Source organism: Pelomonas sp. V22, assembly GCF_030014915.1.
Classification (GTDB): domain Bacteria; phylum Pseudomonadota; class Gammaproteobacteria; order Burkholderiales; family Burkholderiaceae_C; genus JAUASW01.
This window is the reverse complement of sequence record NZ_JAGIXS010000002.1, coordinates 382,948-438,501: the sequence shown is the minus strand read 5'-3', so window position 1 is coordinate 438,501 and position 55,554 is coordinate 382,948. Positions and strand designations below refer to the sequence as shown.

The following is a 55,554-nucleotide window of genomic DNA, read 5'->3' as shown; positions in this document are numbered from 1 at the left end:
CCCATCGCCTGCCAGCGGTCCCAGTACTGGCCTTCAGCGTACTCACCGGGGCGGGCGGCAAAGCGCCAGATCGCGCCGGCCAGCGGCCGCTTGGCGATCACGCCGAGGCCGAGGCGCTCGGCTTCGGGCAGACGCACCGGCAGGTTGGCCTGGTCGCAAATGCTGATCGAGGTCTGCAGCGCATCGAAGGCACCACTGGCGATGGCGAAATCCAACTCGGCGTTGTCGCCCGAGTAGGCCGCCACACGCAGCTTGCCGGCGGCCTTGCAGTCCTGCAGCGCGCGCACCACCTCGCCCTGCTCAAGCGTTTGCAGCGGGCAGGAGTGCAGGTGGACGATGTCCAGCACTTCGGTGCGCATCAGCCGCAGCGCGCGCTCCACGCCTTGGACGATGCAGTCGTAGGTCCAGTCGGGCACGCCTTCAACGCCGTAGCCCACCTTGGTCGAGAGCACGAAGTCCTGCCGGCGGTGGGCAATGTGGCAACCAATGCGCTCCTCCGAGAGGCCGTAGCCGCGCGCGGTGTCGATCAGGTTGACGCCCAGGTCCAGCACCTCGTTGAGCAGGCGGCCTGCGTCTTCCTCGCTGGTGCGCTCGTCATTGATGTGCATCGCGCCAAAGCCGAGCCGGCTGACGCAGAGGCCCGTGCGGCCAAAGTCTTGGAGAGTCATGAAAGGGAAGGCGAGGGGATTCAGTTCACCCGCTTGTAGCGGTTGTAGCCGCCCATGGGCTGCGGCTTGGGCTGCAGGACCAGCACGCTGCGGGCCGGCAGCTCGACGGTGATGAAGCCCGGGCCCATGCTGATGGCCGGCGCCGGCTGCACCTGGCCGAGCAGGTCAACGAGCGGTGTGCCGTCCATCAAATGGGCGTTGGCAATCAGCAGGCGCTCGCGCACCGGCTTGTCGGCGGGGTTGGCGATGACGATGCGGGTGTCCAGTACCTTGTCGGTGTGGCGCTCGAAGGCAAACAGCTGCTGCGATTCGATCAGGCGGAAGTCGCCGATGCGCAGCGCGCGATGCTCCTTGTGCAGCTTGATCAGCCGGCGCGTCCAGGCGAGTTCGGGGTTGTCTGAACGCGCCAGCTCCCACTGCATGGGGCCGCGGTTCTCGGGGTCGGCCCCGCCCAGCATGCCGAGCTCGGCGCCGTAGTAGAGGTTGGGCGCGCCGGGCAGCGTGAACTGCAGGGCCTGGGCCAGGCGGCGCTGGTTCGTATCGGGCAACTGGGTGGCGATGCGCGGCAGGTCGTGGTTGTCCAGCAACATCCAGGACTTCAGCATCGGCTCGATGCCGGCGTTCTTCACCAGGCGCTCGGTCATGCCGGCAGCGGCTGTCGGCGTGATGTCTCCCTTGGTCAGGCCGAGGACGATGTCGCGCAGGGTGAAGTTCATCACCGCGTCCATGGACTTCAGCCACTGGTCCGGGTAGTTGACGATCTCGCCTACGACGAGGGAACCGGGCTTTTCCTGGTGGGCCGCGTCCGTCAGCTCGCGCAGATAGGTCTGGCCCAGTTCGAAGGCGGTATCGAGCCGCCAGCCGTCCGCGCCATCACGCAGGTAGGAGCGGACGACCGAGCGCTTGTCCAGCCACAGGTGGCGGCGCACGGCGGGGTTCTCGAGGTTCAGTTCGGGCAGGTTCTGGAAGCCGGTCCAGACCCGCGCGCCGCCTTCGTACTGCGGGCCGATGGCAAACCAGTCGCGCCACTTGCTCTTGGGGTCGGCGAAGGCCTGCTGGAAGATGGGCGCATTGCGGCCCATGTGGTTGAACACGCCGTCCAGCACCACCTTCATGCCGCGCTTGTGGGCATCGGCGGCCAGGCGCTTGAAGTCCTCGCGATTGCCGTATTCCGGGCTGATGGCTTGGTAGTCGAAGGCGTCGTACTTGTGGTTGGTGTAGGCCAGGTGAATGGGGTTCAGGTAGAGCACTTCCGTGCCCAGCTGCTGGATGTGGTCCAGCCGTGTGGTGGCGCTGGCGAGGTCGCCGCCCCAGAAATCGAGCTCGGCCGAGTTGAGCTTCTGGTCCGCCAGGTAGACACCCGGCTTGGCGGGCTCGCTCCAGGGCCTCAGGACCTTGGGCGCCGGGTAGAGCACGCGCTTGGCCTCCAGATTGGCGCTCGGCACGAAGCGGTCCACGATGATCTGGTAGACGATGGCGCCGTTGCGCCAGTCGCGCTCGCGCTCCTCGTAGGGGCCGGCTTGCAACGTGCCAGCCGCAGTGAGCAGCGCCAGGCTTGCGAGAACGGTCTTCATCCCTTGACCCCTCCGGCCGTCAGGCCCGACACGATCCAACGCTGGGCCAGCAGGAAAACAAGGGTGATCGGCAGGCCCGACAGCACGGCCGCTGCCGCGAAGTCGCCCCACAGGAAACGCTGGTCATGCAGGAAGTACTTGCTGCCCACGGCCAGCGTGAGATTGCCTTCTTCGCGCAAGAGCACCGAGGCCACCGGGTACTCGATGATGGTGCCGATGAAGGCCAGCACGAAGACCACCATCAGGATGGGCACGGCCATCGGCAAGAGCACCATGCGGAAGGCCTGCCAGTGCGTGGCGCCGTCGACCTTGGCGTTCTCCTCGATCTCGACCGGGATGGTTTCGAAGTAGCCCTTGATGGTCCACACATGGGTGGCCACGCCGCCGAGGTAGGCGAGCACGAGGCCGGCATGCGTTTCGAGGCCGATGGCTGGCACGTAGGTGCCGATGGTCTCGAAGATGGCGTAGATCGCCACCAGGGCCAGCACGGCCGGGAACATCTGCAAGAGCAGCATCGAGTTGAGGATGGGCGTCTTGAAGCGGAACTTCAGGCGCGCGAAACCATAGGCGGCCGTGGTGGAGATGCCCACGATCAAGAGCGCGGCGATGGTGGCCACCTTGACCGAGTTCCAGAGCCAGGTCAGCACCGGGAAGGGCGGCTGCACCAGGCTGCCGTCGGCCGCCTGGTAGGGGATGCCCAGCGCCAGCTTCCAGTGCTCCAGGCTGATCTCGGTGGGGATCAGGCTGCCGGTGGCGAAGTTGCCGGGCCGCAGCGAGATCGACACCACGGCCAAGAGCGGGAACAGCGTCAGCGCCAGGAAGACCCAGAGCAGTGCATGGGCGCCGAACACGCGCCAGCGGGCTTGCTTGCCTCGAACGATTGCCATTGCTTGTGCTCCTTACTGCTGTGCTTTTTTCATCAGCCGCAGGTTGATCAGCGACATGGCTGCGACCAGGATGAAGATCAGCGTCGAGATCGCCGCCGCGAGTCCGAAGTCCGTGCCCGAATCGCGGAAAGCGATGCGGTAGGTGTAGGACACCAGGATGTCGGTCTGGCCGGCCGGGATCTTGCTGCTGAGGTAGTCGGGCCGGCCGTCGGTGAGCAGGGCGATCAGCACGAAGTTGTTGAAGTTGAACGCGAAGGCGCTCACCAGCAGCGGCGCGAGCGGCTTGATGATCAGCGGCGCCGTGATCTTGAAGAAGTTGGTCAGCGGGCCGGCGCCGGCCAGGGCCGAGGCCTCGTACAGATCGGCCGGGATCGCCTTCAGGAGGCCCGAGCACAGGATCATGATGTACGGGTACCCGAGCCACACGTTGACGATCACCAGCATGATCTTGGCCAGCAGGGGGTCGGCGAACCAGGCCGGTTTCACGCCGACCAGCGCATCGAGGATGGCATTGATCTCGCCAAAGTTCTGGTTGAACAGGCCCTTGAACACGAGGATGGAGATGAAGCCCGGCACCGCGTACGGCAGGAACAGCAGCGTGCGGTAGGTGCCGCGGAAGCGCAGGTCCTCCCAGTTCAGCATCACGGCGAGCAGCATGCCGATCACGGTGGCCAGCAACACGGTGGACAGCGAGAAGATCACCGTCCAGCTGAAGATGGAGAGGAAGGGGCCGCGGAAGTCCTCGTTCAGCAGCATGCGGGCGTAGTTCTGTGCGCCCACCAGCACCTTGAAGCCGGGCTGCAACTGCTCGCCCGTCGTGCTCTCGAAGAAGCCGGTGTCGCGGTTGGGCTGGTAGACCTGGCCGTCGGCCACGCGCCTGAGACTGCCGTCGGCCTGCGTCTCCCAGTGGCGGCGGATGGGCCCGAACTCGCGCAGGCCCAGGTAGTGCAGGGCCTCGGCCTGGCCGGGCAGTTGCAGCAGCAGGTGCGACAGGGCCTCGCGGTGCGCGATCAGGTCGCGCAGCGGCAGGGCGGCCTGCAGCGGGGCGTTCAAGGGCAGGGGCTCGGCGGCCACGTCCAGCATCTGCACCTTCAGCTCGCCCCTGGCCTGACGCAGCGCCAGCGGTGAGGACACGAAACGCGGCTTGCCGCTCGCGGCGTCGCGCAGCACCAGGCGGAACTCGGCGCCATCGGCATGCAGGCTGTAGGGCTGCACCTGCTCTTCGACGGCATCGTGCTGCTCCAGCAGGTACTCGCGCACCCGCTCCTCGCTCAGCAAATGGGCCGACGAGTAGTTGGTGAAGCCGATCACCGCCGTGTACACGAGCGGGAATGCGATGAAGACCAGCATGCCGGCGATGCCGGGGAACAGGTAGCGCGCGGCGAACGCCGCCTGGCTCACGTAGACGTAGAAGCCGGCCGCGAACAGCGCCAGCAGGCCGAGGGCCCAGAAGGTCTGGCCCGAGGCGTAGACCATGAAGACCAGGTACAGCGAGGCCAGCATCGCGGCGCCGGTGAGTGGCCAGCGCAGCAGGCGGGCGGCCTTCTCCAGCGGCCCAGGGGGCAGCTGGCTGTAGGCGAGGCGGTGGGAGGAAGCGGTGGCGGAGGATGAGACGGGGGATGAGGCGTTCATGATGGTCTCGCTCCTCACTTCGCCTGCTTCAGGAGCATGCGGCCGGCGGCGCCGTCCAGCGCGTCCTTGGGCGTCTGCAAGCCGTTGGTGATGGCTTCCAGCGCCGCGTCCATCGCGGTCCAGAAGCGGCCCACCTCGGGCACATTGGGAATCGGTTCACCAGCACGGGCGTTGTCCATGCTGGCCTTGATCAAGGGGTTCACGGCCAGCTCGGCATAGAAGGCCTTGTTGGCCGGGACGCCGATGGGCACGTCGGCATCGAGGATCTTCAGGGCCTCGGGTCGCATCAAATGGTTCTCGATGAACTCGATGGCGATGTCCTTGTGCTTGCTCGGCGCCGCGACCATGCAGCCCAGCACGCCGACGAAGGGCTTGGAGGGCTTGCCCGGCACGGCGGCCGGGATGGGCGCCACGCCGAAATCGATCTTGGCGCGCCGCGCGTTGTCCCAGGCCCAGGGGCCTGAGATCATCATGGCCACATGGCCACGGGCAAAGCCGGTCTCCATCTCGGAGTAGCGCGCGCCCTTGGGCATGTGGCCCTCTTTCACGAGGCGCTCCAGCATCCGCGCGCCGGCCAGGGCGCCTTCGTTGTTGACGCCGACCTGGGTCGCGTCGTACTCGCCCGCGGCATCACGGCCGAAGATGCGGCCGCCCGCACCGGCCAGCAGCGGCCAGGAGAAGAAGCTCTTGTTGTAGTCCCACAGGATGGCGTGCTTCCCCTGCGACTGCAGTTGCTTGTCCAGTGCGATCAGTTCGTCGAACGTGGCCGGCGGCTTCTGCACCAGGGCCTTGTTGTAGATCAGGCCGGTGGTCTCGATGGCGATGGGGTAGGACCACAGCTTGCCGCGGTAGGCCATGGCCTTCCAGGCGGCCTCTTCGTTTTCCTCGCGCAGCTTCTTGCCGGGGCGGATGGCGGTCAAGAGGCCAGCCTTGGCCCATTCGCCGATGCGGTCGTGCGGCCAGCAGAAGATGTCCGGGCCCTTGCCGGCGCCGGCGGCCTGGGTGAACTTCTCGGGTGCGTCGACCGGGTGCTCGACGACGACCTTGACGCCCGAAGCCTTCTCGAAGGCATTGCCGACCTTCTGCAGGCCGCTGTAGGCCTTGTCGCCATTGATCCAGACCAGCAGCTTGGGGCTCGACTCTGCGCGAGCGGAAGGAGCCAGCAACAGCGCCAGACTGACTGCAAGCGCGGCCCTCATGCCGCCAGCTCCGGCGCAGCGAGGCGGCGGAAGGCCTGGCCTTGCTCGTCGAAGAGGTAGAGCGCCTCGGCCGGGAACTGCAGGGCGAGCGCAGAGCCGCTGCGCAGCCGGTCTGCGCCGTTGCGGCCTTCGAACTGGCAGGTCAGCGGTTCCTCGAGGCCGGGGTAGGGGCAGTAAGCGAACGTGGTGCCGCCCAGTGACTCGACGAAAGCCACCGTGCTCTGCAGCACATTGCCTTCGCCACCGACGCGGATGTGTTCGGGCCGCACGCCGAGCGTGACCTTGTCGCCGACTTCCGCGCGGCTGGCGTCGACCCGGGCACGCATGCTCAGGCCGCCGGCCAGCTTCACCTCGGCATGGTCCGCAGCGATGGCCGTCAGCTCGCCGGCCAGGAAGTTCATCTTGGGGCTGCCGATGAAGCCCGCCACGAAGAGATTGCAGGGATGCTCGTACAGCTCCAGCGGCGAGCCGACCTGCTCGATCTTGCCGGCCGAGAGCACGACGATGCGGTCCGCCAGCGTCATGGCCTCGACCTGGTCGTGGGTGACGTAGACCATCGTCGTCTTCAGGTCCTCGTGCAGCTTGGCGAATTCGTAGCGCATGCGCACGCGCAGCGCCGCGTCGAGGTTGGACAGCGGCTCGTCGAACAAGAAGACCTCGGGCTTGCGCACGATGGCGCGGCCGATGGCCACGCGCTGGCGCTGACCGCCCGACAGGTCCTTGGGTTTGCGGTCCAGCAGGTGTTCGATGTGCAGGATCCTGGCGGCGTTGCGGACGGCACCGTCGATCTCGTTCTTGGGGACCTTGGCCAGCTTGAGCCCGAACGCCATGTTGTCGTACAGGTTCATGTGCGGGTAGAGCGCATAGGACTGGAACACCATGGCGATGCCGCGCTCGGCGGGCGGCACGTCGTTCACCAGCCGTCCGCCGATGCGCAGCTCACCGCCCGTGATCTCTTCCAGGCCGGCGATGGTGCGCAGCAGCGTGGACTTGCCGCAACCTGAAGGGCCGACGAAGACCATGAACTCGCCATCGCGAATCTCGAGGTCGATCCCATGCAGGATCTTCACGTCGCCATAGGCCTTGGCCACACCGGAAAGCTGGACGTCCGCCACTGTTGTCTCCATGCCGGCGACAAAGGCGCGGCTTGTTGGTCTGTTGCCGCTGGCTGAAGGAATGAACAAAGCCAGCGGGCTGGAAGCTGGGTCTGAATATACCGTCGAAAATGTAGTGTTACAACATGGCGTCAACCCGAGCTCCCTGCACCTATCCACTAGAATTCATCCAATCAGGCCGGATTCCGGGAATTCCATATGTAGTGAAACTACACAAAATCCGGCCACTGCGCGATACTGCGCGCAATCGCCGGCCCAAGGGCTGGTCCTGCGCTGGAGCCGAACTTCCTGACGGCCGGCGCGCCTGATGGAACACCCATGAAAGCAAGCACGCTGTTCGCGACCCTCAAGACCGCCGCCATGACCGCTGCCAAAAGCCCCAACCCCACGCCCGTTCAGGCCGCCTTCAAGACCGCCCTGCAGCGTGAGCTGCGCGGCGCGCAAGATGCCGGCAGCCGCGAGGCCCTGATGCGGGCCGCAGCCGCCGCCTGCCGCGAGCAGCTTGCCGAGCGCTGGGCTGCCACGCAGACCGCTGACGCCAAGCGTGGTGTGGACGCCCCGGTGCGCCGGGTGCACTACCTCTCGATGGAATTCCTGATGGGCCGCGCCCTGGGCAACGCCATCGCCGCGCTCGGCCTCGACGAGACCTTGCGCGAAGCCTTTGCCGAGCAGGGTCAGGCCTTGCCCGACGTGCTGGAGCGCGAGAACGATGCGGCGCTGGGCAATGGCGGCCTCGGTCGCCTGGCCGCCTGCTTCCTCGACTCGTTTGCCGAGCTGGGCCTGCCGTCCTTCGGCTATGGCCTGCGCTATGAGTACGGCATGTTTGCCCAGGGCATCCAGGACGGCCGCCAGGTCGAGCGCCCGGACGACTGGCTGCGCCTCGGCAATGCCTGGGAAGTGCCGCGCGCCGACGTGCGCTACCCGGTGGGTTTTGGCGGCCGGGTCGAGGTCGATGCCGACGGCAGCCGCCGCTGGGTGCCGGCCGAGGCGCTGGTGGCCCAGGCCTACGATTTCATCGTGCCGGCGCACCACAGCGAGCGTGTCTCCACGCTGCGCCAGTGGCATGCCAGCAGCGCCGCGCCCATCGACTTCAAGGCCTTCTGCCGCGGCGCCTACCAGCAGGCTGCCAAGCACCGCGTGCAGGCCGATGCGATCAACTGGGTGCTTTACCCGGACGACTCCACCGACCCCGGCCGCGAACTGCGCCTGAAGCAGGAGGCCTTCCTGGTCAGCGCCTCGCTGCAGGACTTGATCTCGCGCCATCTGCGTGAGTTCGGCTCATTGCACAACCTCGGCAAGACCAACGCCATCCACCTGAACGACACGCACCCAGCCTTGGCCCCGGCCGAGCTGATGCGCCTCTTGCTGGACGAGCACGGCATGGCCTGGGACGAGGCCTGGGCGATCACGCGCCAAGCCGTCTCTTATACCAACCACACGCTGATGCCTGAGGCGCTGGAGAAGTGGCCGCTCTACCTGTTCGAGGCCCTGCTGCCGCGCCACCTGGAAATCATCTACGAGATCAACCACCGCTTCATGGAAGAGCTGAAGGCTCGCTTCCCGGGCGACGAGGGCCTGATGAGCCGTGTCTCGCTGATCGAGGAGGACGGTGGCTTCGGCAGTGGCGGTGAGCGCCGCGTGCGCATGGCCCACCTCGCCATCGTGGCCTCGCACCGCGTCAATGGCGTGGCGGCCCTGCACAGCGAACTGATGGTGCAGACCATCTTTGCCGACTACGCCCGCATCTGGCCCGAGCGCTTCCACAACGTCACCAATGGCGTGACGCCGCGCCGCTGGCTGCAGCAGGCCAATCCTGAGCTCTCTGGCTTGATCGACAGCCGCATCGGCACGGGCTGGCGCAAGGACCTGGCCGAGCTCGCCCAGCTGAAGCCTCTCGCCGACGACGCCGAGTTGGGTCGCCAGTTCCGCTCGGTCAAGCGTGCCAACAAGGAGCGCCTGGCGGCGCTGATCCGCCGCGAGCTGGGCATTGCCGTCAATCCGGACAGCCTCTTCGATGTGCAGATCAAGCGCATCCACGAGTACAAGCGCCAGTTGCTCAACATCCTGCATGTGGTGGCGCGCTACCAAGCCATCGTGGCCAATCCCGGCGCGAACTGGACGCCGCGCACCGTGGTGATCGCCGGCAAGGCGGCCTCGGCCTACCAGATGGCCAAGAGCATCATCCAGCTGGCGCACGACGTGGGCCGCGTGGTCAACAGCGACCCGCGCGTGGGCGACAAGCTGAAGCTCGTCTTCCTGCCGAACTACAGCGTCTCGCTGGCCGAGACCATCCTGCCGGCGGCCGAACTCTCGGAGCAGATCTCCACGGCCGGCACCGAGGCCTCAGGCACCGGCAACATGAAGTTCGCCCTGAATGGCGCGCTGACCATCGGCACCTGGGACGGTGCCAACATCGAGATGGCCGAAGCCATGGGGACGGAGAACATGTTCGTCTTCGGTCTGCGCACCGAGCAGGTCGCCAAGATCAAGTCGCTGGGTTACGACCCGCGCCTCTACGTGGAAGAGAACCGCCAGCTTAAGGCCGTGATCGACGCCATCGCCTCGGGCGAGTTCAGCGGTGGCGACACACACCGCTACAAGGCCCTCGTGGACAAGCTGCTGGGCCACGACAGCTACCTCTTGATGGCAGACTTCGCAGACTATGTCGCGACGCAGCTGCAGGTCGACGCGCTGTACCAGGATCCTGTCGCCTGGAACCGCCGCGCCATCCTCAACGTGGCCGGCATGGGCTGGTTCTCGTCGGACCGCACGATCGCCGACTATGTGGAGCGTGTCTGGTCCGTCAAATCCCTGAACTGAGCTGAGCGGGAGAAGCGACTGAATGCTGGCTGAATCGGAACTGCAGGCGCTGCTCGCGGCGCGTCACCCGGACCCGTTCTCGGTACTGGGCCTGCATGCCGATGCCGACGGCAAGCTCTGGCTGCGGGCGCTGCTGCCCTACGCGGCCGGGGTGATGGTGCTGGAGGCCGGCAGCCGCAAGGTGGTGTGCAGCCTGCCGCACCGGGCCGGCGGCTTCTTCGAGGCGCCACTCGCCCGGCGCCGCAAGCGCTTCGACTACCGCCTGCAGGTGCGCTGGGACGATGGCCTGGAAGGCTGCTATGCCGACGCCTATGCCTTCGGCCCGCAACTGGATGAGCAAGACCTGACCCTGCTGGCGCGCGGCGAGCATCCCCGGCCCTACACCCAGCTTGGTGCTCACCCGATGACGCAGGGCGGCGAGCATCCTGTCGAAGGCGTGCGCTTCGCCGTCTGGGCGCCGAATGCGCGGCGGGTCAGCGTGGTGGGCAGCTTCAACAACTGGGATGGCCGTCGCCATGTGATGCGACTGCGCCATGAGGCCGGCATCTGGGAGCTGTTCATTCCCCATCTGCAGCCGGGTGATCTCTACAAGTTCGAGATCGTCGGGCCCGATGGCAGCCTGCTGCCGCCCAAGGCCGACCCGTTCGCCCGTGCCGCCCAGCTGCGGCCCGAGACGGCCAGCATCGTGGCCGCGCCGCTGCGCGAGCCGCAGCGGCTGCCGGCCGAGCGAGCTGCCGCCAACCGACGCGATGCGCCGATCAGCATCTACGAGGTGCATGCGGCTTCCTGGCGCAAGCCCGATGGACGTTTCCCGACCTGGGACGAGCTGGCCGCCGAATTGCCGGCCTATGCGGCGGACCTCGGCTTCACCCACCTGGAGTTGATGCCGATCAGCGAGCACCCCTTCGACGGCTCCTGGGGCTACCAGACGCTGGGCCTGTTTGCCCCGAGCGCGCGCTTTGGCCCGCCCGAGGGCTTTGCCCGCTTCGTCGCGGCCTGCCATGAGCGCAGCCTTGGCCTGCTGCTCGATTGGGTGCCGGCGCATTTCCCGGCCGATGCCTTCGGCATCAACCAGTTCGACGGCACGCATCTCTACGACTACGCCGACCCGCGCGAGGGCTTCCATCGCGACTGGAACACCCTGATCTACAACTTCGGCCGCAACGAGGTGCGCCAGTTCCTGATCGGCAACGCGCTGTACTGGACCGAGCGCTGGGGTGTTGACGGCCTGCGGGTCGATGCCGTGGCCTCCATGCTGTACCGAGACTACTCGCGGCCCGCCGGCGAGTGGATTCCCAATGTGAACGGCGGCCGCGAGAACCTTGAGGCCATCTCGCTGATGCAGCGCATGAACGAGCGCCTGGGGCTCGATGCACCCGGTGCGATCACGCTGGCGGAAGAGTCGACCAGCTTCCCCGGCGTGTCGCGCCCCACCTCGGCCGGCGGCCTCGGGTTCCACTACAAATGGAACATGGGCTGGATGAATGACACCTTGCGCTACATGCACGAGGAGCCCATCCATCGCCAGTGGCACCACGACAAGATGACGTTCGCCCTCGTGTACGCCTTCAGCGAGAACTTCGTGCTGCCGATCTCGCATGACGAGGTGGTGCATGGCAAGGGCTCGATGCTCGGCAAGATGCCCGGGGACCAAGATCCCAATGAATGGCAGAAGTTCGCCAACCTGCGTGCCTACTACGGCTTCATGTGGGGCCACCCGGGCAAGAAGCTGCTCTTCATGGGCCAGGAGTTCGCGCAACCCACCGAGTGGAATCATGAGCGCAGCCTGCCTTGGGAGTTGCTGGCCGACGAGCGCCATGCCGGCGTGCAGCGCCTGATCCGTGACCTGAACCACCTCTACCGCGAACTGCCGGCCCTGCACCGGCTCGACTGCGAGCAGGGCGGTTTCGAGTGGCTGCAACAGGAAGACCGCCAGCAGTCGGTGTTCGCCTGGCTGCGCCGGGACGACGCTGGCGGCGAGGCCATCGTCATCTGCAATTTCACGCCGGTGCCACGGCCAGACTATCGGCTCGGCGTGCCGGCGGGGGCCAAGGCCTGGCGCGAGCGCTTGAACACCGACTCCAGCCATTACGGCGGCAGCAATGTGGGCAATCTGCAGGGCCTGCTCAAGGTCGAGAAGAAGCCGGCGCTGGGCCGCGCGCAGTCGATCAGCGTCAGCCTGCCGCCGCTGGCCACGCTGGTCCTGGTGCCGGCGGACCGCTAGGAGATGCCGATGACCCGCCGTCGCGATGTGCTGCTCGCCCTGGCTGCTGCGCCCGCTGCCGCCCTGGGCCATGCTGCAGGTGCCACGGGCCTGCCGGAGGCACCGGGGGCCAGCGCCCAGCGTGTGCAGTTCGGTCGCCTGGAGCGCTGGGCGCCATTCCCGTCGCGGGCCGTGCCGCCGCGGCCTGTGGAGGTCTGGCTGCCGCCCAGCTATGACGGTCGCCGGCCGCATGCCGTCATCTACATGCACGATGGCCAGATGCTGTTCGATCCCAGCACCACCTGGAACAAGCAGGCCTGGGCCGTTGATCGCGTCGCCGCGCCACTGCTGGCTGGCGGCCTGCTGCGCGACTTCATCGTCGTCGGCATCTGGAACCGCCCCGAGCAGAGGCATTCGGAGTACTTCCCGCAGGCCCTGGTGTCAATGCTGCAGGACTCGCCGGTGGCGGCCCGCTACCTGCAGGGCCAGGTCAAGTTCAGTCCGAGCTCGGATGCCTACCTGCGCTTCATCGTCGAGGAGCTGAAGCCGGCCATCGATGCGCGCTATGCCACGATCACGGCGCGCGAGTCGACGTTCCTGATGGGGGCCAGCATGGGCGGCCTGATCAGCATCTATGGCCATTGCGAATACCCGCAGGTGTTTGGTGGCGCAGCGGCGCTCAGCACGCACTGGATCGGCGTCCACGAGCGCAACAACGACATTCCCGGCGCCGCGCTGGCCTATCTGAAGGCCAAGCTGCCGCCGGCCGGCATGCTCCGGCTCTACATGGACCGGGGCACGACCGACCTCGATGCGCTCTACGACCAGGCGCAGCAGCGTGTCGACGCCCTGATGGCCTCGCTCGGACATGGGGCACCGCAACTGGTGTCGCGCGTGTTCGAAGGTCAGGGGCACAACGAACGCGCCTGGTCGAGCCGCCTGGACGAGCCGCTGCGCTTTCTGCTGGGGAAAGGCGCATGAGCCTGCTGCCTCAACAGATCGAGCCCGGCCGGCATGAGCCCTTCGGCGCGCAGGCGCGCGATGGCGGCGTCAATTTCGCCGTGGCCTCTGAACATGCCTGGCGCATCGAGCTCTGCCTGTTCGACACCGACGGCCAGCGCGAGCTCCGCCGCTACGAGCTTGTCGGCCCGCATGACGGTGTGTTCCACGGCTTCCTCCCGGGCGTGGGGCCGGGGCTGGTGTACGGCCTGCGGGCCTATGGCCCCTACGAGCCTGAGCACGGCCACCGCTTCAATCCGCACAAGCTGCTGCTCGACCCGTATGCACGCGAGATCGTCGGGCATTTCCGCTGGATGGCCGAGCACCACGGCTATGAGCTGGGTCATCCCGATGGCCCGCGCTCCTTCGACACGCGAGACAACGCCTTGTTGGCTCTCAAGGGCAGGGTGGCGGCGCCGCTCGCCGGGCCTTCGACGCGCGCCAGCGCGCCGCGCCATGCGGCCAGCGAGCTGCTGCTGTATGAGGTGCACGTCAAAGGTTTTTCGCGCTTGCATCCAGAGATTCCGCCCGAGCTGCAGGGCAGCTATGCAGGCCTCGCGCATCCGGCCTCCATCGCTCACTTCAAGCGCCTCGGTGTGACCACGCTGTCGCTGCTGCCGGTGCAGTACTGCGTGGACGAGCCGCACCTGCATGGCAAGGGCCTGGTGAACTACTGGGGCTACAACACGCTCGGTTTCTTCGCGCCCGATCCGCGCCTCGCGATGGCAGCTCACCGCGACGACCCGACCGCTGTCGTGGCCGAGTTCCGTGCCATGGTCGAGGCCCTGCACCGCGAAGGCCTGGAGGTGGTGCTGGACGTGGTCTACAACCACACGCCGGAGGGCAATGAGTTCGGGCCCTCCTTGAGCTTCCGTGGGCTCGACAACCGGCTCTGGTACCGCCTCGTGGCGGACGACAAGAGCCGCAATGAAAACCTCACCGGCTGCGGCAACACGCTGAATGCCCAGCATCCGCGCGTGGCGCAGTTCGTGCTCGATTCGCTGCGCTACTGGGTGAGCGAGATGGGCGTGGACGGCTTCCGCTTCGACCTGGCGCCGGTGCTCGGACGCACGCAGCAAGGCTATGACCCGCAGGCCGCCTTCTTCGCCGCGCTCCGGCAGGACCCGGTGCTGGCAGGCGTGCACCTGATCGCCGAGCCCTGGGACGCGGCCTACGACGGCTACCAACTCGGCCGCTTCCCCGGTCGTTTCCTCGAATGGAACGACAAGTTCCGTGATGCCGTGCGCGGCTACTGGTTGCAGAGCGGCAAGGTGGGCCGTGGCGAGTTCGCGCGACGCTTCACCGCGTCCAGCGATGTGTTCCATCATGGCCAGCGCCAGCCGGTGGCCTCGGTGAATTTCATCGCGGTGCACGATGGCTTCATGCTGAACGACGTGGTCAGCTACAGCCACAAGCACAACCTGCCGAACGGCGAGGACAACCGCGATGGCCGCGATGGCGAGCTCTGCGCCAGCTTCGGTGTCGAGGGGGCTACCCAGGATGTGGCAATCAACCAGGTCCGCGAGCGCGTGCGCCGCGCCATGCTGGCGACCTTGATGCTGGCCCAGGGCACGCCGATGCTCAATGCCGGCGACGAGATCGCCAACAGCCAGCAGGGCAACAACAATGCCTACTGCCAGGACAACGAGATCGGCTGGCTGAACTGGGATCGGGCCGACACCGGGCTTGCGGCCTACGTCGCCGAGCTCGCGCGGCTGCGCCGCAGCGAGCCGCTGTTGCGGCACGGCCGCTGGTTCGTGGGCACGGGGCATGAACGCAGTGGCGATGCCTGCATCGCCTGGTTCAGCCCCTCGGGCCATGAGATGCAGGTGCACGACTGGCACCAGGCCGACCAGCAGGCCTTTGCCTGCCTGCTGCGCGGCGCGGGCGATGTGGCGGCGCGGTTGGCCCTCGTGTTCAACCCCGACGCGGTGCCTCGGGTGTTCCACCTAAGTTCACAACAGTTCACGGTGTTGCTCGACAGCAGCGGCGAGATCGAGAGTGGCCGACGCATTGCCGCCGGCCAAGGGTTCCAGGCGCCGGCGCGCAGCCTTTTGCTGCTGCGCGCCGGCTGACATCAAGAGAGAAGCAACAAGTCATCATGGATCTGAATCAACGCACGGCCGGCGTGCTGGCCCACATCACCTCCTTGCCCGGCCCCTATGGCATGGGCGACTTCGGCCCGGCGGCCTACCAGTTCGTCGACTGGCTGGCCTCGGCCGGCCAGGGCCTCTGGCAACTGCTGCCCACCACGCCGATCGGCCCGGGCGACTCGCCGTACCAGGGAGTGTCGGCCTTCGCCGGCAGCCAGTGGATGGTGGCTTTCGAGCCGCTGGTGGCCAAGGGCTGGCTCGCTGCGCCCCAACTGCCCGAGGGTGGCTTCGATGCGCTGAAGGTGGACTACGGCCGCGTCCTGCCCTGGCGCGAGCGGCAGCTGCGCGCGGCGGCGGCCGGTTTCTTCGCCAAGGCTTCGGCAGCCGACAAGCAGGCCTTTGCCGACTGGTGCCAGAGCCAGAGCGATTGGCTGGACGACTACGCGCTCTTCATGGCGATTCGCTCGCCCTTGAACGGCCAGCCCTGGTGGGAATGGGCGGCGCCGCTGGCCCGCCGCGAGCCGGCAGCCCTGGCGGCGGCGCGCCAGAGCCATGCCGATGAAGTGAGCTTCTGGCAGTTCGTGCAATGGTGCTTCGACGTGCAGAGCGCCGCGCTCAAGCAGTACGCCAACAGCAAGGGCGTGCACCTGATGGGCGACCTGCCGATCTTCGTGGCGCATGACAGCGCCGATTGCTGGTCGCGCCCCGACCTCTATCACCTGGACGAGAACTTCCAGACCACGGTGGTGGCCGGCGTGCCGCCGGATGCGATGTCCACGGCCGGCCAGCGCTGGGGCAACCCGCTCTACCGCTGGGATCAGATGGCGGCCGAGAACTACGCTTGGTGGACGGCCCGCGTGAAGCGCGCGCTGAGCCAGGCCGATGTGTTCCGCATCGACCATTTCCGAGGCTTTGCGGGCTATTACGAGATCCCGGCTTCCAGCCCCGATGCAAAGCAAGGCCAATGGCTCACCGGCCCGGGCCAGGCGCTCTTCGATGCCATCGAGGCCAGCCTTGGCAAGCTGCCCATCGTGGCCGAGGACCTGGGTTTCATCACAGACGACGTGCACGCGCTGCGCGACGGCTGCGGCTTCCCCGGCATGAAGATCCTGCAGTTCGCCTTCGGAGCCGAGGCCGATCACGAGTTCCTGCCGCACATGTGGCCCAAGGCGAGCGTGGCCTACACCGGCACGCACGACAACGACACGGTGCGCGGCTGGTGGAACAGTGCCTCGCCGCGCGAGCGCGCCTTCGCCGGCTCTTACCTGGCCTGCGGCGAGCACGATGTGCACTGGGCCATGATCCGCGCCTGCTGCAACTCGGTGGCCAACATCGCCGTGTTCCCGCTGCAGGACGTGCTGGGCCTCGGTGGCGAGCACCGCATGAATGTGCCTGGCGTTCTGGGCGGCAACTGGGCCTGGCGCTTCGGCTGGGACATGCTGGGTGCTGAGCCCGCCCGCGTCCTCGGCCTGATCAGCGCCGCCAGCGGCCGTGCGCCGTTCGCGCTCTTGCGCCTGCCCTGAGTCGTCACGCCTTGCTGCCAGAATGGCTGCCTTCCATTCCCTGAAGGCAGCTCTTCCATGGCATTTCCTCACCAGGCCCGCATCGACTGGGCCGAGTTCGAACAAGCGGCGCCCGGCGTCGTGCAGGCCATGCGCGCGCTCACCCAGGCCGTGGACGGTTCGGGGCTGGACAAGCAGCTCACCGAGCTGCTGAAGATCCGTGCTTCGCAGCTCAATGGCTGCGCCTTCTGCCTGCAGTTCCACCTGAACCTGGCGCGCAAACTGCAGGTCGTGCCGGCCAAGATCGACCTGGTGGCCACTTGGGCCGAGGTGCCCGGGCTCTTCACCGAGCGCGAATGCGCGGCCCTGGCCTGGACCGAGGCCCTGACCCTGATGGGCGAGCACCTGTCCACCGGCGCGGCCTATGCCGAGCTGCAGCTCCAATTCACGCCGGCCGAGATCGCCAACCTCACGGCGGCCATAGCGGCCATCAACGCCTGGAATCGCATGGCCGGCGGCTTGTCGTTCACGCCGCCGGTGCCGGCCTCGCAGCTCAGCGCCTGAGTTCGAGGATCAGCGGTGAGCGCGCCGGCACGGTGATCGTGTCGCCCAGGGTGACCGGCTGGCCGCTCATCACGTCCAGGGCCGACTTCGTGCCCGGCAGCATCTCGGCAAAGCGACGCAGGTCCAGCTTGGTGTCCTTGCTGCCCTTGTTCAAGAGCAGCATCACCCGCGGCGCGCCGGGCTCGCTCTTCAGGTAGCGGAAGAGGGCGTAGACGCCACCCTCCGGCGCGTAGTGCATCAGGGCGCCCTCGTGGACCACGCGACTTGTCTTGCGCCAGTTGAAAAGCCGGCGCACATAGTCCTGCGCCTCGCGTTGCTGGGGCTTCAGGCCTGCACCGGTGAAGCCGTTCACCGCGTCGCCGGCCCAGCCGCCGGGGAAGTCGGAGCGCACGATGCCGTCGTCGCGTTCCCTCGGGCTTTGCATCAGGAGCTCGGTGCCGTAGAAGACCTGCGGGATGCGCCGCGTGGTGGCCAGGTAGGCCAGGGCCATCTTCCAGCTGGCGAAGTCTTCCTTCAGGAGCGAGTAGAGGCGCGGCGTGTCGTGGTTGCCTTCGAACAGCACGAGCTGCTCGGGTGCCGGATAGACGAAGTCGTGGGCCAAGGCTTCGTAGAGCTTGGTCAGGCCGCTGTCATGACCATCGGCCTCGCTGAGGGCAGCCAGCAGGGCGCCGTGCAGCGGGAAGTCCATCATGCTCGGTGTGCTGGACACATAGCCGTCGTGGTTCAGCTTGCCGCGCTGCCAGTACGAGACCACGGCCGGATGCGGGCTCCATTCCTCGCCGACGATGTTGAGCTTGGGGTACTCCTGCATCACGCGTGCCGACCAGCGCGAGAGGAAGTCGCGGTCGGAGTAGGAATAGGTGTCGGTGCGTATGCCCGAGAGGCCGGCGTACTCGATCCACCAGATCGTCATCTGCGTGAGGTAGGTGGCCAGCTGCGGATTGCGCTGGTTGAGGTCGGGCATGTTGCGGGTGAACCAGCCGTCGGTGAAGCGCTTGCGATCGCTGTCCGAGGCATAGCGGTCCTGCAGCGTCATGCGGGCATGCTGGGTCTCGGTGTATTGGCCCCATTGGTTGAGCCAATCGGGCGCCGGCATATCGCGCATCCACCAGTGGCTGCCACCGATGTGGTTGAGCACGATGTCCTGGATCATGCCGATGCCGCGGGCCTTGGCGGCGCGGCTCAGCTCGCGGAATTCCTCGTTCGTGCCGAAGCGGGCATCGACCTTGTAGAAGTCGCTGGCGGCATAGCCGTGGTAGCTGTACTTCTCGGCGTTGTTCTCGGAGAGCGGCGTGGGCCAGAGCTGAGTGAAGCCGAGGCCGGCGATGTAGTCCAGGTGCTGGCGCAGGCCGGCGATGTCGCCGCCATGGCGGCCGCCGGGATTGCGCCGGTCATTGCCCTCGGCGAGGCCGGCGGGCTTTGCGCGGTCGGGCTGTCCCTGGGCGAAGCGGTCAGGCACGACGAGGTAGATCGCGTCCTTGGGGCCGAAGCCCTGGCGCTCGGCCGAACCGCTCTCGCGCTGCAGCAGCTGGTAGCGCTGCTTGAGCGTCGTCTTGCCGTTGCTGAAAGCGATCTCGAACTCGCCGGGCTTGGCCTCGGGCGTGATCTCCAGATCCAGGAACAGGTAGTTCGGGTTGGGTGCACGGGTCTGTCTTTTCAGCGTGACGCCGGGTGCCTGGAGCTGCGCCTGCAGTTCGCCGATGCGCTCGCCGTGCACCATCAGCTGCAGCTCGGGGCTCTTCATGCCGACCCACCAGAAGGCCGGTTCGATGCGGGAGAGGGTCTGGGCTTGGCTCATCAGGCAGGTGCTCAGGGCGAGGGCGCCGCCGAGTTTGCGTATCAGGTTCATCGTGGCTGTCCCCATCGGCGTCACGGCGTGGTCCGGCTCGCCTTGTTGTAGCTAAATTACTGCTCAATCTGTCGTTGGCGGTGGCAAGCATAGCGGCTCATTGTCTGACAGGCAAAGTAGATCGTGTTTTGTGAATGTAGTTTTGCTACTATCTTTCAAAACAAGCATGGAGACAGCAAGCATGAAGTGGCAATCGCCGACCGGCAAGGTCTGGCTGTTGGGCCTGGCCCTGCTGACGGTGGGGGTGCAGGCACAGGCCGGCGCCTGTGACGACCAGGGCTTCCAGGCGCTGGTGCAGCCGGCTGCGATGACCGCAGCTGCCGAAGGTCCGGCACAGGCCTATTGGCTGGACCGGCAGTTGCTGCAATGGCCTGGGCAGGTGGTCACTGCCGGCCAGCGCTGGCGCCTGCATGTCTCGGCGGCCGGTGCGCTGGTGGCGCAGATCGGTCAAACGGTGCAAGGCGCGGACGCCAGCCATCTCTTGCAGGTCGACGAGCAAGCGCTGGCGCACGACTTGGCCGAGCGCTTCAAGTTCGTGGCCGCCGGGCCGCGCCTGCGCCTGCGGGTCGAAGACACGGCCCGCCTGCATCAGGCCCAGTTGCTGCTGACCCTCGAGGACGCGGCGGGCCGTGTGCTCGCGTTCACGCGCATTCAAAGCCCCGGCGCCTTGGACGATCTCTACGCATCAGCAGGCGCCATGGCCGACCTGGGTGTCAGCGTGAACCGGTCGGCCAGGACGACTGCTTTCAAGCTCTGGGCGCCCACGGCACGGGCAGTCAGCGTCTGCCTCTACGACAGCGACGCCAGCAAGACCGGCAGCGAGCAGGCCCTGCAGTTCGATGCAGCCACGGGCGCCTGGTCAGGCCGCTTGATGAAGGACCTGTCGGGTCGCTACTACCACTACCTGGTCGAGGTCTTCGTGCCGGGCCAGGGCTGGGTGCGCAACCGTGTCAGCGATCCGTACTCGATCAGCCACGGCGTGGACTCCCGCCGCAGCTACATCGCCGATCTTTCGGCGCCAAACCTGCAGCCGCGCGGCTGGGCGCAGCACCGTCGCCCAGCGCCCTTGAAGGCCGCCACCGACATGGCGATCTACGAACTCCATGTGCGCGACTTCTCCATCGGCGACGCCACCGTGCCGGCCGCCAAGCGTGGCCGCTACCAGGCCTTCACCGAGACGCGCTCGGCCGGCATGCGTCACCTGCGCGCGCTGGCCGAGGCCGGCATGACGGACGTGCACCTGCTGCCGGTGTTCGACATCGCCAGCATTCCCGAAGCTGGCTGCGTCACGCCAAGGGTTCCGCAGGCCGCCGCCGACAGCCCGGCCCAGCAAGCCGCCGTGATGGCCGTGGCCGCCAAGGATTGCTACAACTGGGGCTATGACCCGCTGCACTACGGCTCGCCCGAAGGCAGCTATGCCAGCAGCGCGGCCAATGGCGCGCGCCGCATCCTCGAATTCCGCCAGATGGTGCAGGCCCTGCATGAGGCCGGGCTGCGTGTGGGCATGGACGTGGTCTACAACCACACGCCGGCCTCCGGCCAGTCGGAGAAATCGGTGCTGGACCGCATCGTGCCTGGCTACTACCAGCGGCTCGATGCGCAAGGCCGGGTGGAGCGCTCGACCTGCTGCGACAACACGGCCACCGAGCACCGCATGATGGCCAAGCTGATGGTGGACACGGCCGTGCGCTGGGCCCGCGACTACCGCATCGATTCCTTCCGCTTCGATCTGATGGCGCACCAGCCGCGCGCGGCGATGGAGGCCTTGCAGGCGGCCGTCGACCAGGCGGCTGGTCGCCACATCGAGCTGATAGGCGAGGGCTGGAACTTCGGGGAGATCGCCAACGGCGCGCGCTTCGTTCAGGCCTCACAGCTCGCCTTGAATGGCAGCGGCATCGCCACCTTCAGCGACCGGGGTCGCGATGCAGCGCGCGGTGGCAGCGCTGGTGACAGCGGCGAAGCCTTGCGGCGCCACCAGGGCTGGCTGAACGGCCTGGGCTATGCACCCAATGACGCAGCACGGCCGCGTGACCCGGCCGAGCTGCTGCGCGCTGCCGACATGATCCGCGTGGGCCTTGCAGGCTCCTTGCGCGACTACAAACTCGAGACCTTCGACGGCCAGCACCGCAAGCTTGCCGAGATCCGCTATGGCGACCAGCCGGCCGGCTATGTCTCGCAGCCGGGCGAGGTGGTGAATTACGTGGAGAACCACGACAACCAGACCCTGTTCGACATCAATGTGATGCGCCTGCCGCGAGGCACCTCGCGCGAGGACCGCGTGCGGGTGCAGATGCTGGGCGCGGCGCTGACCGCGTTCAGCCAGGGCATCGCCTACTTTCACGCCGGCCAGGAGCTGCTGCGCAGCAAGTCCTTGGACCGCAACAGCTACGACTCGGGCGACTGGTTCAACCGCCTGGACTGGCGCCTCGCCGACAACGGCTTCGCCGCCGGCCTGCCACCGCAGGGCGACAACGGCCGCGACTGGCCGCTCTTGCAGCCGCTGCTGGCCGATGCCGGGATCAAGCCGCTGCCGGCCGAGATTGCCCAGGCCCGCGCGATGTTCCTCGACCTTTTGAAGATCCGGGCCAGCAGTCGCTTGTTCCGGCTGGACAGCGCGGCCGAGATCCAGTCGCGGCTGCGCATGCTCAACACCGGGCCGCTACAGAACCCGTTGGTGATGGCTGCCGTGCTGGACGGCCAGGGCCTTGCAGGCGCCGGCTTCCAGCGCCTGCTCTACCTGATCAATGTTTCGCCGGAACCGCAGTCGCTTCAGTTCGAGACTGAGCAGGGGCGGGCCTACCGCCTGCACCCGGTGCAGGCCAGTGCAGCGGCGGCCGACCCGCGGCCGCGCCGCCAGGCGGGCTATGAGGCCAAGAGCGGCCGCTTCCTGGTGCCCCCGCGGACGGCCGTCGTCTGGATCCAGAACTAGCGCAAACGAGGGGGCATTGACCTTTGGCACGGGTCTGAAAGCGCACTAGCATCTGAACAGGCAGGCGCAGCACGGGCCCCGGATGGCAGCTTGGCATCGCTTGCCGCGACGACCGTGAGGTGTGCCATGCGAAACCTGTTGTTCAAGGCCGGCCTGTTGGCCACTGCGCTCTTGGTGGCCGGATGCGCCAGCCCGCCCCCCCGCCTCGCACCGAGTGAAATCCCGGCGCTGTTCAAGGACGCCGCCTTCAAGCCGCTGGCGCAAGCCCATGACGACGAGGCCATCTTTGCCCTGAGCCCCGAGATGCGCCAGTTCATGAAGAAGGAAGTGGCGGAGCAGGTGCGGCACAAGGGTGCGCGCTGGGGCCTGGTCGATGCGCTGTACCACAAGCGCAAGCTGCTGCTGGACTACGACGCGGCCATCACGCGCAATGCCTCTGAGGCCTTCGAAGCGCGCGCGGGCAACTGCCTGTCGCTGGTCATCATGACGGCGGCCTTTGCCAAGGAGATGGGCCTGGGCATCACCTACCAGCAGGTCACGACCGAGTCCAACTGGAGCCGCATGGGCAGCACCCTGTTCCTGGCCGGCCATGTGAACGTGACCCTGGGGCGCCGCTGGCAGGAAACCGCCGCCTTCTCGCTCGATGCCGACTCGGATCGCGGCATGGACTCGATGACCATCGACTTCGTGCCGCCCGAGCTGGGCCGCGCAGAGCGTATACGCAAGCTCGACGAGCGCACGCTGGTGGCCATGTTCTACAACAACCGTGCGGCTGAAGCCATGGTGGCCAACGAGCTGGACCAGGCCTACTGGCTGGCCCGCGCAGCGATTGACCGCGACCCTAACTACGTCAATGCCTACAACACCCTGGGCGTGATCTACCGCCGCCATGGCGACCTGCTGGCGTCTGAGCGGGTGCTGCGTCGGGTCTATGAGCTGGAACCCAACAATCCGCAGGTGATTGGCAATCTGGTGGTTGCCTTGCGCGACATGGGCCAGCATGCGGAGGCCGATCAGTTGCAGCGGCGGCTCGATCAGTTGCAGCCCGACCCGCCCTATGCCTTCTTCGACCGTGGCGTGGCAGCGATGAACGCGGGCAACTTTGTGCAGGCCCGGGACCTGTTCCGCAAGGAAATTTCCCGTGCCGCCTATGTGCCGGAGTTCCATTTCTGGATGGCCCTGGCTGACCTGCGCCTCGGTGACCTGGCCAGTGCCAGCAAGCACATGGAGTCCGCCAAGGACTACAGCACGACGATCAAGGACCGCGACATCTACGCCACCAAGCTCGACAAGATCAAGGGCTACCGGGCGACCGGCTACAAGCCCTAGCGGCGCAAGGCCTCAGAGCGGCGGCAGGCCGTGCCGCGCACGGGCGCGGTTGCAGGCCTCGTCGCCGATCCCGAGCGGCGCGCGCAGCCCGAATTCGCGGCAGGGCGAAGGGCGCCATTCGTAGATGCCGCAGCTGGCCTTGACGCCCACCGTGCCGACGAGCGCAGCGCAGCGCGGGCTGGCGTGGTCGGTGCCGCGCATGCGGGCCAGGCTGTGGTTCAGTTCGCCGCACAGGCCATCGGGCACGCTGCCGCCTTCGCTCATCATCTCCTCGCGGGCGAAATCGACCCGGAAGCTGGCGCAACAGGCGCCGCAGCGGATGCAGGGGTTGTCGGCAGGGGAACTCATGGCGTCAGTGTAGGTCTGGCTATCATGCGAGCCATGCAAAAGCTCCGCCTTCCCCTCCTTGCCTTGCTGGCCGGTCTGGCCAGTTTCTCTGCCCATGCCCAGCTGCAAGTGAGCGGCGCCTGGGCGCGCGCCACGGTCGCACAGCAAAAGGCCAGTGGCGCCTTCTTCCAGCTGAAGGCCGACGCCGATCTCCGCCTGGTCGAGGCCCGTTCGCCGGTGGCCATGATGGTGGAGATCCACGAGATGGCGATGGAGGGCTCGGTAATGCGCATGCGCGCCATCGAAGGCCTGGACCTGAAGGCCGGCAAGACCGTGGAATTCAAGCCCGGCGGCCTGCATGTGATGCTGATGGGCCTGAGCAAGCCCTTGAATGCCGGCGACAAGCTGCCCATCACCCTCGTCTACGAGGACAAGGCCAAGCAACGCCGCGAGGTGCAGGTGCAAGCCGAGGTTCGGAGCCATCCCAAGGCGCAATGAGCGCGGCGGCTAGCGCTCCCTGACCACGGTCACCGTGCAGTCCGATTCCGCCAGTACCTGGGACGACACGCTGCCCAGGTAGCGCCGCAGCGCCGAGGTGCCGCGCGCACCCATCACGATGTGATCGATGCCGTTGCGGCTGGCGAATTCGATGATGGCGCTGGCAGCGTCGGGGGCCTCCAGCACGTGGAAGGTCAGGCGACCGTCCTCCAGGTTGAGAGCGCGGCTGATCGGGCGGGCCCATGATTTCAGCGCGATCAGCTGCTTCACATGCAGGCTCTGGCCGCTGGCGTCGGTCAGCTCGTCCATGCCGAGGCGCGCCGTCTTCATCACGCTGACGCAGGCCAGGCGCGCGCCGCTCTCGGCCTGCACCACGCGGCGCACGTGCTCGCAAAGCTGTTCCAGCAGGGCCGGCGTGGCGCTTTCGGTGTCGATGGCCGCCATGATGATGGGGCTGCGGTCCAGCTGCTCGCTGGCGCGGGCCGGTGGCGCCGGTTCGGCGCCGAGTGCGAAGAACCAGCGCTTCAGGGTCGTCAGGCTGCTGCTGCCCTGGGTCTTCTCGGCGCGCCGGGTCAGCGCCACGCTTGCGGGGCTTTGCAGGTCCAGCATCAGCTGGGCCGCGCTCTGGTAGCGGCGCTCGGGCTTGACCTCCAGGCAGTGCAGCACGATCTCCTGGAACCAGGGCGGCAGCTTCGGGTCGATGGCGCGCAGCGGCACGGGCTCTACGTAGAGGCGGCGGCGCAGGCCGCGCACCGAGCTGGGCTGGCCAAAGGGCCGCTCGCCGGTGGCCAGGTGGTAGAGCATCACGCCCAGTGCGAACAGGTCGCTGCGCGGATCGTTGCGGATGAACTGCACCTGCTCGGGCGACATATAGGGCCCGGTGCCCATGGGCAGCGAGAACTCTTCTTCGAGCAGGTCGGGCAGGTGGTCGTGGCGCGAGAGACCGAAGTCCACCAGCACGGCCCGGCCGTCCGGCCGGAACATGATGTTGCTGGGCTTGATGTCCAGGTGCACCACATGCTGGCGGTGCAGGTCCTGCAGGGCCAGGGCCACGCGGATGCCGATGTCGACCACCTCTTCGAGCGGCAGCGGCGCATCGTCCAGCCTCGGCCGCAGCGAGACGCCCTCGATGCGCTCCATCACGATGTAGGCCTGGCGCGTCCAGTCGCCCCGGGCGACGAAGCGCGGCACATGCGGGCCCTTGAGTGCCGGCATCAGCATCTGCTCGACCTCGAAACCGACGATGGTGGCCGGGTCTTCGCCGCCCTTGATGCGCGGCACCTTCATCATCAGCCGGAAGTCCTCGCCCGCTACGGGCGAGACGCGCGAAACGCTCCAGAGGTTGGCCATGCCGCCCTGGTGCAGGCGGGCCTCCAGCCGGAAGCCGTCGATGATCTGGCCGGCCTGCAGCGGGGCGGAGGAGGGCGGGCTGAGGATGGAGTCGGGAGCGGCGGGTGCTGGCAAGACCTGGCCCTTTCTGGCTTCGGCGGCGGCTGTGCAGCCTGGCTTGGCTACTCGCCGAGCACCAAACGCTCGGCCAGCCTGGCGGGCAGGCCGGCCGCACGCACGCTGGCGGCTGCGGCATCTGCGTCATAGGGTACGCGCTGAAAGCTCAGCAGACCTTGATCGGTGTCGAAGATCGCGTAGCAGGCGGCCGGGTTGCCATCACGGGGCTGGCCGCAGGAGCCGGGGATGCTCAGCCACTGGCGGTTGGGCAGCAGCGGAATTTCCACGCCTGCCTGGGGCGTGAACTCGCCGGCCTTGCCGGTGCCACTCAGGTGGAACAGCATGGGCTCGTGCATGTGGCCGCAGAAGCTGTAGCGCGCCTTGGTGGCATGCATGCTGCGCACCGCCTCGAGCCGGCCCTGGATGTACTCGAAGCCGGCCGGGTCGTAGGCATTGGCGTGCACGAACAGCAGCTCGCCGCGCTCGGCCATCATCGGCAACTGGCTCAGGAACTCGAGCTGCTCGGGGCGCAGCTGGCTGCGTGTCCATTCGATCACTTCGCGCGCCTCATCGCGCATGCCGGGCAGCGGGCCGCGCACCACGGCGCTGTCGTGGTTGCCCATCACCGCGACGGCGCCGTCCTTGACCAGTCGCATGACCTGGTCCAGCACCCAGGCCGGGTCGCCGCCATAGCCGACGAAATCGCCCAGCAGGGCATGGCTGTCCACGCCCCGGCTTTCTGCGTGCGCGAGCACCGCACTGAGAGCCTGGCGGTTGGCGTGGAGATCGGAAATCAGGGCGAGCTTCATGAGGCCAGCATGTTGCCATGCCGGTCTGACGCCGCACTGAACAAAGCATTCGGGATGGTGCCCAGGCGATGCCCGGTCAGTTCGATCACAATGAGCTAAGCCCTGTATGGAGTCTGGATGAGCCGAGCTTGCCGGCGGTTGTTGAGTTGCCTGCTGCTCCTGCCGATGTTGGCCTGGGGGCAGTGTTCGCGCGTGCTCAAGGTGCCGGTGGCGCCCATAGGCCTCAGCGTGACTGTGGAGGGCGATGTCGTCGGAGGCGTCTATCCGGATCTGTTGCGTGGCCTGGGCGAAGGTTGTCGTTTCGAGTTTTCCACGGTACCGCGTGCGCGACTCGAGCTGATGTTCGAAAGCGGTCAGGCCGACCTGCTGGTGCCCGCCAGCCGCACGGCGCGGCGCGACGAGCTGGGTCTGTTCGTACCCCTGGTGCGCAGCCGGCCGGCGCTGGTTTCGTTCAGCGAAGCCAAGGACAGGCCACCTGTGCGCTCACTGGATGAGCTCTTGCGCCGGCGTGAGCTGCGTGTGGTGCTGGTGCGAGGCTTTGACTATGGCGAGGCGTACCAAGTCATGCAGCGGGAGCTGGGCGCTCAAGGGCGGCTGATGCTGGCGGTCGACGCCCTGGAGGCGGCGCGCATGCTGAACCTGGGCATGGGCGATCTGACCGTGATGGCGCCCAGCATCGTGGCCGGTGCGATGCACAACGATGCCCGCTACAAGCCGCTGCTGGCCAAGCTGCGGGTCGAGCCCATGAATGAACTGCCCTGGGGCGATGCTGGCGTCTACCTCTCCAAGAGCCTTCCGGCACCGGATCGGCAGTTGCTGCGCGAGTTGCTGGAACGCAGCGTGCGCAGCGGCGACGTCTGGAAGACCTTTCAGCGCTACTACCCGGCCAACATCCTGGCGGATGGCCTGAAGCAGCGCTGAGGGGTATCAGCCGATCCGCCCGAGCAGAAGGTACTCCATGAGTGCCTTTTGCAAATGCATCCTGTTTTGGTGCGCACCCGCCACTGACGCGGCTTCACTTTGCTGACACAAAGTGAGTGCGCCCCGAATCGCATGCCAGCCCTCTCGGGCTGCCGTCCCGGCTTTCAGCCGATACGGCCGAGCAAAAGGTACTCCATGAGTGCCTTTTGCACGTGCATGCGATTCTCTGCCTCATCCCACACGACGGACTGCGGCCCGTCGATCACCTCGGCCGAGACCTCTTCGCCGCGGTGGGCTGGCAGGCAGTGCATGAACAAGGCGTCCGGCTTGGCGACCGACATCATTTCCGCGTCCACACACCAGTCGGCAAACGCAGCGCGGCGTGCCTCGTTCTCGGCCTCATAGCCCATGCTGGTCCAGACATCGGTCGTGACCAGGTCGGCGCCACGGCAGGCGTCCATCGGGTCCTTGAAGACCTTGTAGCAGGACGAGTCCTTGATGCCGGCCACGGCCGGGTCGATCTCGTAGCCGCTGGGCGTGCTGACGTGGACCGTGAAGCCGAGGATCTCGGCCGCCTGCAGCCAGGTGTTGGCCATGTTGTTGCCGTCGCCCACCCAGGCCACGACGCGGCCCTTCAGGCAATCGGCATCAACGATGCCTCGCCGGTTCATGCCGCGGGCTTCGATGAAGGTGAACAGGTCGGCGAGGATCTGGCAGGGGTGGTACTCGTTGGTCAGGCCATTGATGACCGGCACGCGCGAGTGAGCGGCAAAGCGCTCGATCTTGGTCTGCTCGAAGGTGCGGATCATCACGATGTCGACCATGCGGCTGATCACGCGTGCGCTGTCCTCGACCGGCTCGGCGCGACCGAGCTGGCTGTCGCCGGTGGTCAGGTGCACCACCGAACCTCCCATCTGGTACATGCCGGCCTCGAAGCTCACGCGCGTTCGCGTGCTGGCCTTCTCGAAGATCATGGCCAGCGTGCGGTCTTGCAGCGGCTGGTACTTCTCGTAGTTCTTGAAGCGCCGCTTGATGGTGGCGGCGCGCTCGAACAAGTGGGCGTACTCCTCGGCGCGCAGGTCCTTGAACTGCAGGTAGTGGCGCATCAGGCTGGAACCGGGCTTCATGACTTGGGTGCGGCCACGAAGGCCTTGATCAAGGGCACGAGGATGGCGGCAATCTGCGCAGCCTCTTCGCTCGAAAGAATCAGCGCCGGCACCAGGCGCACCACCTTGTCGGCGGTCACGCTGATCATCAGACCGGCTTCGGCCGCCTGAAGCAAGAGCGGGCCGGCCGAGCGGTCGAGTTCGATGCCCAGCATCAGACCCTGGCCGCGCACCTCGACCACGCCGGGCACACCGGCCAGTTGCTCGGTCAGCGCGGCCTTCAGCTCGCCGCCGACCTTGGCGGCATTGGCGAGCAGGCCTTCTTCCACCATGATCTTGAGCGTCTCGACGCCGGCCCGCATGGCCAGCGGGTTGCCGCCGAAGGTCGTGCCGTGATTGCCGGGTTGCATCACCTTGGCGGCGCGCGGGCCGCAAACGACAGCGCCCACCGGCACGCCCGAACCCAGGCCCTTGGCCAGCGGCATCACGTCGGGCACGATGCCCGCCCATTGGTGGGCGAACCATTTGCCGGTGCGGCCGATGCCGCATTGCACTTCATCCAGCATCAAGAGGATGTCGTGCTCGTCGCAGACGCGACGCAGGCCTTGCAGGAATTCGATGCGCGCCGGGTTCACGCCACCTTCGCCCTGGATGGTCTCCAGGAAGATGCCGGTGATGTTGGGATGGGCCTTCAGCGCCGCCTCGACGGCCGCGATGTCATTCAGCGGCACGCGCACGAAGCCGCCGACCAGCGGGCCGAAGCCCGCATGGATCTTGGGGTTGGCCGTGGCCGACAGCGTGGCGATCGAGCGGCCATGGAAGGCGCCGTCGAACACGATCAGCTCGGGGTTGGTGTTGCCCCGGTCATGGCCATACTTGCGCGCGATCTTCAGTGCGGCCTCGTTGGCTTCAAGGCCCGAGTTGCAGAAGAAGGCGTTGGTCATGCCGGAGATCTCGACCAGCTTGGCGGCGAGTTGCTCCTGCAGCGGCACGTGGTAATAGTTGCTGGTGTGGATCAGCTTGGCGATCTGTTCCTGCAGGGCTGGCACCAGCTTGGGATGGGCGTGCCCCAGCGTGTTGACTGCTATGCCGCCCAGGCCGTCCAGGTATCGTCGCCCGGCCGTGTCCCAGACCCAGCAGCCTTGACCATGCGACAAGGCGATGGGCAGGCGGCCGTAGGTCTGCATCACATGCGGCTCGGTGGGCGCGACGGGCGGGACGGGGGCGTTCATCAACTCTCCAGTGCAATAGGGGAAGGGGGAGGGACTGACCCGCAAGGCAGGCCGGCCGATGATTCTACGGGTCGACCCCAGGTCGGGCCGTTCGGCGTGCGCTCTGTCAATCGGGCGGTGCGACTTTGTTGCACGCTTGCTGCGCCGCAACAAGGCACAATAGTGGCCGTTGTCTCGAGGGCCTGCCGCCCCGAGTTGTCTGCCCCGCTTAGCGAGCCCATGAGTCTGCCGCCCAAACCGCGCGAAGTGTTCATCCAGGGACTGACCCTGGAAGGGCGCACCTTCCGTCCCAGCGACTGGGCCGAGCGTTTGGCGGGCGCCATGTCCTGCTTCCGCCCTGGTGGCAACACCGGCCGCATCGGCGACCACATCGGCTACTCGCCCTACTGCGTGCCTCGCGTGATCAACGGTATCAAGTGCGTGATCGTGAACGAGGAACTGAAGGCCATCGAACCGATGGCCTGGGACTTCGTCATGAATTTCGCGCGCGACAACCAGTTGCAGGTCGCAGAGGCCTGTCTGCTGCCCGAAGCGCCGCCCAGGAAAAGCTGAAGGGCGTCACCGAACCCGGCTTCAGGGCTTGTCTCGTGGCGCCTACGGGGCGCATTTCGGGGGTGTGGCACGCAGCTCGCTTGAGATAACCTTGCGCCAATGTTGTCTTCAGCCGCCATTCCCGACCTCACCAGTGCTTCGTCTGAGCCCGTGACTTGGGTATTGCTGCGGGGTCTCAGCCGAGCGGGCACGAACTGGGGCGAGTTTCCAAGGGTCTTCGTCAACCAACTGGCCAAGCTGCAGCCCGATGTGCGGGTACTGCTGCTGGACCTGCCGGGGCATGGCGAATTGCGTGATCAATCCAGCCCCAGTTCGATTGCAGCCTTGGTTGAAGCCTGCCGGGCCGACCTGCAGCGGCGAGGTGTGGGCGCGCCTGTCCATCTGCTCGCCATGTCGCTCGGTGCCCTGATTGCCAGCGAGTGGGCGGCGCGGTATCCGCAAGAGGTGCGCGGCGCCGTGTTGATCAACACCAGCCTGCGGCCTTTCAGTCCCGTGCTCCGGCGGCTGCGGCCCCTGGCGCCGCTGCAGTTTCTGGGATTCGTTCGTTCTGCATCGGCGGGCGACGGCGTGTCCTCCAGGGTGCGATTGAGCAACGCGTGGCGTCAGTTGCTTGCTGCCTTGCGTTTTCGTGCCAGTCGTGCGCGACCTGAACCGCCCATGCTGCTGCTGTGCAGCCTTGGTGATGGCCTGGTGGACTGGCGTTGTTCGCAGACGCTGAGCCGCGCCTGGGGGGTGCCGCTGCGCATGCACACGGCAGCCGGCCATGATCTGCCGCAGGATGATCCACCGTGGGTGGCCGCAGCGGTGTCGGAATGGGTGGCGCTTCGCAGTCAAAACGAAACGTCAGCGCCACGCTGAATGAAGCTGCTGCTGCGGCGGCGATGGAGAGCACAAACAAAAAGCCCGCCGAAGCGGGCTTTGAGCTTTGCACCAGAGCTGGCTATTAGGCGGCCAGCGCCTTGATCTTGGCGGACAGGCGGCTCTTGTGGCGAGCGGCCTTGTTCTTGTGGAAGATGCCCTTGTCGGCAACCGAGTCGATCACGGCCTGAGCGGCCTTGAACAGTTCGGCGGCCTTTGGCTTGTCGCCAGCGACAACGGCCTTTTGCACGTTCTTGATGACCGTGCGGAATTTGGAGCGCAGAGCCGTGTTGGCTGCGTTGAGCTTGACGTCCTGGCGAGCGCGCTTGCGGCCCGATGCCAAACGGACGGTCTTCTTCTTGGCTTTGGAAGAGGTTGCCATGCTGTGAATCTACCCAGTTGGTGCAAAGACCGCGAGTATAGCAGTTTTGCAGAGCTGGAGAAGGGTTTACCGCCATGCGCGGTTCAGATGGCGCTTTCGCACGGAGATAATGCGGCGCTCCGACCGACATCCTGCCGATGAATCTGCTGCGCGCCGCTTCCTTTGTTTCCGTCCTGACCCTGGTGTCGCGCATCACCGGTTTGCTGCGGGAAAGCCTGGTGGCGGCGCTGTTCGGGGCCTCGGCGCTGACGGACGCCTTCCAGGTCGCCTTTCGGATTCCGAACCTGCTGCGCCGACTGTTTGCCGAGGGCGCATTTTCCCAGGCCTTCGTGCCGGTGCTGGCCGCCACGCGGGCCAAGGACGGTGACGAGCCGACGCGCGAGTTGATCAATGCCGTTGCCACCGTGCTGACCTGGGCCCTGGTGCTGACCTGCGTGCTCGGGGTGATCGGCGCGCCGCTGCTGGTCTGGATGCTGGGGGCGGGCCTGAAGGAGGGTGGCCGGGAAGCCGCGGTTGTGATGACGCGCTGGATGTTCCCCTACATCGGCTGCATGTCCCTGGTGGCCTTGTCGGCTGGCATTCTCAATACCTGGAAGAAGTTCATGGTGCCTGCTGCCACGCCGGTGCTGCTCAATCTTTCGGTGATCGCCTCGGCTTGGCTGCTGGTGCCGCGCCTGCAGGCCTGGGGCTGGCAGCCCATCTATTCGCTGGCCATCGGCGTGATGCTGGGCGGGCTGCTGCAACTGGCGGTTCAGGTGCCAGCGCTCAAGCGCCTGGGTCTGTTGCCACGCATCGGTCTGTCGCCGGCGGCGCTGCGTCGCTCCTGGCAGCAAGCCGGCGTGCAGCGGGTGCTGACGCAGATGGCGCCGGCGATCTTTGGCGTGGCGGTGGCGCAGATCTCGCTGATGATCAACACGCAGATCTCGACCTTCATCGGCGAGGGCGTGGCCACCTGGGTCAGCCTCGCGGACCGGCTGATGGAGTTCCCGATCGCCCTGCTGGGCGTGGCCCTCGGCGTAGTGCTGACGCCCCAGCTCTCGGCTGCCCAGGCCAAGGGGGAGGGCAAGGGCTATTCCGACCTGCTGGACTGGGGTCTGCGCTTGGTGGTGCTGTTCGGCCTGCCTTGCGCGGTGGCGCTGCTGGTCTTCCCCGAGCCCATGGTGGCCGTGCTCTACCACTACAAGAAGTTCCAGGCCCTGGATGTGGCCAACACCAGCCGGGCCGTGATGGGCTATGGCGCCGGCCTGTTGGGCCTGGTGGCGATCAAGGTGCTGGCACCTGGCTATTACGCCAAGCAGGACACGCGCACGCCGGTGCGCATCGCCATTGGCGTGCTGGTGCTGACGCAGCTGCTCAATGCGCTGTTCGTGCCTTTCCTTGGTGCCGCCGGCCTGACGCTGTCGATAGGCCTGGGTGCATTGCTGAATGCCGGCCTGCTGCTCTGGGGGCTGCGCCGCCGGGGCAGCTACCAGCCGCTGCCGGGCTGGGCCTTGTTCGCCCTGCGAGTGCTGGTGGCCAGCGCCGCCATGGGTGGATTGCAATACCTGCTGGCCACTCGGATCGACTGGATCGCCCTCGGCCAGCATGGCGTGATGCGTGCCTTTGCCATGGCGGGTTGCCTGGCAGGCTCGGCCCTGCTGTACTTTGCGGTGCTGCTGCTGAGCGGCCTCAAGCTGCGGCAGTTTGTCCGGCGCGGCTGAGATCCATAAACTCGGGCCATGAGTTCCTCGCTGCGTCTGCATGCCCCTTCGGCGCTGGAGTATTTCGCCAGCCTGGTGGCCGAGGATGCCAGCATCAACCTGCTGGAGGCGGCCATCGCCATCGGCCAGGATGAATTCCCGCAGCTCGATGTGCAGGCCGTCCAGGCCGAGGTCGACACGCTGGCTCGGCGCCTCTTGCAGCGTTTGCCGGCCGATGCCCCGAGTGCGCACCGCCTGCGCGCGCTGAACCGCTACTTCCATACCGAGCTTGGCTTCGCCGGCAACGTCAACAACTACTACGAGGCCGGCAACAGCTATGTGCACCATGTGCTGGCTACGCGGCGTGGCATCCCGATCACGCTGGCCGTGATCTACCTGGAGCTGGCCAGCCAGATCGGCCTGCAGGCGCGCGGCGTGGCCTTTCCGGGGCATTTCCTGATCAAGCTGCACCTGTCCCAGGGCGAGGTGATGCTGGATCCGTTCAGCGGCCGCTCGCTCTCGCGCAGCGAGCTGGACGAAGCCTTGCAGCCCTACCGGCAGAGCGCCGGCCTGGCCGGCGACGTGGACCTGCCGCTGGAGCTTTTTCTACAAGCCGCCTCGCCCCGCCAGGTACTGGCCCGCATGCTGCGCAATCTGAAAGAGATCCACCGCGCCCAATCCGACTGGGAACGCCTGTTGCCGGTGCAGCAGCGCCTGGTGCTGCTGCTGCCTGATGAGCTGGCCGAGCGCCGCGACCGCAGCCTGGTACTGGAGGCCCTGGGCCACTGGAGTGCTGCGGCGGCCGACCTGGAGTTCTACCTGGACCATGCCGAGCAGGCGCCCGACCGGGCCGAGCAGCGCCAGCGGCTCGATGAACTGCGCCGCCGCGACGGCCCGGCGCTGCACTGAAATCTGCCACATAGAATCGGCGCGCCCCGTGCAGCGCCCACCCTTCCATCGCCCCTCCAAGCCGCCATGAAGCTCAGTCAACGTCAACGCCTGACCCTGGCCTGGATCGCCCTGGCCTTTGCAGCGTTCGCGCTGATCTGGTTGCTCAAGCCGGTGCTGGCGCCCTTCATTGCGGCCGGCGTGCTGGCCTATGCCCTGCATCCGCTGGTGAGCCAGCTGACCCGCCGCCGCGTGCCGCGCCTGCTGGCCGTGGTGCTGGTGGAGCTGATGGCGGTCCTCGTCCTGCTGGCCCTGGTGCTTTTGATCGTGCCCATCCTCAGCAAGGAGTTGCCGCTGCTGCGCGAGCAAATCCCCATCCTCGCCAGCAAGGCCAATGTCTACCTCGCGCCGCTGCTCAAGCAGGTCGGCATCGACGTGTCGCTCGACATCGTCAGCATCAAGGCCTTCGTGCTGAAGTACCTGGATGCCAACCTGGAAGACTGGCTGGCCACGGCGCTCAGCTCGGCCCGCATCGGCGGCAGCTTGCTGCTGACGCTGGTGGGCAACCTGGTGCTGTTGCCGGTCGTGCTGTTCTATCTGCTGCATGACTGGCCGGTGCTGCTGGAGCGCGGCTGGAACCTGGTGCCGCCGCGGCTGCGCGAGCCCGTGGGCGGCTTCCTGTCTGAATGTGATGCCATGCTGGGCCAATACCTGCGCGGCCAGTTGCTGGTGATGGGCGCCCTGGCCATCTTCTACAGCACGGGCCTGGCCCTGGCCGGCTTCGACCTGGCCCTGCCCATCGGCGTGTTCACCGGCATGGCGGTCTTCATTCCCTACCTGGGCTTCGGCCTCGGCCTGCTGCTGGCCCTGCTGGCCGGCCTGCTGCAGTTTGCCAATCTGTACGGCCTGCTGGCCGTGGTGGTGGTGTTCGGCCTCGGCCAGTTGATCGAAGGCTTCTTCCTGACGCCCCGCCTGGTGGGCGAGCGCATCGGGCTGTCGCCGCTGATGGTGATCTTCGCGCTGCTGGCCTTTGGCCATTTGTTTGGTTTTGTGGGCGTGCTGATCGCGCTGCCGCTGAGCGCGCTGGGCGTGGTGGCGCTGCGCCATGCCCGCCGTGCCTACCTGGACAGCCCGCTGTACCAGGGCTGACGAGTGAGTTGTTCTTGTTGAAGCAGATACCGCTGGCCATCGGCCCAGACCCCGAATACACGTTCGAGAACTTCGTGCCCGGCGCGAACGCCGGCCTGTTGGCCCAGCTGCGCCAGCTCGGCGCGGGCGGGCCGCCCGTGTTCATTTGGGGCCCGCCCGGCAGCGGCAAGACGCATTGCCTGCGGGCGCTGGCCCAGGCCTGGCAGGCCAATGGCGCCCAGGTCGGCTGGTATGACGCCGATACCGCCTTGCCCTGGGAGCTGCCGGTTGAGCCCTCGCTGCTGCTGCTGGACGATTGCCAGCGTTTCGATGCCGGCCAGCAGCACGCGGCTTTCACGCTTTTTGTCGAAGCGGCCACCCATGGTCTCGCCGTGGTGGCCAGTGGCACGGCGCCGCCGGTGGACCTGGAGCTTCGGGAAGACCTGCGCACCCGTCTCGGCTGGGGCCCCACCTTCGCGCTGCAGCCGCTCTCCGAAGCCGAGACCCGTTCGGCCCTGCGGCGCGAGGCCGACCGGCGCGGCATCTTCCTCGGCGACGAGGTGATGGACTACCTGCTCACCCGCTTCGCCCGCGACTTGAAACACCTGATGCGCCTGCTGGATCGGCTGGACGAATTTGCCCTCGCCCACAAGCGTGCCGTCACCGTGCCGCTGCTGCGCCAGATGCTGGCCGACGACGCTCCCCAAGAACCATGAACCTGACCCTGTTCGACCTTGACGGCACCCTGATCCCCCAGGACTCCGACCACGCCTTCGGCGAATACATGGTCAGGATCGGCTGGGCCGATGGCGCCGCCTGGGCGGCTCGCAACGACGAGTTCTACGCCCAGTACCAGCGTGGCGAGCTCGATGTCGATGCCTACATCGACTTCGCCACCTCGGTCTGGCGCTCGCGCCCGCCTGCCGAGGCCGAGGCGGCCCGCGCCCGCTTCATGGCCGAGGTGATGGCGCCGCTGATGCGCGACAATGCTCGCGCCCTGGTGCGCCAGCATCAAGACGCAGGGGACCTGGTGGCCATCGTCACCGCGACCAATGAGTTCGTCACGGCGCCGATCGCGGCGGCCTTTGGTGTCGAACACCTGATCGCGGTGAAGCTGCAACGCAACGCGGCAGGCGAGTACAACGGTCGCATTGACGGCGTGCCCTCGTTCCAGGCCGGCAAGATCAGCCGGGTGCGGGATTGGCTGGCGAGCGAGGGGCGACAATGGCAGGACTTCGAACGGACCACGTTCTACAGCGACTCGGTCAATGACCTGCCGCTCCTGGAGCAGGTCAGCCACCCGGTGGCGACCAATCCAACGCCGGCCCTGGCCGACATCGCCGCTGCACGCGGCTGGCCTCTTTTGAAACTCTTCGAAGCATGATCAAGAAATTCATCGACAAGCTGTTCGGCAAGGCTGCCGGCGCCACCTCGCTGGGCAAGCGGGTCGAGGTGCAGGTGGCTGAGCACGGCATCGATCCGACGCTGCTCGACGAGCGTGCCGTGCGCGTGGTGCAGACGCTGACCGAGGCCGGCTTCGAGGCCTACATCGTCGGCGGCGCCGTGCGCGACCTGCTGCTCGGCTGGCGGCCCAAGGACTTCGATGTGGCCACCAATGCCACGCCCGAGCAGGTGAAGGGCCTGTTCCGCCGGGCCTTCATCATTGGCCGGCGCTTCCGCATCGTCCACGTGGTCTATGGCCGCGGCCGCGAGCACGAGGTGATCGAGGTCTCGACCTTCCGGGCCTTGCCCAATGCCGAGAGCGCCGAGCAGGTCACGGGCAACGAAAAGACGTCCAAGGCCGAGCTGGCCGGCAAGGCCCATGTGGTCGATGCCGAGGGCCGTGTGCTGCGCGACAACGTCTGGGGCCCGCAGATCGAGGATGCGGCGCGCCGCGACTTCACGGTCAATGCGATGTACTACGACCCGCAGCGCCAACTGGTGGTCGACTATCACGGCGGCCTGGCCGACGCCAAGAAGCGCGTGCTGCGCATGATCGGCGACCCCGAGACTCGCTACCGCGAAGACCCGGTGCGCATCATCCGCGCCGTGCGCTTTGCGGCCAAGCTGGGCTTCGAGCTCGAGCCCAAGACGCGGGCGCCGGTCAAGGCCAGTGCCGCCTTGCTGGCCAATGTGCCGGCCTCGCGCCTGTTCGACGAAATGATCAAGCTGCTGCAGACCGGCCATTCGCTGGCCAGCCTGGAGCAGCTGCGCAAGCAGGGCCTGGCGCGCGGCGTCTTCCCCATCCTCGACGCCATGCTCAACAGCAAGGGCGAGCTCTACGAGGGCGCGCGCGGTCAGTTCGTGCGCCTCGCCTTCGAAGACACCGACCGCCGCGTGCAGGAAGGCCGGGGCGTCTCGCCGAGCTTCATGCTGGCCTGCATGCTCTGGCACGAGGTGCTGGACCGGTGGACCAAGATCCGCGAATCGGGCGAGCCGACGATTCCGGCGCTGCAGCAGGCCATCGACGCGGTCTTTGATGCCCGCATCGGCGACATCTCCGGCCGCGGCAAGCTGGCGGCCGACATGCGCGAGATCTGGATGATGCAACCGCGCTTCGAGAGGCGCAGCGGCAGCAGCGTGTTCAGCCTGATCGAGCAGCCGCGCTACCGCGCCGGTTTCGACTTCCTGCGCTTGCGCGCCGACGTGGGCGAGGTCGACGGTGCCCTGGCCGACTGGTGGGAAGACTTTGCCCTTGGCAGCGACGACGAGCGCGAAGCACTGCTGGAAGACGCTCGCGAGAAGGACAAGCGGCGCAGCCCCAAGACCCAAGGCCAGCCTCGCAAGCCGGCGGCTGCGGCTGCTCCTCGGGCAGAACCTGAGGGTGAAGACGGGGAGGGCGGTGACGCTGCGCCCGCCAAGAAGCGCCGCCGCCGCCGCAAGCCGGGCGGTGCCCGCAAGGCCGAGGGCGGTACTGCTTCCGGCCCGCAGGAATGATCAACGGATGAGAGAGCTCGCCTACATTGGCCTGGGCGCCAATCTGGGCGACACCCAGCAAGCGCTGGAGCAGGCGCTGGCCGAACTGGCCGCCTTGCCAGACAGCCGCCTTGTCGCCGTCTCCGGCGCCTACCGCAGTGCGCCGGTCGACGCCGGTGGCCCCGATTTTCTCAATGCCGTGGCGGCGCTGGAAACCGGTCTGGCCCCTGAGGCCCTGCTGGATGCCTTGCTGGCCATCGAGCTGGCCCATGGCCGGGAACGGCCCTATCGCCACGCACCGCGCACGCTGGACCTGGACCTGCTGCTCCACGGCCAGCAGCAGATCGCCAGCCCGCGCCTGAGCCTCCCCCATCCACGGCTGCATCAGCGGGCCTTTGTGCTGCTGCCCTTGCTGGAGCTGGCGGCGGGGCTCGTCGTGCCGGGCTTGGGTGCCTTGCAGCCCCATCTGCAGGGGACGCAGGGGCAGGCGATAGAACGCCTCCCGATTACACTCTCGGCCGTGCCGCGTGTGACGCGGTGATGAAAATCGATAGATTTCGAGAAAATCGAAAGATTTCAAGAAAATTCCGAGAATTTCAAACAGTCGTTGAAGTGATGGTGGGCCGCGCCGGCCCTTTCCGCACCACAGGAGTCCCCATGTTTTTTGGCAAGCTGCTGCCCCGCGAGGGCAATTTTTTCGAATTGTTCAATGAGCATGGCAGCCAGATCGTCGAAGGCGCGCGCGCCTTCATGTTGATGATCCAGAACTACAACGATCTCGATCTGCGCGAGAAGTACGCCGCCGAGGTCGACAAGGCCGAGCACGCCGCCGACCGCATCACGGCCGAGGTCAATCGCCTGCTGCACCGCACCTTCATCACGCCGATCGACCGTGAGCAGATCCACGGCCTGATCAATGCGATGGACGACATCCTCGACCTGCTGCAGGACTCGAGCGAAACCATGTCGCTGTACGACGTGCGCTCCATCCCCGAGGAAGTGCTGCGGCTCGGTGACCTGTCGGCCAAGTGCTGCGAGCGCGTTCAGCATGCCGTGACCCTGCTGCCCAGGCTGAACGAGCCCAAGACGGCCGAGGCCGCGATCAAGACCTGCGAAGAGATCGACAAGCTGGAAAGCGATGCCGACCGCGTGATGCGCTCGGCCATGTCCAAGCTGTTCCGCGAGCAGGACGACGTGCGCGAGCTGATCAAGCTGAAGGCCATCTACGAGCAGCTCGAATCGATCTCGGACCGCTGCGAAGACGTGGCCAACCTGATCGAGGGCATCGTCCTCGAGAACTCCTGATCGAGCGCTTCACATGCAATCGGTACAGGTAGCCCTCTGGGTCGTCGCACTGCTGGTCGTGCTGGCCGTGCTGTTCGACTTCATGAATGGTTTTCACGACGCGGCCAACTCGATCGCCACGGTGGTGTCCACCGGCGTCTTGAAGCCGCAGCAGGCAGTGCTGTTCGCCGCCTTCTTCAATGTCATTGCGGTGGCCTTTTTCCAGCTGAAGGTAGCGGGCACCATAGGCAAGGGCATCGTCGAGCCGGGCGTGGTGGACCATCACGTGATCTTTGGCGCGCTGATGGGGGCGATTGCCTGGAACATCATCACCTGGTGGTACGGCATCCCTTCCAGCTCCTCGCATGCGCTGATCGGCGGCATCGTCGGCGCGGTGATCGCCAAGGCCGGTGCCAGCAAGCTGATCGGCGGCGGCATCATGAAGACCGTGGCCTTCATCTTCGTCTCGCCGCTGCTCGGCTTCCTGCTCGGTTCGCTCCTGATGGTGCTGGTGGCCTGGATCTTCCGGCGAACGCCGCCGCTGCGGGTCGACAACTGGTTCCGCCGTCTGCAGCTGCTCTCGGCCGGCCTCTACAGCCTCGGTCACGGCGGCAATGATGCGCAGAAGACCATCGGCATCATCTGGATGCTGCTGGTGGCCTCGGGCTATATGTCGGCCAGCGACATGAACCCGCCGTCCTGGGTGATCTGGGCCTGCTATGTGGCCATCGGCCTCGGCACCATGTTCGGCGGCTGGCGCATCGTGCGCACCATGGGCCAGAAGATCACCAAGCTCAAGCCCGTGGGCGGCTTCTGTGCCGAGACGGGCGGGGCGATCACGCTGTTCCTGGCCACCTCGATGGGCATTCCGGTCTCGACCACCCACACCATCACCGGCGCCATCGTCGGCGTGGGCTCGGTGCAGCGTGCCTCGGCCGTGCGCTGGGGCGTGGCTGGCAACATCGTCTGGGCCTGGATCTTCACCATCCCCGCCTCGGCCTTCATGGCCGGCGTCTGCTACTGGCTGAGCTTCACGCTGTTCTGAGCCGAAGCACCCAAAATCAAACGGCCCGACCGAGCATCGCTCAGTCGGGCCGCTTTGTTTCTATTGCCGGGTTGGGCGACCTCAGGCGGTCTTGCGACGCGACTTGCCGGCCAGGCCAATCAGGCCGAGGGCCACCAGGGCCATCGAGGTCGGCTCGGGCACGGTGCCGCCGGTGGCAACGATCTCGGAGTAGTCAATGGCCCAGCTGTCCGAGGAGTTCGGCGTGAAGGAGACCGTGGCGAAGCCGTCAGCCAGCAGCAGCGGGTTGATGGAGAAGCTGAAGGTCTGAACTTCGATGTGGCCGTAGCCATCCAGCGGCAGCACGCCCACGGCCGTGCCGTCCACATAGACGGTGTAGGGGCCGGTGATGTCGGCGATGCCGGCGGTGCGGAAGCTCAGCGTGGCCGAGGAATAGCTGCCGGCTGCCAGGCTGTGGGTCCAGGACTGCGTGGCCGAGGTGTTGATCACCCGGTCGGTGAAGGCGGGGTCCGAACCGGTGGCGAAGATGGACCAGCCGCCCGGCAGCCAGACGCCTTCGGTGCAAACGCCGCCGGTGCCGAAGCAGTCCTTGTCACCGACCAGGCTCGTCACCGGCGAGGCTTGGGCAGCCGCCATGGGCAGGGCGATGGCCAGGCCGGCCAGGATCTTGGTGATGCTTTGCAGTTTCATGTTCTAGCCTTTAAGGTTGTGTGATTGCCAAGGCCGGCGTTCGTTGGATCAACGCATCAAGCCTGTGCTGCAGATGCTTGCAAAGATCAGGCCATGGCCGAGTGAGCGGGAGGCCGCCACGATCACGGTCGGGTCGGCCGGCGCCATCAATCAAGGGTTTGCCCGGGCCTCGCGTGCAAAGTTCACGGCGAGTTTGAGGGGGGTGAGGGGGCTGCAAGCGCAGCGTGCAGGGCCTGCAGGCCCCCTTTGTGTAAAGCCGGCCGACGCCAGTCCCCCGGGGCTTGAGCGGCGGTGCGGCTACTGGCTGATCGCCTGGGCTGCCTCGGCCTGGGTCTCGTAGTAGCGCTGTGCGCTGAAGGCAATCGTCGTCATCAGGCAGGTGCCGCCCAGCAACAGGCACAGCACGACGCCGATCACGGCGCCCCAGCCACTGTTGCGACCGGTTTGACCGGGGTTGTGTTGTTCGTCCCAGCGCTCATCCGGCGTGAGGCCGTGGATGATGCCGCTGAGCATGGCGTAGCTGAGCATCAGGCCGAGTAGTGGCATCAAGAACCAGCTGAGGCGATCATCCTGACCCAGCTCGCCCATGCGATGTATGCCGTAAAGGCCGGCCAGCGTGGGCCAGGGGTGCAGCCAGAACAGCTTGTCCTTGAAGCCGTGCAGGTAGAGACGGTGCAGGCCGAACACACCGAGGCCGAGCGCCAGCCAGGTCGTTAGCGTCTTGGATTTGTAGTTGCTCATGCCGTGATTTCCGGTGAACTTTGGTCACCCTGGCCCAGCTGCCGCTGCATCAGGACCACGTCCAGCCAGCGGCTGAATTTCCATCCGGCGCTCTTCAGCACGCCAGTGTCCTGGAACCCGAGGGCGCGGTGGACGCCGATCGAACCCCGGTTCTCGGCGTCACCAATCACGGCCAGCATCTGGCGGGCGCCGAGCGCCTCGCAACGCGCGATCAGCTCGGCCAGTAGCAGCTTTCCGAGTCCCAAGCCCTGGCTGTCGGGATGCAGGTAGATCGAATCTTCCAGGCAGAAACGATAGGCCATGCGCGGGCGGAAGTAGTTGGCGTAGGCGTAGCCCAGCACCTGCTCTCCGCGTTGCACCACCAGCCAGGGCAGGCCCCGCCCCAGTACCTCGCCACGGCGGCGAGTCATCTCGGCCAGATCGGGGACTTCGGTCTCGAAAGTGCCGGTGCCATGGAGCACGGCATGTTGGTAGATCGCCTGGATGGCCGGCAGGTCGGCATCGAGGCTGGGACGAATTTGTAGCGTGGCAGCGGGAGGATTCAAGTTTTCTGTGCTCATCTAGGGTTTTCTCTCCGGCGCGAGTCTATAATGCCGGGTTTTGGTGCTGGTCAGCCGAGGGGCTGGCGTATCTACAGCGGCCAACAACGGTGTGGAGTGACTCAATTGTGTCAGTTCGCACCACCCGAACTGCTTGCCCTGAGTGTCTCCTGGTGCGGTAGTTGCTCTGAATACTTTGGAACAATCATGGTTGTGATTCGTCTGGCACGTGGCGGCTCTAAGAAGCGCCCCTTCTACAACATCGTCGTGGCAAACAGCCAAAACCGCCGTGACGGCCGCTTCATCGAGAAGGTGGGTTTCTACAACCCCGTCGCTTCCGGTGCTGCCGAGCCGCTGCGCGTGGCCCTGGACCGCGTCAGCTACTGGACCGGTGTCGGCGCTCAGCTGTCGCCGGCCGTCGCTCGCCTGGTTGGCGAAGCGAGCAAGAAGGTCGCCGCTTAAGTGACGGCTTCGTCCGACCTGCAAGCAAGCGTCACCGAGCCGACCTGGCCCGAGGATGCGATTGAGGTCGGGCGCCTTCTGGACGCCTGGGGCGTCAAGGGCTGGATCAAGGTGCAAGCCTATTCAGCCGATGCCCAGGCGCTGTTCTCGTCGCGCCGCTGGTTTCTGAAACCGGCCGACGACAACAAGCCCGCAGTGGCGAGCAAGGTCAAAGCCTTGCCCACCCTGCTCAAGATTCTTGCGGTCCGCGACCACGGTGATGGCATTGTTGCCAACATCGAAGGCGTGACCGACCGCAACGGCGCCGAGGCTCTCGGCGGTGCGCGCATCTTCCTGTCGCGCAGCAGCTTCCCCAAGCCCGAGACCGACGAGTACTACTGGGTCGACCTGATCGGCCTGTCAGTGGTCAATCGCCAAGGCGAAGAGCTCGGCACCGTGGCCGGCCTGATGGACACCGGCCCGCACAGCGTGCTGCGCATCACGCCGCCCGGCCTGCAAGCGCCGGTCAAGCCCGACCAGGAACGCCTGATTCCCTTCGTGGCCGCCTTCATCGACGATGTGGACCTGGCCGAGCGGCGCATCAGCGTTGACTGGGGCCTGGACTACTGAGTCCCACAGCTCGCGCCCGGCGAGTCCACGATGCGCTTCGACTGCATCACCCTTTTCCCCGAATTGTTTGCACCGCACCTGAGCAGCGGCGTGACCCGCCGTGCTTTCGAGAGCGGCCAGGTCGACGTCAGGCTCTGGCAACTGCGCGATTTCGCTGAAGACAATTACCGCCGTGTCGATGACCGGCCGTTCGGTGGCGGCCCCGGCATGGTGATGCTGGTCGAACCGCTGGAACGTGCGCTGGCAGCCGTGAAGGCCGTTCGAGTGGAAGCTGCGGCAGATGCGGGTGCGTCGCCGGCCATCATCCATTTCAGCCCGACCGGCCGCCGTATCGATCAGGCCCTGGTGCAGGAATTGGCGGCGGGGAAGGGCGGTGTGCTGCTGTGCGGCCGCTACGAGGGCATCGACCAGCGTTTTCTCGACCGTCATGTGACGCTTGAACTGAGCCTCGGCGACTTCGTGCTCTCCGGCGGCGAGCTGCCGGCCCTGGCCTTGCTCGACGCCATGGCGCGCCTGCAACCTGGCGTCTTGAACGATGCGGCCTCACACCAGCAGGACAGCTTTTCCGATGGCTTGCTGGACTGCCCGCATTACAGCCGCCCCGAGGTGCTGAGCGGCCTGGACGGGCAGACCGAAGACCTGGCCGTGCCGGCGGTGCTGATGTCGGGCCACCACGCGCAGATCGCCCGCTGGCGCCGGGAGCGCTCGCTCGAGCGCACCCTGGCCCTGCGCCCGGAGCTGATTGCTGCCGCCCGCGCAGCAGGGCGTCTGAGCCGCGCGGATGAAGCCTTTTTGCGCAGCCTTTCCGAGCCCTCGAAACAGGCCTGACGGACGTCTCGCCATTTGTGGCTATAATGACGGGCTTTTCGATCCTCTGTCGGGCCGAACGCTGGTCAGCTTGACCAGCCCCTTTTGCAGGCAACTGCCATCCGTTTGATGGTCAGGGCTGCGGCGCCAACAAGATCCCATGGAGAACTGCAATGGACTTGATCCAAACCCTTGAGCAAGAAGAAATTGCTCGCCTGAACAAGACCATCCCGGCCTTCGCCCCTGGCGACACCGTGATCGTCAGCGTCAACGTCGTTGAAGGCACCCGCAAGCGCGTGCAGGCTTACGAAGGCGTCGTGATTGCCAAGCGCAACCGCGGCCTGAACAGCAGCTTCATCGTTCGCAAGATCTCGAGCGGCGAAGGCGTGGAACGTACGTTCCAGCTGTACAGCCCGCTGATCTCGACCATCGAAGTCAAGCGTCGTGGCGATGTGCGCCGCGCCAAGCTGTACTACCTGCGCCAGCGTTCGGGCAAGTCGGCTCGAATCAAGGAAAAGTTGGCCTAAGCCAATCGCTTTTCATGCAAAAGCCGCCTTCGGGCGGTTTTTGTTTTTGGGCTCTATGCTTTCAACATGGTTCGCCCACCCATCCTCAATCCACAGGCCGTACCCGTCACCGCGGTGGATGCGCATCTGCCCGCTGTCGCAGCCGAATCCCTGACCAGCGATGCGCTGCGAGCCCGCTTCGCTACACCACCCGCCTGGCAGGTCGAGATTCCCGGCGATGGTGGGCTCTTTGCCGACCGCCCGCCGGCCGCTGCCTCGGTGCTGGTGCCGCTGGTGATGCACGAGCAGGGCCTGCACCTGCTGCTCACGCGCCGCACCGACCACCTGCGCGACCACGCCGGCCAGATCAGCTTTCCTGGCGGCCGTGTCGAGCCGGAAGACGGCAATGCCATCGCCACGGCCCTGCGTGAAACCGAGGAAGAGATCGGCCTCGCACGCCGCCATATCGAGGTGATAGGCGAGCTGCCGGTCTACGTGACCGTGACCGGCTTTCATGTCACGCCGGTCGTGGCCCTGGTGCAACCCGACATCGAATTGCGGCTCGATGAATTCGAGGTGGCCGAGGCCTTCGAGGTGCCACTGGCTTTCTTGATGGACCCCGCCAACCACCGTCGCCATCGCTTCGAGTACGCCGGTGGCGAGCGCAGCTTCTTGTCCATGCCCTGGACCAGCCTCGACGCCGCAGGCCAGCCGCGCGAGTACTTCATCTGGGGCGCCACGGCCGCGATGCTGCGCAACTTCTACCGCTTTCTGTCAGCCTGAGCTATAGCGGCCGCTATCATCGGCGCCCATGAACTTCTTCGCGGTCCTGTTTGCGCTGCTGGTCGAGCAGCTGAAGCCTCTGCCCCACGGAAACAAGGTCCACGACGGCGTGATCGCCTGGGTGCGCTGGACCGGGCGCAACTTCGATGCAGGCCGCGAGCATCATGCGGCCGTCGTCTGGACCATCACCGCTGTTGGCCCGGCGCTGCTGGCAGCTGCGGTGCACATCGCGATCCGCCAATTCAGCGACATGCTGGCCCTGGCCTTCATGGTGCTGATGCTCTACCTGACGCTGGGCTTCCGTCAGTTCAGCCATTACTTCACCGACATCCGCGACGCGCTCGAGCGTGGCGATGAGCTCGAGGCGCGCCGCCTGCTGTCGGCCTGGCGCCATCTGGACGCGAGCGAGCTGCCGCGCACCGAGCTCTTGCGCCACGTGGTCGAGCATTCGCTGCTGGCTGCGCATCGCCATGTGTTTGGCGTGTTCTTCTGGTTCATCGTGCTGTCGACGCTGGGTCTGGGGCCGGCTGGTGCGGTGCTCTACCGCATGGCCGAGTTCGCCAGCCGCTACTGGGCCTTCAAGAGCCGCACCACCGATGCGCCGACCAACGAGCGCCTGATGCTGCTGTCTCGCCAGCTGTTCGGCTGGGTCGACTTCGTGCCGGCACGCCTCACCGCCACCGGCTTTGCCATCGTCGGCAATTTCGAGGAGGCGGTGAACGGCTGGCGCCGTGACGCGAGCCTCTGGATGCATGCCAACGAGGGCATCATCCTCGCCTCGGCCGCTGGCGCGCTGGGCATCCAGTTGGGCGGCCGTGCGGCACCCGGCGTCACGCCGGATCGCAGCAAGACCTTTGAATCGGGCAGCGATGCCGATGCCACGGGCGCTGCAGGCTCCACGCCGGGCGCGCCGCTGCAACTCGGGCATCTGCAGAGCGTGGTGGGCCTGGTCTGGCGCTCGGTCGTGCTGTGGATGCTGCTGCTGGCCCTGCTGACGCTGGCCAATCTGGTGGGCTGAACGAGGACAGGCAAGACCGTACCCCGGCGCCGGATTTGGCAGCGCCCGCAGAATGCGGCGCATGAATGCCATCGCCGATTTCCCCATCTCCCGCAAATGGCCAGCGCGCCATCCCGAGCGGCTGCAGCTGTACTCGCTGGCCACGCCAAACGGCGTCAAGGTCTCCATCCTGCTGGAGGAACTGGGCCTGCCCTACGAAGTGCACCGCGTCAGCTTCGACACGCAGGACCAGCTCTCCAGCGAGTTCCTGTCGCTGAACCCGAACAACAAGATCCCGGCCATCATCGACCCCGACGGCCCCGGCGGCCAGCCGCTGCCCTTGTTCGAGTCGGGTGCCATCCTGCAGTACCTGGCCGAGAAGACCGGCTGCTTCATCCCCGCTGAGCCCGCTGCGCGCTACGAGTGCCTGCAATGGCTGATGTTCCAGATGGCCGGTATCGGCCCGATGTTTGGCCAGGTCGGTTTCTTCCACAAGTTCGCCGGCCGTGACTTCGAGGACAAGCGCCCGCGCGACCGCTACGTGGCCGAAAGCCGCCGCCTGCTGGCTGTGCTGGAGCAGCGCCTGCAGGGCCGCGAATGGATCATGGGTGCCGACTACACGATTGCCGACATCGCCATCTTCCCTTGGGTCAACAACCTGATCGGCTTCTATGGCGCGGGCGAACTGGTGGGCTTTGCCGACTTCCCGGACGTTGCCCGCGTGCTGCAGGCCTTCCTGGCCCGGCCAGCGGTGCAGCGCGGCTTGCGCATTCCTGCCGCTGTAGCCTGAATCAGGCCTGAGTCAGAAGCGCTCTATCCAGCCCGATTGCAGCGCCGATTGCGGATTCGAGCCCGCCTGGCGCACCGCCAGCATCGCGGCTTCGGTGGGCTGGCCCAGCGCCTTCAGCACGCAGGCCGCCACCGTGCCGGTGCGGCCTATGCCGGCCGCGCAGTGCAGCAGCACCTTCTCGCCGAGCACCAGGCTGTGGCTGATCTGCTCCACGCCTTGGCGGAACGCCGCCGGGTCGGCGCCCAGGCCGAAATCGCGCATGGGCAGATGCTGCCAGCGAAAGGGCAGGCGACCCTCCGCAATCGCCTTGTGATAGGCCGGCGATAGCTGGGCCACCTCCTCGAGCGGGTTCAGGCAGACCACCAGGTGCAGGCTCTGCGAGCGCGCTTCATCGAGGAAGCTGCCCCAGGGCTCGAGCCGGCCTGGCATGGCCTGCAGCCAGAGCCGGCCGGTGGTGGAGGCGGGGAGGGTGACGGAGCGAAAAGCCATGGGCCTATTCTCTGTCGGTTCGGTGGGCTCACAGGCCCAGTGGCACTCGGTGAATCCTGATTCAAGGGCTCGCCGGCTTCATGGATTTATAAACACAAAGTATTTAAATAGAAGTGCCTGCGGCATGATGCGGCCACAGCAAAAGACAGGCCCGCAATGACTCGCTCTCTCGCCACCGCCCCCATTGCCCTGGGTAGGCATGCGCCGCTGCAAGCCGCCTTGGACGAGGCCTTGCAATACGGCGCCAACTACCCTTCGCAAGGGCTCAGTCTGAGTACCCACCTGCCCATGGTCCTGGTGGCATTGGCCCGGCTGGAGGCGCCGGCTGAGGCCTTGCAGCGCCAGCTGAGGCATTGGGCGGCCCGGCTGCCGGCTGCGGAGCCTATGCCGGCCGGGACCTCGCAACGACCCCTGTCCGAGTTGCTGGCCGACCTGCTGCTGGCACCTGAGAGTGCCGCTTTCCACGGCCCCATCCGCCTGGCCTACGCGCTGGAGTCAGGCCATGCCGGCGAGCAGGCAGCGGCGCTGACAGCTTGGATCAAGTCGCGCTTCATGCTCGGCCCGCCGCTGGCTGCTGCGCCAGGCACCGAGAGCCTGCGAGCCACGCTGGATGCCGTGCGCGCCGATCCCGCCATGGCGCTGGCACTGCCGGCGGGCCGCTCCACCATCGTGACCGACATGAAGGCCGCCGTGGCCCTGCAGCGCTTCGAGCATTACCTGCCAAGCCCGAGGCTGAGCCTGGACGAGCTGGCCGAGGCCTCGCTGGCGACTTACCTCTCGACCCACCATTTCACCGCCTTGCACCTCGTCACGGGCTTGCATGCGTTGCGTGTGCTGCTGGCCCGCGCTGAGGCCAGGACTGTCGATCAGGGTCAGGTCTTGCGCCATGCGTGGCGGGCCTGGCTGGCCGCCTATGTGGCCATCGGGCGGCCCGCGCTGGCCTGGGCGGCGGTCCATGCCGGGTCGGCCAGCGAGGCGGATTGGGAGCTTCAGCTGCCGGCGCTGCACCAGAGCCTGAACGACCATCGCATCAAGCTGGCCGATGCGTCCCGAGAGGAATGGCGGCTGCGGGGCTGGCCGGGCTATGCCCTGTGCCTGCAAAGCCAGGGAGGCGCACGATGAGCGCTGTCCTGCCTTCACAGCAGCCGATCCGTCATCCGCGTCTCGTGCTGGCCGCTGTTTGCGCACTGGCCCTGATGAGTACGCTGGGCGTGGCCTTGCCATACCCGATCCTCGCGCCCATCTTCGTCGGCGGGCCGGTTGATGGCTTCACGCATTTCGCAGGTCTCGATCCCAAGCTGCTGATGGGCATCGCGCTGGCGGCCAACCCGCTGGGCATCCTGGTCGGCAGCCTCTTCGTCGGCCCGCTGTCGGATCGCTATGGCCGCCGCGCGGTGCTGAGCATCACCTTGTCGGCGACCCTGGTCGGCTACCTGCTGACGGCGATGGCGCTGGACCAGCGCTGGTACCTGCTCTTCGTGCTGGCCCGTTTCGGCACCGGCCTGACCGAAGGCAATGTGGCTGTGGCGCGAGCCCTGGTGGCCGACATGCACGAGCAGGTGGACCGCACGCAGTCCTTCGCCTGGCTGAATGCCTGCCTGTACATGGGCTGGCTGCTGGGCCCTTTGGTGGGCGGGCTGACGCTGCGCTTCGGCGATGCCGTGCCCTTTGTACTGGCCAGCGTGGCCATGCTGCCCTGCCTCATCATCCTCGGCCTGGCCGTGCCGGCCGCGCCGCGCCGCGCAGGCCCGCTCAAACTTTTGCAGGCCATGCGCGAGCAGCAGGCCCTCGGCCTCCTGAAGCAGGACAAGGTGCTGGCCGCCTTCTTCGCGCTGCAGCTCTGCTACAGCATGGGCATCAACGCGCTCTACGAGTTTGCGCCGCTGTGGATGCTGGAGAACCTGGGCCTCGGCAGCGAGGGCATAGGCTGGTCCACCGCCGCGCAATGTGCGGCCATGACGACGGCCAGCATCCTCGCCGGCAAGCTGCCGCGCAGCCGGCGGCCGCTGCGCCGTGCGGGCCTGCTGGCGATGGTCGCCGCCAGCGGCCTCACCGCGCTGGCCCTGCTGCCAGGCTGGTACGGCCTCGCGGCCATCATCGGGCTCGGCGTGCCGCTGGCGCTCTACAACGCCGTGCTGCCGGCCTGGATGTCAGAGCGCTTCGCCGAACATGGGCAAGGCCGCGTGATGGGCCTGCTCTCGACCATCTTCTGCCTGGCCAATGTGCTGGTGGCGCTGGGCGGCGGCCTGCTCGCGCTCTTGTCTGTGCGTTGGATCATGGGCCTCGGAGGCGTGCTGTGCCTGCTGGCAGCCGGGTTGCTGCTGCGCCTTGCAAAGCGGGAAGAGGGGGGCGCATGAGGCAGACCACCGAGCAACTGCTCTACCAGCTGAAGAGCCGCGGCCCGCAGAGCGCGGCCACGCTGGCGGCCGCCTGCGCGATCACGCCCATGGGCGCCCACAAGCAGCTGCAGTCGCTGCAGGAACAGGGCCTCGTCGACGCCGAAGACCAGGTGCAGGGCCCGGGGCGGCCCAAGCGCATCTGGCGGCTGAGCGCGGCGGGCCATGCGCGTTTTCCGGATCGCCACGGCGACCTGGCCGTGCAACTGATACGCCAGACGGTGGAAGTGCTGGGCGATCAGGCACTGGAGCGCTTGATCGCTGCGCGCGAGCAGCAGATGCTGGCCAGTTATGCGGAGCGCCTGCAAGGCGCACGCAGCCTGCAGGCGCGCGTGCAGCGCCTGGCCGAGCTGCGGGGCGAAGAGGGCTACCTGGCCCGCGTCGAAAAGCAGGGCCGCGCCTGGCTGTTGATCGAGGACCACTGCCCGATCTGCGCCGCTGCCACCGCCTGCCAGGGTTTCTGCCGTTCCGAGTTGCAGCTGTTCCGGCAACTGCTGGGCGAGGCCGTGCAGGTCGAACGCAGCGAGCACCTGCTGGCCGGTGCGCGCCGCTGCGCCTACCGTATCTCCCCGGCTTGAAGCCAGGCCTGCCGGGCCTATCATCGCCGCGCGCTTTCAATCCTGCGCGCCGCCGAGACCGCCCATGCTGCTTCGCCCCCTGAAGATCGCCGCCGCCCCTTTGCTGATGAGCTTGAGCCTCAGCTTGCTGGCGCCCGCTGCCCATGCTGCCAAGCTCGCCACGCCGACGGAGCAGCTCCATGCGCTGTTCCAGAAGAGCTGGGACGAAGACCTGGCCCGCAACCCGCTGTCGGCCAGCTACTACGGCGAGCGCCGCTACAACGCGCTGCTGCCCGACCTCAGCCTCAAGGGCGGCGACACCGACCTCGGCCGCGTGCGCCAGCGCCTCGCTGCCTTGCGCGCCATTCCGAAGGCCAAGCTGCCACCCGTCGAGCAGCTGAACCACCAGCTGTTCGAGTACCAGCTGCAGGAGGAGCTCGATGCAGCGCCGTTCAAGCTCTACCTCGAAGCCATAGGCCCGCGTGGTGGCGTGCAGACGGCCGGTGAATGGGCCGAATCCCTGCCCTTCGAGACGCTGGAGGACTACCGCAACTGGCTGTCACGTCTGCGCGCGCTGCCGCGCTACATCAGCCAGACCCAGGCCTTGCTGCAGCAGGGCATGGCCGAGCGCCGCGTGCCGCCGCGCATCCTGATGGACCGGGTGCAGAGCCAGCTGCGCAGCCTGCTGGTCGGCAAGGCCGAGGACAGCACGTTCTACAAGCGCTTCGCCAGCATCAAGCCCTCGATTCCCGCCGAGCAGGCCGAGGCCTTGCGGGCAGAAGCGCGTGCGCTGATCAACGAGCAGCTGCTGCCGGCCTACCGCAGCTTCGAGGCCTTCTTCAGCCAGCGATACCTGCCGGCCTGCCGCGAGACCGTGGGCGCCTGGGACCTGCCCGACGGCGAGGCCCTCTACGCCAACCGCGCGCGCCACTACACGACCACGACGATGACGCCGCAGCAGATCCACGACGTGGGTCTGCGCGAGGTTGCGCGCATCGAGGGCGAGATGGACAAGCTGATGCAGGAGATCGGCTACAAGGGCACGCGGGCCGAGTTCTTCAACTGGCTGCGCACCGACCCGCAGCATTTCTTCAGCGACCCGCAAAAGCTCTACGAAGCCTATGTGCTGAAGGCCAAGCAGATCGAGCCCGAGCTGCCCAAGCTGTTCGGCAAGCTCTACCGCACGCCCTTCGGCGTGAAGGCCATTCCGGACATCACGGCGCCGCACACCTACACCGCTTACTACAGCCCGCCCTCGCTGGACGGCCGCCGCGCCGGCTACTACACGGTCAACCTGTACCGGCCCGAGGTGCGGCCCAAGTGGGAGATCGAGGTGCTGACGGTGCATGAATCGGTGCCGGGCCATCACCTGCAGATCGCGCTGGCGCAGGAGCTGGGCGAGCTGCCGCCGTTCCGCCGCGCGGCGGGCTACACCGCCTTCGTCGAGGGCTGGGCGCTGTACTCGGAGCGCCTGGGCTACGAGATCGGCCTCTACAAGGACCCGTACTCGCATTTCGGCCAGCTCAGCTACGACATGTGGCGGGCCGTGCGCCTGGTGGTCGACACCGGCATCCACGTCAAGCGCTGGAGCCGCCAGCAGGCCATCGACTACTTCATGGCCAAGGCGCCCAAGGCCGAGGCCGACATCATCAACGAGGTCGACCGCTACATCTCCTGGCCCGGCCAGGCCCTGGGCTACAAGATCGGCCAGCTGAAGATCCTGGAGCTGCGTGCGATGGCCGAGCAGAAGCTCGGCGCGCGCTTCGACCTGCGCGCCTTCCATGACCATCTGCTTGGCGCGGGTGCCTTGCCGCTGGAGCTGCTGGAGCGCTGGATGCAGGATTGGGTGAGCGCCCAAGCCGCCCGTCGCTAGGTGTCAGCGGTATCAATTCGTTTCCCTGTCCACCTCGGCCCAGGGTCGGCGTTGACAATGGACAGACAGGAGATTTGTTCCATGAAACGCATTGCCCTTGCCTCCCTGCTGACCCTCACGGCCGCCGTTTCCATGGCCGCCGATGTGGGCGTGTCCATCAGCATCGGCCAGCCCGGCTTCTACGGCCGCATCGACATCGGCAACATGACGCCGCGCTACTACAACGTCGAGCCGATGATCATCGAGCGCGTGGCCGTTCGCCCCGCGCCGATCTACCTGCGCGTGCCGCCGGGCCACCAGAAGGACTGGCGCAAGCATTGCCACCGCTACAACGCCTGCGGCGTGCCGGTCTACTTCGTGCGGGACGACTGGTATGAGCGCGAGTACGTGCCGCGCTACCGCGATCACTACGACCGGGATGCCGGCCGCTGGCGCGATGACGACCGCCGTGATGACAGGCGCGACGACCGCCGCGATGGGCGCCGAGACGACGACCGTGGCCACGGCAAGGGCCATGGCAAGGGCCACGACAAGGGCCGTGACCGCGACTGAGGGGCTGGACCCTCAGCGAGCCAGCTAGCCCGCGATGCCGGCCCGCTCCAGCATCGCGTGCAGCAGCACATTGCAGCCTGCGGTGATGTGCTCGGGCTTGGCGTCCTCGATCTCGTTGTGGCTGATGCCATCCTTGCAAGGGATGAAGATCATCCCGGCCGGCGCCAGCCGCGCCATGTAGACGGCGTCATGCCCGGCGCCTGACACCGCCGGCATGTTGGAGTAGCCCAGCGCTGCGGCGGCTTTGCCCACGGCGGCCACGCAGTCCGGATGGAAGGGCGCCGCCGGGTAATGCGAGACCAGATCTATTGTGATCGGCAGCCCGCTCGCGGCGCTGGCCTCCGCCACGGCCTTGCGGATATCTGCGTCCATCTTCTCGACCAATTCGTCCGTCGCATTGCGCAGGTCAATGCTGAACTTCACCCGCCCCGGGATCACGTTGCGGCTGTTCGGATGCACCTGCACCATGCCCACGGTGCCGCGACCATGCGGCGGGTAGCGGTGGGCGATGGCCACCACCTCCTGCATCAGCTGGGTGGCGACCTGCAGCGCGTCCTTGCGCAGCGCCATCGGCGTTGGCCCGGCGTGGGCTTCCATGCCGGTGACCACGCAGTCGTACCACTTGATGCCCAGCACGCCGGTCACCACGCCGATGGTGACGTCATGGTCCTCCAGCACCGGGCCTTGCTCGATGTGGGTTTCGAAATAGCTGCCAATGGGATGGTCGCCCGGCTCCTGCTCGCCGATGTAGCCGATGCGCTCCAGCTCGCCCTGGACGGTCTTGCCTTCGGTATCGGTCGCGGCATAGGCATGCTCCAGCGTGAAGGCCTTGGCGAACACGCCCGAGCCCATCATCACCGGCACGAAGCGCGAGCCTTCCTCGTTGGTCCAGAACGCCACCTCGATGGGCGCCTCGGTTTCGATGCCCAAGTCGTTGAGCGTGCGCACCACCTCGATGCCGGCCAGCACGCCGTAGTTGCCATCGAACTTGCCGCCGGTGGGCTGGGTGTCGATGTGGCTGCCGGTCATCACCGGGGGCAGGGCGTTGTTGCGCCCGGCGCGGCGCATGAAGCCGTTGCCGATCTTGTCGATGGTGATGCTCATGCCGGCCTCGCGGGCCCAGCCGAGCACGAGGTCGCGGCCTTGCTTGTCGAGGTCGGTGAGGGTCAGGCGGCAGACGCCGCCTTTCTGCGTGGCGCCGATCTTGGCGAGCTCCATCAAGGAGTCCCACAGCCGTTGGCCGTTCACGCGCATGTCTTGGAGCGCGGGCTTGGTCTTCATGTCCATGGCAGTTCCTTTCAACGCGCGACGGCGCTCGGGGCCAGGTCTTGCGTGCGCGCCTTGGCAGCGGCGAAATTTGGGCCGAAGGCCGGGCGCTTGATGTAGCGGCCGGCGCCCTGCACGGCGCGCATGTCGCCGTTGGCGTAGACGAGGCGGCCCTGCGAGATCGTGTGGCTGGCGATGCCGCGCACCGTGCGGCCCTCGAAGATGTTGAAGTCGTTCTTCGAGTGGTGGGTCTTGGCCGAGATCGTCTTCGTGCCCTGTGGGTCCCACAGCACCAGGTCGGCGTCCGAGCCTTCGGCGATCAGACCCTTCTGTGGATAGATGTTGAAGAGCTTGGCGCAGTTGGCCGAGGTGATGGCGACGAACTCGCTCGGCGTGAGGCGGCCGCTGTTGACGCCAGCATCCCAGATCACGGCCATGCGCTCTTCCACGCCGCCGCAGCCGTTCGGGATCTTGGCGAAGTTGTCCTTGCCGGCGGCCTTCTGCGAAGCGCAGAAAGTGCAGTGGTCGGTGGCCGTGGTGTGGAGCTGGCCACTCTGCAGGCCGCGCCACAGGAACTCCTGGTGAATCTTGGGGCGGAAGGGCGGGCTCATCACATAGGCCGCAGCGGTGGCGAAATCGGGATGGCGGTAGACGCTGTCGTCGATCAGCAGATGGCCGGCCAGCACCTCGCCGTACACGCGTTGCCCACGTGCACGAGCCCGGGCAATCGCCTCCGCCGCCTCGATGCAGCTCACGTGGACGATGTAGATCGGCACGCCCAGCACATCGGCAATCGCAATCGCACGGTTGGCCGCTTCGCCTTCCACCATCGGCGGGCGCGACAGCGGATGGCCCTCCGGCCCGGTGATGCCCATCTTGGCCACCTCGGCCTGGAGCAGGTAAACGAGCTCGCCGTTCTCGGCATGGACCGTGGGCATGGCACCCAGCTCCAGCGAACGCTTGAAGCTGTTCACCAGAGTCTCGTCGTCACACATGATGGCGTTCTTGTAGGCCATGAAGTGCTTGAAGCTGTTGATGCCTTCCTCGCGCACCAGCTTGCCCATGTCGGCATGCACGCCTTCGC

52 protein-coding genes (2 of these 52 cut by a window edge) are annotated in these 55,554 nt (G+C 66.7%); 33 read left to right on the top strand and 19 right to left on the bottom strand.

Translation table 11 applies throughout. The features are described from left to right. The 6 genes in view from J7U46_RS11355 to ugpC are tightly spaced (at most 20 nt apart) and all read right to left on the bottom strand, a layout consistent with a single transcriptional unit that may run on beyond the window. Positions 1–668 carry the 5' portion of an aldo/keto reductase gene (locus tag J7U46_RS11355; RefSeq protein WP_282825831.1) on the bottom strand. It extends 220 nt beyond the left edge of the window, so 668 of the gene's 888 nt are visible here — the first part of the coding sequence; its start codon is at positions 666–668; the stop codon falls past the left edge of the window. A 20-nt stretch (positions 669–688) separates the two neighbouring features. Beyond that, the gene (locus tag J7U46_RS11350) at positions 689–2,242 is read right to left on the bottom strand and encodes a glycoside hydrolase family 13 protein (RefSeq protein WP_282825829.1); all 1,554 of its coding nucleotides are present in this window, start codon (positions 2,240–2,242) and stop codon (positions 689–691) included. After that, positions 2,239–3,129, bottom strand: coding sequence for a maltose ABC transporter permease MalG (malG, locus tag J7U46_RS11345; RefSeq protein WP_282825826.1), 891 nt, complete (start codon positions 3,127–3,129; stop codon positions 2,239–2,241). Before malG ends, J7U46_RS11350 begins: the two co-directional genes overlap by 4 nt. A gap of 12 nt (positions 3,130–3,141) precedes the next feature. Beyond that, positions 3,142–4,761, bottom strand: a complete 1,620-nt coding sequence (gene malF / locus J7U46_RS11340; protein ID WP_282825825.1) for a maltose ABC transporter permease MalF — start codon at positions 4,759–4,761, stop codon at positions 3,142–3,144. Between the two features lie 14 nt (positions 4,762–4,775). Beyond that, positions 4,776–5,960, bottom strand: a complete 1,185-nt coding sequence (malE, locus tag J7U46_RS11335) for a maltose/maltodextrin ABC transporter substrate-binding protein MalE (RefSeq protein WP_282825824.1) — start codon at positions 5,958–5,960, stop codon at positions 4,776–4,778. Next, positions 5,957–7,075 (bottom strand): sn-glycerol-3-phosphate ABC transporter ATP-binding protein UgpC, encoded by a 1,119-nt coding sequence (gene ugpC, locus J7U46_RS11330; RefSeq protein WP_282825823.1) that lies wholly within the window; start codon positions 7,073–7,075, stop codon positions 5,957–5,959. Before ugpC ends, malE begins: the two co-directional genes overlap by 4 nt. Positions 7,076–7,393: 318 nt before the next feature. On the opposite strand from ugpC, the gene J7U46_RS11325 reads away from it, so the two are divergent. The 6 genes from J7U46_RS11325 to J7U46_RS11300 are packed head-to-tail and all read left to right on the top strand — an operon-like array spanning position 7,394 to position 17,256. Then, a complete protein-coding gene (locus tag J7U46_RS11325; protein WP_282825821.1) occupies positions 7,394–9,895 on the top strand; it encodes a glycogen/starch/alpha-glucan phosphorylase in 2,502 nt (833 codons plus the stop codon). 22 nt (positions 9,896–9,917) lie between these two features. After that, a complete protein-coding gene (gene glgB / locus J7U46_RS11320) occupies positions 9,918–12,119 on the top strand; it encodes a 1,4-alpha-glucan branching protein GlgB (protein WP_282825819.1) in 2,202 nt (733 codons plus the stop codon). Between the two features lie 9 nt (positions 12,120–12,128). Continuing rightward, entirely contained in the window at positions 12,129–13,079 is a 951-nt protein-coding gene (locus J7U46_RS11315; RefSeq protein WP_282825817.1) for an alpha/beta hydrolase-fold protein, read from the top strand. After that, positions 13,076–15,172: a glycogen debranching protein GlgX gene (gene glgX / locus J7U46_RS11310; protein WP_282825815.1), complete on the top strand. Its 2,097-nt coding sequence runs from the start codon at positions 13,076–13,078 to the stop codon at positions 15,170–15,172. The genes J7U46_RS11315 and glgX overlap by 4 nt, the downstream gene beginning before the upstream one ends. Next, positions 15,169–16,713 carry a 4-alpha-glucanotransferase gene (malQ, locus tag J7U46_RS11305; RefSeq protein ID WP_349239492.1) on the top strand — a complete coding sequence of 515 codons (1,545 nt, stop codon included), beginning with the start codon at positions 15,169–15,171 and terminating at the stop codon, positions 16,711–16,713. Before glgX ends, malQ begins: the two co-directional genes overlap by 4 nt. A 57-nt stretch (positions 16,714–16,770) precedes the next feature. Further along, positions 16,771–17,256: a carboxymuconolactone decarboxylase family protein gene (locus J7U46_RS11300; protein ID WP_282825813.1), complete on the top strand. Its 486-nt coding sequence runs from the start codon at positions 16,771–16,773 to the stop codon at positions 17,254–17,256. On the opposite strand, the gene J7U46_RS11295 is transcribed toward J7U46_RS11300, so the two are convergent. Further along, on the bottom strand, positions 17,246–19,105 hold the full coding sequence (locus J7U46_RS11295) for a glycoside hydrolase family 13 protein (protein WP_282825811.1): 1,860 nt from the start codon (positions 19,103–19,105) through the stop codon (positions 17,246–17,248). The two genes, J7U46_RS11300 and J7U46_RS11295, sit on opposite strands and share 11 nt — an antisense overlap. A gap of 181 nt (positions 19,106–19,286) precedes the next feature. Between J7U46_RS11295 and J7U46_RS11290 the strand changes: the two genes are divergently transcribed. Both J7U46_RS11290 and J7U46_RS11285 read left to right on the top strand, forming a co-directional pair. Beyond that, the gene (locus J7U46_RS11290; RefSeq protein WP_282825809.1) at positions 19,287–22,034 is read left to right on the top strand and encodes an alpha-1,6-glucosidase domain-containing protein; all 2,748 of its coding nucleotides are present in this window, start codon (positions 19,287–19,289) and stop codon (positions 22,032–22,034) included. Between the two features lie 126 nt (positions 22,035–22,160). Continuing rightward, the gene (locus J7U46_RS11285) at positions 22,161–23,363 is read left to right on the top strand and encodes a tetratricopeptide repeat protein (protein WP_282825807.1); all 1,203 of its coding nucleotides are present in this window, start codon (positions 22,161–22,163) and stop codon (positions 23,361–23,363) included. Between the two features lie 12 nt (positions 23,364–23,375). On the opposite strand, the gene J7U46_RS11280 is transcribed toward J7U46_RS11285, so the two are convergent. Further along, entirely contained in the window at positions 23,376–23,711 is a 336-nt protein-coding gene (locus J7U46_RS11280; RefSeq protein WP_282825805.1) for a YkgJ family cysteine cluster protein, read from the bottom strand. 33 nt (positions 23,712–23,744) lie between these two features. Between J7U46_RS11280 and J7U46_RS11275 the strand changes: the two genes are divergently transcribed. Next, positions 23,745–24,188: a copper chaperone PCu(A)C gene (locus J7U46_RS11275; RefSeq protein WP_282825803.1), complete on the top strand. Its 444-nt coding sequence runs from the start codon at positions 23,745–23,747 to the stop codon at positions 24,186–24,188. Positions 24,189–24,197: 9 nt separating this feature from the next. On the opposite strand, the gene J7U46_RS11270 is transcribed toward J7U46_RS11275, so the two are convergent. Together J7U46_RS11270 and J7U46_RS11265 are read right to left on the bottom strand one after the other, a co-directional pair. Continuing rightward, positions 24,198–25,652, bottom strand: coding sequence for a bifunctional serine/threonine-protein kinase/universal stress protein (locus J7U46_RS11270; protein ID WP_282825801.1), 1,455 nt, complete (start codon positions 25,650–25,652; stop codon positions 24,198–24,200). Positions 25,653–25,699: 47 nt separating this feature from the next. After that, complete coding sequence (locus J7U46_RS11265; protein WP_282825799.1) at positions 25,700–26,443, bottom strand: metallophosphoesterase family protein; 744 nt, start codon at positions 26,441–26,443, stop codon at positions 25,700–25,702. A 117-nt stretch (positions 26,444–26,560) separates the two neighbouring features. Between J7U46_RS11265 and J7U46_RS11260 the strand changes: the two genes are divergently transcribed. Continuing rightward, positions 26,561–27,364 (top strand): hypothetical protein, encoded by an 804-nt coding sequence (locus tag J7U46_RS11260; protein ID WP_282825797.1) that lies wholly within the window; start codon positions 26,561–26,563, stop codon positions 27,362–27,364. A 164-nt stretch (positions 27,365–27,528) separates the two neighbouring features. Here the strand turns inward: J7U46_RS11260 and argF are convergent, their stop codons facing one another. Next, entirely contained in the window at positions 27,529–28,491 is a 963-nt protein-coding gene (gene argF, locus J7U46_RS11255; RefSeq protein WP_282825795.1) for an ornithine carbamoyltransferase, read from the bottom strand. Next, positions 28,488–29,702, bottom strand: a complete 1,215-nt coding sequence (locus J7U46_RS11250) for an aspartate aminotransferase family protein (RefSeq protein WP_282825793.1) — start codon at positions 29,700–29,702, stop codon at positions 28,488–28,490. Before J7U46_RS11250 ends, argF begins: the two co-directional genes overlap by 4 nt. A gap of 219 nt (positions 29,703–29,921) precedes the next feature. Between J7U46_RS11250 and J7U46_RS11245 the strand changes: the two genes are divergently transcribed. Next, positions 29,922–30,254: a DUF3579 domain-containing protein gene (locus J7U46_RS11245; protein WP_282825791.1), complete on the top strand. Its 333-nt coding sequence runs from the start codon at positions 29,922–29,924 to the stop codon at positions 30,252–30,254. A gap of 99 nt (positions 30,255–30,353) precedes the next feature. Continuing rightward, positions 30,354–31,112: an alpha/beta hydrolase gene (locus J7U46_RS11240; RefSeq protein WP_282825789.1), complete on the top strand. Its 759-nt coding sequence runs from the start codon at positions 30,354–30,356 to the stop codon at positions 31,110–31,112. A gap of 85 nt (positions 31,113–31,197) precedes the next feature. On the opposite strand, the gene rpsT is transcribed toward J7U46_RS11240, so the two are convergent. Beyond that, positions 31,198–31,494, bottom strand: coding sequence for a 30S ribosomal protein S20 (gene rpsT / locus J7U46_RS11235; RefSeq protein WP_282825787.1), 297 nt, complete (start codon positions 31,492–31,494; stop codon positions 31,198–31,200). A gap of 137 nt (positions 31,495–31,631) precedes the next feature. Here rpsT and murJ point away from each other — a divergent pair, with 137 nt between their 5' ends. From murJ to J7U46_RS11190, 9 genes are all read left to right on the top strand, one after another. Continuing rightward, a complete protein-coding gene (gene murJ / locus J7U46_RS11230; RefSeq protein ID WP_282825785.1) occupies positions 31,632–33,194 on the top strand; it encodes a murein biosynthesis integral membrane protein MurJ in 1,563 nt (520 codons plus the stop codon). 18 nt (positions 33,195–33,212) lie between these two features. Beyond that, entirely contained in the window at positions 33,213–34,082 is an 870-nt protein-coding gene (locus J7U46_RS11225) for a tetratricopeptide repeat protein (RefSeq protein WP_282825783.1), read from the top strand. A 66-nt stretch (positions 34,083–34,148) separates the two neighbouring features. Then, positions 34,149–35,210: an AI-2E family transporter gene (locus J7U46_RS11220; RefSeq protein WP_282825781.1), complete on the top strand. Its 1,062-nt coding sequence runs from the start codon at positions 34,149–34,151 to the stop codon at positions 35,208–35,210. 14 nt (positions 35,211–35,224) lie between these two features. Further along, positions 35,225–35,905, top strand: a complete 681-nt coding sequence (hda, locus tag J7U46_RS11215) for a DnaA regulatory inactivator Hda (protein WP_349239488.1) — start codon at positions 35,225–35,227, stop codon at positions 35,903–35,905. Continuing rightward, positions 35,902–36,573 (top strand): HAD family hydrolase, encoded by a 672-nt coding sequence (locus J7U46_RS11210; RefSeq protein ID WP_282825779.1) that lies wholly within the window; start codon positions 35,902–35,904, stop codon positions 36,571–36,573. Before hda ends, J7U46_RS11210 begins: the two co-directional genes overlap by 4 nt. After that, on the top strand, positions 36,570–38,126 hold the full coding sequence (pcnB, locus tag J7U46_RS11205; protein ID WP_282825777.1) for a polynucleotide adenylyltransferase PcnB: 1,557 nt from the start codon (positions 36,570–36,572) through the stop codon (positions 38,124–38,126). Before J7U46_RS11210 ends, pcnB begins: the two co-directional genes overlap by 4 nt. Before the next feature lie 7 nt (positions 38,127–38,133). Beyond that, positions 38,134–38,646 (top strand): 2-amino-4-hydroxy-6-hydroxymethyldihydropteridine diphosphokinase, encoded by a 513-nt coding sequence (gene folK, locus J7U46_RS11200; RefSeq protein ID WP_282825775.1) that lies wholly within the window; start codon positions 38,134–38,136, stop codon positions 38,644–38,646. 116 nt (positions 38,647–38,762) lie between these two features. Next, a complete protein-coding gene (locus J7U46_RS11195; RefSeq protein ID WP_282825773.1) occupies positions 38,763–39,410 on the top strand; it encodes a DUF47 domain-containing protein in 648 nt (215 codons plus the stop codon). A 13-nt stretch (positions 39,411–39,423) separates the two neighbouring features. Next, the gene (locus tag J7U46_RS11190) at positions 39,424–40,434 is read left to right on the top strand and encodes an inorganic phosphate transporter (RefSeq protein WP_282825771.1); all 1,011 of its coding nucleotides are present in this window, start codon (positions 39,424–39,426) and stop codon (positions 40,432–40,434) included. An 81-nt stretch (positions 40,435–40,515) separates the two neighbouring features. Here J7U46_RS11190 and J7U46_RS11185 read toward each other — a convergent pair whose 3' ends face one another. From J7U46_RS11185 to J7U46_RS11175, 3 genes are all read right to left on the bottom strand, one after another. Beyond that, on the bottom strand, positions 40,516–41,103 hold the full coding sequence (locus J7U46_RS11185) for a PEP-CTERM sorting domain-containing protein (RefSeq protein WP_282825769.1): 588 nt from the start codon (positions 41,101–41,103) through the stop codon (positions 40,516–40,518). A gap of 297 nt (positions 41,104–41,400) precedes the next feature. Beyond that, complete coding sequence (locus J7U46_RS11180; RefSeq protein WP_282825767.1) at positions 41,401–41,844, bottom strand: hypothetical protein; 444 nt, start codon at positions 41,842–41,844, stop codon at positions 41,401–41,403. Continuing rightward, a complete protein-coding gene (locus J7U46_RS11175; RefSeq protein WP_282825766.1) occupies positions 41,841–42,404 on the bottom strand; it encodes a GNAT family N-acetyltransferase in 564 nt (187 codons plus the stop codon). The genes J7U46_RS11180 and J7U46_RS11175 overlap by 4 nt, the downstream gene beginning before the upstream one ends. A 186-nt stretch (positions 42,405–42,590) precedes the next feature. Here J7U46_RS11175 and rpsP point away from each other — a divergent pair, with 186 nt between their 5' ends. From rpsP to J7U46_RS11140, 7 genes are all read left to right on the top strand, one after another. Next, positions 42,591–42,845 (top strand): 30S ribosomal protein S16, encoded by a 255-nt coding sequence (gene rpsP, locus J7U46_RS11170; RefSeq protein WP_282825764.1) that lies wholly within the window; start codon positions 42,591–42,593, stop codon positions 42,843–42,845. Further along, positions 42,846–43,454 carry a ribosome maturation factor RimM gene (gene rimM / locus J7U46_RS11165; protein ID WP_282825763.1) on the top strand — a complete coding sequence of 203 codons (609 nt, stop codon included), beginning with the start codon at positions 42,846–42,848 and terminating at the stop codon, positions 43,452–43,454. It abuts the gene before it with no gap. Positions 43,455–43,484: 30 nt separating this feature from the next. After that, the gene (gene trmD / locus J7U46_RS11160; RefSeq protein ID WP_282825762.1) at positions 43,485–44,282 is read left to right on the top strand and encodes a tRNA (guanosine(37)-N1)-methyltransferase TrmD; all 798 of its coding nucleotides are present in this window, start codon (positions 43,485–43,487) and stop codon (positions 44,280–44,282) included. 152 nt (positions 44,283–44,434) lie between these two features. Continuing rightward, the gene (gene rplS / locus J7U46_RS11155) at positions 44,435–44,788 is read left to right on the top strand and encodes a 50S ribosomal protein L19 (RefSeq protein ID WP_282825760.1); all 354 of its coding nucleotides are present in this window, start codon (positions 44,435–44,437) and stop codon (positions 44,786–44,788) included. 66 nt (positions 44,789–44,854) lie between these two features. After that, positions 44,855–45,550, top strand: coding sequence for a CoA pyrophosphatase (locus tag J7U46_RS11150; RefSeq protein ID WP_282825759.1), 696 nt, complete (start codon positions 44,855–44,857; stop codon positions 45,548–45,550). A gap of 28 nt (positions 45,551–45,578) precedes the next feature. After that, positions 45,579–46,568, top strand: coding sequence for a CobD/CbiB family protein (locus J7U46_RS11145; protein WP_282825758.1), 990 nt, complete (start codon positions 45,579–45,581; stop codon positions 46,566–46,568). Positions 46,569–46,629: 61 nt separating this feature from the next. Beyond that, on the top strand, positions 46,630–47,337 hold the full coding sequence (locus J7U46_RS11140; protein ID WP_282825756.1) for a glutathione S-transferase N-terminal domain-containing protein: 708 nt from the start codon (positions 46,630–46,632) through the stop codon (positions 47,335–47,337). A gap of 12 nt (positions 47,338–47,349) precedes the next feature. On the opposite strand, the gene J7U46_RS11135 is transcribed toward J7U46_RS11140, so the two are convergent. After that, positions 47,350–47,826, bottom strand: a complete 477-nt coding sequence (locus J7U46_RS11135; RefSeq protein WP_282825754.1) for a tyrosine-protein phosphatase — start codon at positions 47,824–47,826, stop codon at positions 47,350–47,352. Positions 47,827–47,982: 156 nt separating this feature from the next. Here J7U46_RS11135 and J7U46_RS11130 point away from each other — a divergent pair, with 156 nt between their 5' ends. From J7U46_RS11130 to J7U46_RS11110, 5 genes are all read left to right on the top strand, one after another. After that, positions 47,983–48,948 carry a questin oxidase family protein gene (locus tag J7U46_RS11130; protein ID WP_282825752.1) on the top strand — a complete coding sequence of 322 codons (966 nt, stop codon included), beginning with the start codon at positions 47,983–47,985 and terminating at the stop codon, positions 48,946–48,948. Beyond that, complete coding sequence (locus J7U46_RS11125) at positions 48,945–50,183, top strand: MFS transporter (protein ID WP_282825750.1); 1,239 nt, start codon at positions 48,945–48,947, stop codon at positions 50,181–50,183. The genes J7U46_RS11130 and J7U46_RS11125 overlap by 4 nt, the downstream gene beginning before the upstream one ends. Beyond that, complete coding sequence (locus J7U46_RS11120; RefSeq protein ID WP_282825748.1) at positions 50,180–50,800, top strand: metalloregulator ArsR/SmtB family transcription factor; 621 nt, start codon at positions 50,180–50,182, stop codon at positions 50,798–50,800. Before J7U46_RS11125 ends, J7U46_RS11120 begins: the two co-directional genes overlap by 4 nt. Positions 50,801–50,864: 64 nt before the next feature. Continuing rightward, complete coding sequence (locus J7U46_RS11115) at positions 50,865–52,652, top strand: DUF885 domain-containing protein (RefSeq protein ID WP_282825747.1); 1,788 nt, start codon at positions 50,865–50,867, stop codon at positions 52,650–52,652. An 81-nt stretch (positions 52,653–52,733) separates the two neighbouring features. After that, entirely contained in the window at positions 52,734–53,204 is a 471-nt protein-coding gene (locus J7U46_RS11110; protein ID WP_282825745.1) for a hypothetical protein, read from the top strand. Between the two features lie 24 nt (positions 53,205–53,228). Here J7U46_RS11110 and J7U46_RS11105 read toward each other — a convergent pair whose 3' ends face one another. Both J7U46_RS11105 and hydA read right to left on the bottom strand, forming a co-directional pair. Continuing rightward, complete coding sequence (locus J7U46_RS11105; RefSeq protein WP_282825744.1) at positions 53,229–54,491, bottom strand: Zn-dependent hydrolase; 1,263 nt, start codon at positions 54,489–54,491, stop codon at positions 53,229–53,231. An 11-nt stretch (positions 54,492–54,502) separates the two neighbouring features. Beyond that, positions 54,503–55,554 carry the 3' portion of a dihydropyrimidinase gene (gene hydA / locus J7U46_RS11100; protein WP_282825742.1) on the bottom strand. Its footprint extends 403 nt past the window's final position, so only the last 1,052 of its 1,455 coding nucleotides appear in the window; the start codon falls outside the window, past its right edge; its stop codon occupies positions 54,503–54,505.

Excerpts from the sequence above, each read along its gene's own strand:
- J7U46_RS11350 (WP_282825829.1), bottom strand. The coding sequence starts at position 2,242 with ATGAAGACCGTTCTCGCAAGCCTGGCGCTGCTCACTGCGGCTGGCACG.
- malG (WP_282825826.1), bottom strand. The coding sequence starts at position 3,129 with ATGGCAATCGTTCGAGGCAAGCAAGCCCGCTGGCGCGTGTTCGGCGCC.
- malF (WP_282825825.1), bottom strand. The coding sequence starts at position 4,761 with ATGAACGCCTCATCCCCCGTCTCATCCTCCGCCACCGCTTCCTCCCAC.
- malE (WP_282825824.1), bottom strand. The coding sequence starts at position 5,960 with ATGAGGGCCGCGCTTGCAGTCAGTCTGGCGCTGTTGCTGGCTCCTTCC.
- J7U46_RS11325 (WP_282825821.1), top strand. The coding sequence starts at position 7,394 with ATGAAAGCAAGCACGCTGTTCGCGACCCTCAAGACCGCCGCCATGACC.
- glgB (WP_282825819.1), top strand. The coding sequence starts at position 9,918 with ATGCTGGCTGAATCGGAACTGCAGGCGCTGCTCGCGGCGCGTCACCCG.
- J7U46_RS11315 (WP_282825817.1), top strand. The coding sequence starts at position 12,129 with ATGACCCGCCGTCGCGATGTGCTGCTCGCCCTGGCTGCTGCGCCCGCT.
- glgX (WP_282825815.1), top strand. The coding sequence starts at position 13,076 with ATGAGCCTGCTGCCTCAACAGATCGAGCCCGGCCGGCATGAGCCCTTC.
- J7U46_RS11300 (WP_282825813.1), top strand. The coding sequence starts at position 16,771 with ATGGCATTTCCTCACCAGGCCCGCATCGACTGGGCCGAGTTCGAACAA.
- J7U46_RS11295 (WP_282825811.1), bottom strand. The coding sequence starts at position 19,105 with ATGAACCTGATACGCAAACTCGGCGGCGCCCTCGCCCTGAGCACCTGC.
- J7U46_RS11290 (WP_282825809.1), top strand. The coding sequence starts at position 19,287 with ATGAAGTGGCAATCGCCGACCGGCAAGGTCTGGCTGTTGGGCCTGGCC.
- J7U46_RS11285 (WP_282825807.1), top strand. The coding sequence starts at position 22,161 with ATGCGAAACCTGTTGTTCAAGGCCGGCCTGTTGGCCACTGCGCTCTTG.
- J7U46_RS11280 (WP_282825805.1), bottom strand. The coding sequence starts at position 23,711 with ATGAGTTCCCCTGCCGACAACCCCTGCATCCGCTGCGGCGCCTGTTGC.
- J7U46_RS11275 (WP_282825803.1), top strand. The coding sequence starts at position 23,745 with ATGCAAAAGCTCCGCCTTCCCCTCCTTGCCTTGCTGGCCGGTCTGGCC.
- J7U46_RS11265 (WP_282825799.1), bottom strand. The coding sequence starts at position 26,443 with ATGAAGCTCGCCCTGATTTCCGATCTCCACGCCAACCGCCAGGCTCTC.
- J7U46_RS11260 (WP_282825797.1), top strand. The coding sequence starts at position 26,561 with ATGAGCCGAGCTTGCCGGCGGTTGTTGAGTTGCCTGCTGCTCCTGCCG.
- argF (WP_282825795.1), bottom strand. The coding sequence starts at position 28,491 with ATGAAGCCCGGTTCCAGCCTGATGCGCCACTACCTGCAGTTCAAGGAC.
- J7U46_RS11250 (WP_282825793.1), bottom strand. The coding sequence starts at position 29,702 with ATGAACGCCCCCGTCCCGCCCGTCGCGCCCACCGAGCCGCATGTGATG.
- J7U46_RS11245 (WP_282825791.1), top strand. The coding sequence starts at position 29,922 with ATGAGTCTGCCGCCCAAACCGCGCGAAGTGTTCATCCAGGGACTGACC.
- J7U46_RS11240 (WP_282825789.1), top strand. The coding sequence starts at position 30,354 with ATGTTGTCTTCAGCCGCCATTCCCGACCTCACCAGTGCTTCGTCTGAG.
- rpsT (WP_282825787.1), bottom strand. The coding sequence starts at position 31,494 with ATGGCAACCTCTTCCAAAGCCAAGAAGAAGACCGTCCGTTTGGCATCG.
- murJ (WP_282825785.1), top strand. The coding sequence starts at position 31,632 with ATGAATCTGCTGCGCGCCGCTTCCTTTGTTTCCGTCCTGACCCTGGTG.
- J7U46_RS11225 (WP_282825783.1), top strand. The coding sequence starts at position 33,213 with ATGAGTTCCTCGCTGCGTCTGCATGCCCCTTCGGCGCTGGAGTATTTC.
- J7U46_RS11220 (WP_282825781.1), top strand. The coding sequence starts at position 34,149 with ATGAAGCTCAGTCAACGTCAACGCCTGACCCTGGCCTGGATCGCCCTG.
- J7U46_RS11210 (WP_282825779.1), top strand. The coding sequence starts at position 35,902 with ATGAACCTGACCCTGTTCGACCTTGACGGCACCCTGATCCCCCAGGAC.
- pcnB (WP_282825777.1), top strand. The coding sequence starts at position 36,570 with ATGATCAAGAAATTCATCGACAAGCTGTTCGGCAAGGCTGCCGGCGCC.
- folK (WP_282825775.1), top strand. The coding sequence starts at position 38,134 with ATGAGAGAGCTCGCCTACATTGGCCTGGGCGCCAATCTGGGCGACACC.
- J7U46_RS11195 (WP_282825773.1), top strand. The coding sequence starts at position 38,763 with ATGTTTTTTGGCAAGCTGCTGCCCCGCGAGGGCAATTTTTTCGAATTG.
- J7U46_RS11190 (WP_282825771.1), top strand. The coding sequence starts at position 39,424 with ATGCAATCGGTACAGGTAGCCCTCTGGGTCGTCGCACTGCTGGTCGTG.
- J7U46_RS11185 (WP_282825769.1), bottom strand. The coding sequence starts at position 41,103 with ATGAAACTGCAAAGCATCACCAAGATCCTGGCCGGCCTGGCCATCGCC.
- J7U46_RS11180 (WP_282825767.1), bottom strand. The coding sequence starts at position 41,844 with ATGAGCAACTACAAATCCAAGACGCTAACGACCTGGCTGGCGCTCGGC.
- J7U46_RS11175 (WP_282825766.1), bottom strand. The coding sequence starts at position 42,404 with ATGAGCACAGAAAACTTGAATCCTCCCGCTGCCACGCTACAAATTCGT.
- rpsP (WP_282825764.1), top strand. The coding sequence starts at position 42,591 with ATGGTTGTGATTCGTCTGGCACGTGGCGGCTCTAAGAAGCGCCCCTTC.
- trmD (WP_282825762.1), top strand. The coding sequence starts at position 43,485 with ATGCGCTTCGACTGCATCACCCTTTTCCCCGAATTGTTTGCACCGCAC.
- rplS (WP_282825760.1), top strand. The coding sequence starts at position 44,435 with ATGGACTTGATCCAAACCCTTGAGCAAGAAGAAATTGCTCGCCTGAAC.
- J7U46_RS11150 (WP_282825759.1), top strand. The coding sequence starts at position 44,855 with ATGGTTCGCCCACCCATCCTCAATCCACAGGCCGTACCCGTCACCGCG.
- J7U46_RS11145 (WP_282825758.1), top strand. The coding sequence starts at position 45,579 with ATGAACTTCTTCGCGGTCCTGTTTGCGCTGCTGGTCGAGCAGCTGAAG.
- J7U46_RS11140 (WP_282825756.1), top strand. The coding sequence starts at position 46,630 with ATGAATGCCATCGCCGATTTCCCCATCTCCCGCAAATGGCCAGCGCGC.
- J7U46_RS11135 (WP_282825754.1), bottom strand. The coding sequence starts at position 47,826 with ATGGCTTTTCGCTCCGTCACCCTCCCCGCCTCCACCACCGGCCGGCTC.
- J7U46_RS11130 (WP_282825752.1), top strand. The coding sequence starts at position 47,983 with ATGACTCGCTCTCTCGCCACCGCCCCCATTGCCCTGGGTAGGCATGCG.
- J7U46_RS11125 (WP_282825750.1), top strand. The coding sequence starts at position 48,945 with ATGAGCGCTGTCCTGCCTTCACAGCAGCCGATCCGTCATCCGCGTCTC.
- J7U46_RS11120 (WP_282825748.1), top strand. The coding sequence starts at position 50,180 with ATGAGGCAGACCACCGAGCAACTGCTCTACCAGCTGAAGAGCCGCGGC.
- J7U46_RS11115 (WP_282825747.1), top strand. The coding sequence starts at position 50,865 with ATGCTGCTTCGCCCCCTGAAGATCGCCGCCGCCCCTTTGCTGATGAGC.
- J7U46_RS11110 (WP_282825745.1), top strand. The coding sequence starts at position 52,734 with ATGAAACGCATTGCCCTTGCCTCCCTGCTGACCCTCACGGCCGCCGTT.
- J7U46_RS11105 (WP_282825744.1), bottom strand. The coding sequence starts at position 54,491 with ATGGACATGAAGACCAAGCCCGCGCTCCAAGACATGCGCGTGAACGGC.